Source organism: Polaromonas sp. CG_9.11 (assembly GCF_015752225.1).
Lineage (GTDB): Bacteria > Pseudomonadota > Gammaproteobacteria > Burkholderiales > Burkholderiaceae_C > Polaromonas.
Genome location: NZ_JADOVE010000003.1, coordinates 1 through 57,515, shown reverse-complemented (window position 1 = coordinate 57,515; position 57,515 = coordinate 1). Strand labels below are relative to the sequence as shown.

General features: G+C 58.0%; 50 protein-coding genes, 1 tRNA gene and 2 pseudogenes. 14 read left to right on the top strand and 39 right to left on the bottom strand.

Translation table 11 applies throughout. The features are described from left to right. Positions 1-19 precede the first annotated feature (19 nt). Genes IWX85_RS03675 through scpA form a run of 3 tightly spaced genes read right to left on the bottom strand, consistent with a single transcriptional unit; the run spans position 20 to position 4,777 of the window. Positions 20-1,552, bottom strand: coding sequence for an acyl-CoA carboxylase subunit beta (locus IWX85_RS03675; protein ID WP_196868791.1), 1,533 nt, complete (start codon positions 1,550-1,552; stop codon positions 20-22). Positions 1,553-1,586: 34 nt separating this feature from the next. Further along, a complete protein-coding gene (gene meaB, locus IWX85_RS03670) occupies positions 1,587-2,624 on the bottom strand; it encodes a methylmalonyl Co-A mutase-associated GTPase MeaB (RefSeq protein WP_196868790.1) in 1,038 nt (345 codons plus the stop codon). Beyond that, entirely contained in the window at positions 2,621-4,777 is a 2,157-nt protein-coding gene (gene scpA, locus IWX85_RS03665) for a methylmalonyl-CoA mutase (RefSeq protein WP_036811330.1), read from the bottom strand. Before scpA ends, meaB begins: the two co-directional genes overlap by 4 nt. 152 nt (positions 4,778-4,929) lie before the next feature. On the opposite strand from scpA, the gene IWX85_RS03660 reads away from it, so the two are divergent. Next, the gene (locus IWX85_RS03660) at positions 4,930-5,565 is read left to right on the top strand and encodes a GntR family transcriptional regulator (RefSeq protein ID WP_196868789.1); all 636 of its coding nucleotides are present in this window, start codon (positions 4,930-4,932) and stop codon (positions 5,563-5,565) included. A 3-nt stretch (positions 5,566-5,568) separates the two neighbouring features. Here the strand turns inward: IWX85_RS03660 and IWX85_RS03655 are convergent, their stop codons facing one another. From IWX85_RS03655 to dusA, 4 genes are all read right to left on the bottom strand, one after another. Further along, a complete protein-coding gene (locus IWX85_RS03655; RefSeq protein ID WP_370584197.1) occupies positions 5,569-7,164 on the bottom strand; it encodes a SpoVR family protein in 1,596 nt (531 codons plus the stop codon). After that, on the bottom strand, positions 7,161-8,438 hold the full coding sequence (locus tag IWX85_RS03650) for a YeaH/YhbH family protein (RefSeq protein ID WP_036811320.1): 1,278 nt from the start codon (positions 8,436-8,438) through the stop codon (positions 7,161-7,163). Before IWX85_RS03650 ends, IWX85_RS03655 begins: the two co-directional genes overlap by 4 nt. 49 nt (positions 8,439-8,487) lie before the next feature. Continuing rightward, complete coding sequence (locus tag IWX85_RS03645; protein ID WP_196868788.1) at positions 8,488-10,410, bottom strand: PrkA family serine protein kinase; 1,923 nt, start codon at positions 10,408-10,410, stop codon at positions 8,488-8,490. A 367-nt stretch (positions 10,411-10,777) separates the two neighbouring features. After that, on the bottom strand, positions 10,778-11,791 hold the full coding sequence (gene dusA, locus IWX85_RS03640) for a tRNA dihydrouridine(20/20a) synthase DusA (RefSeq protein WP_196868787.1): 1,014 nt from the start codon (positions 11,789-11,791) through the stop codon (positions 10,778-10,780). Between the two features lie 182 nt (positions 11,792-11,973). Between dusA and IWX85_RS03635 the strand changes: the two genes are divergently transcribed. Together IWX85_RS03635 and IWX85_RS03630 are read left to right on the top strand one after the other, a co-directional pair. Continuing rightward, the gene (locus IWX85_RS03635; protein ID WP_196868887.1) at positions 11,974-13,779 is read left to right on the top strand and encodes a M14 family metallopeptidase; all 1,806 of its coding nucleotides are present in this window, start codon (positions 11,974-11,976) and stop codon (positions 13,777-13,779) included. 177 nt (positions 13,780-13,956) lie between these two features. After that, positions 13,957-14,334, top strand: coding sequence for an RNA-binding protein (locus tag IWX85_RS03630; protein ID WP_231379507.1), 378 nt, complete (start codon positions 13,957-13,959; stop codon positions 14,332-14,334). A gap of 131 nt (positions 14,335-14,465) precedes the next feature. On the opposite strand, the gene dnaB is transcribed toward IWX85_RS03630, so the two are convergent. From dnaB to ppsA, 10 genes are all read right to left on the bottom strand, one after another. Beyond that, complete coding sequence (gene dnaB, locus IWX85_RS03625) at positions 14,466-15,875, bottom strand: replicative DNA helicase (RefSeq protein ID WP_196868786.1); 1,410 nt, start codon at positions 15,873-15,875, stop codon at positions 14,466-14,468. Between the two features lie 209 nt (positions 15,876-16,084). Beyond that, entirely contained in the window at positions 16,085-16,537 is a 453-nt protein-coding gene (rplI, locus tag IWX85_RS03620) for a 50S ribosomal protein L9 (RefSeq protein WP_036811305.1), read from the bottom strand. Between the two features lie 12 nt (positions 16,538-16,549). After that, on the bottom strand, positions 16,550-16,834 hold the full coding sequence (gene rpsR, locus IWX85_RS03615) for a 30S ribosomal protein S18 (RefSeq protein ID WP_011801778.1): 285 nt from the start codon (positions 16,832-16,834) through the stop codon (positions 16,550-16,552). Positions 16,835-16,844: 10 nt separating this feature from the next. Further along, a complete protein-coding gene (gene priB / locus IWX85_RS03610) occupies positions 16,845-17,162 on the bottom strand; it encodes a primosomal replication protein N (RefSeq protein ID WP_196868785.1) in 318 nt (105 codons plus the stop codon). Between the two features lie 47 nt (positions 17,163-17,209). Then, the gene (gene rpsF, locus IWX85_RS03605) at positions 17,210-17,575 is read right to left on the bottom strand and encodes a 30S ribosomal protein S6 (protein WP_036811299.1); all 366 of its coding nucleotides are present in this window, start codon (positions 17,573-17,575) and stop codon (positions 17,210-17,212) included. 78 nt (positions 17,576-17,653) lie between these two features. Beyond that, complete coding sequence (locus tag IWX85_RS03600; RefSeq protein WP_196868784.1) at positions 17,654-19,834, bottom strand: sodium:solute symporter family protein; 2,181 nt, start codon at positions 19,832-19,834, stop codon at positions 17,654-17,656. A gap of 2 nt (positions 19,835-19,836) precedes the next feature. After that, positions 19,837-20,100 carry a DUF4212 domain-containing protein gene (locus IWX85_RS03595; RefSeq protein WP_036811293.1) on the bottom strand — a complete coding sequence of 88 codons (264 nt, stop codon included), beginning with the start codon at positions 20,098-20,100 and terminating at the stop codon, positions 19,837-19,839. Between the two features lie 16 nt (positions 20,101-20,116). After that, on the bottom strand, positions 20,117-20,725 hold the full coding sequence (locus tag IWX85_RS03590; RefSeq protein WP_196868783.1) for a tetratricopeptide repeat protein: 609 nt from the start codon (positions 20,723-20,725) through the stop codon (positions 20,117-20,119). Then, positions 20,716-21,012: a hypothetical protein gene (locus IWX85_RS03585; RefSeq protein ID WP_196868782.1), complete on the bottom strand. Its 297-nt coding sequence runs from the start codon at positions 21,010-21,012 to the stop codon at positions 20,716-20,718. Before IWX85_RS03585 ends, IWX85_RS03590 begins: the two co-directional genes overlap by 10 nt. Positions 21,013-21,128: 116 nt before the next feature. Next, positions 21,129-23,528 (bottom strand): phosphoenolpyruvate synthase, encoded by a 2,400-nt coding sequence (gene ppsA, locus IWX85_RS03580; protein WP_196868781.1) that lies wholly within the window; start codon positions 23,526-23,528, stop codon positions 21,129-21,131. Positions 23,529-23,706: 178 nt separating this feature from the next. Here ppsA and IWX85_RS03575 point away from each other — a divergent pair, with 178 nt between their 5' ends. From IWX85_RS03575 to ahpF, 3 genes are all read left to right on the top strand, one after another. Continuing rightward, complete coding sequence (locus tag IWX85_RS03575) at positions 23,707-24,528, top strand: pyruvate, water dikinase regulatory protein (protein ID WP_036811284.1); 822 nt, start codon at positions 23,707-23,709, stop codon at positions 24,526-24,528. Positions 24,529-24,803: 275 nt separating this feature from the next. After that, on the top strand, positions 24,804-25,376 hold the full coding sequence (gene ahpC / locus IWX85_RS03570) for an alkyl hydroperoxide reductase subunit C (RefSeq protein WP_036811281.1): 573 nt from the start codon (positions 24,804-24,806) through the stop codon (positions 25,374-25,376). Positions 25,377-25,459: 83 nt separating this feature from the next. Continuing rightward, positions 25,460-27,058, top strand: coding sequence for an alkyl hydroperoxide reductase subunit F (ahpF, locus tag IWX85_RS03565; RefSeq protein WP_196868886.1), 1,599 nt, complete (start codon positions 25,460-25,462; stop codon positions 27,056-27,058). 589 nt (positions 27,059-27,647) lie between these two features. On the opposite strand, the gene IWX85_RS03560 is transcribed toward ahpF, so the two are convergent. The 10 genes from IWX85_RS03560 to uvrB form a co-directional block, all read right to left on the bottom strand. Beyond that, a tRNA-Val gene (locus IWX85_RS03560) sits at positions 27,648-27,722 on the bottom strand. A gap of 41 nt (positions 27,723-27,763) precedes the next feature. After that, positions 27,764-28,474, bottom strand: coding sequence for a DNA polymerase III subunit epsilon (dnaQ, locus tag IWX85_RS03555; RefSeq protein ID WP_196868780.1), 711 nt, complete (start codon positions 28,472-28,474; stop codon positions 27,764-27,766). A 26-nt stretch (positions 28,475-28,500) separates the two neighbouring features. After that, complete coding sequence (gene fdx, locus IWX85_RS03550; protein ID WP_196868779.1) at positions 28,501-28,839, bottom strand: ISC system 2Fe-2S type ferredoxin; 339 nt, start codon at positions 28,837-28,839, stop codon at positions 28,501-28,503. Between the two features lie 37 nt (positions 28,840-28,876). Beyond that, positions 28,877-30,739, bottom strand: a complete 1,863-nt coding sequence (hscA, locus tag IWX85_RS03545) for a Fe-S protein assembly chaperone HscA (RefSeq protein ID WP_196868778.1) — start codon at positions 30,737-30,739, stop codon at positions 28,877-28,879. A 32-nt stretch (positions 30,740-30,771) separates the two neighbouring features. Next, complete coding sequence (hscB, locus tag IWX85_RS03540; protein WP_196868777.1) at positions 30,772-31,290, bottom strand: Fe-S protein assembly co-chaperone HscB; 519 nt, start codon at positions 31,288-31,290, stop codon at positions 30,772-30,774. Between the two features lie 94 nt (positions 31,291-31,384). Continuing rightward, positions 31,385-31,708, bottom strand: coding sequence for an iron-sulfur cluster assembly protein IscA (iscA, locus tag IWX85_RS03535; RefSeq protein ID WP_036811265.1), 324 nt, complete (start codon positions 31,706-31,708; stop codon positions 31,385-31,387). Between the two features lie 30 nt (positions 31,709-31,738). Continuing rightward, on the bottom strand, positions 31,739-32,143 hold the full coding sequence (iscU, locus tag IWX85_RS03530; RefSeq protein ID WP_036811262.1) for a Fe-S cluster assembly scaffold IscU: 405 nt from the start codon (positions 32,141-32,143) through the stop codon (positions 31,739-31,741). Positions 32,144-32,212: 69 nt separating this feature from the next. After that, positions 32,213-33,430, bottom strand: coding sequence for an IscS subfamily cysteine desulfurase (locus tag IWX85_RS03525; protein WP_036811258.1), 1,218 nt, complete (start codon positions 33,428-33,430; stop codon positions 32,213-32,215). A 74-nt stretch (positions 33,431-33,504) separates the two neighbouring features. Next, positions 33,505-34,041 carry a Fe-S cluster assembly transcriptional regulator IscR gene (gene iscR, locus IWX85_RS03520; protein WP_196868776.1) on the bottom strand — a complete coding sequence of 179 codons (537 nt, stop codon included), beginning with the start codon at positions 34,039-34,041 and terminating at the stop codon, positions 33,505-33,507. 247 nt (positions 34,042-34,288) lie between these two features. Continuing rightward, positions 34,289-36,397 carry an excinuclease ABC subunit UvrB gene (gene uvrB, locus IWX85_RS03515; protein WP_196868775.1) on the bottom strand — a complete coding sequence of 703 codons (2,109 nt, stop codon included), beginning with the start codon at positions 36,395-36,397 and terminating at the stop codon, positions 34,289-34,291. A gap of 170 nt (positions 36,398-36,567) precedes the next feature. Here uvrB and IWX85_RS03510 point away from each other — a divergent pair, with 170 nt between their 5' ends. Beyond that, the gene (locus IWX85_RS03510; RefSeq protein WP_196868774.1) at positions 36,568-37,764 is read left to right on the top strand and encodes an amino acid aminotransferase; all 1,197 of its coding nucleotides are present in this window, start codon (positions 36,568-36,570) and stop codon (positions 37,762-37,764) included. A 163-nt stretch (positions 37,765-37,927) separates the two neighbouring features. Here the strand turns inward: IWX85_RS03510 and IWX85_RS03505 are convergent, their stop codons facing one another. The 7 genes from IWX85_RS03505 to IWX85_RS03475 all read right to left on the bottom strand — a co-directional run bounded on the left by IWX85_RS03505 (position 37,928) and on the right by IWX85_RS03475 (position 44,552). Next, positions 37,928-38,434, bottom strand: coding sequence for a disulfide bond formation protein B (locus IWX85_RS03505; protein WP_036811248.1), 507 nt, complete (start codon positions 38,432-38,434; stop codon positions 37,928-37,930). 303 nt (positions 38,435-38,737) lie between these two features. Beyond that, a complete protein-coding gene (locus IWX85_RS03500) occupies positions 38,738-39,826 on the bottom strand; it encodes a sulfate/molybdate ABC transporter ATP-binding protein (protein WP_036811241.1) in 1,089 nt (362 codons plus the stop codon). Between the two features lie 78 nt (positions 39,827-39,904). After that, positions 39,905-40,828 (bottom strand): sulfate ABC transporter permease subunit CysW, encoded by a 924-nt coding sequence (gene cysW / locus IWX85_RS03495; RefSeq protein WP_196868773.1) that lies wholly within the window; start codon positions 40,826-40,828, stop codon positions 39,905-39,907. Next, positions 40,825-41,718, bottom strand: a complete 894-nt coding sequence (gene cysT, locus IWX85_RS03490; protein WP_196868772.1) for a sulfate ABC transporter permease subunit CysT — start codon at positions 41,716-41,718, stop codon at positions 40,825-40,827. Before cysT ends, cysW begins: the two co-directional genes overlap by 4 nt. Positions 41,719-41,720: 2 nt before the next feature. Next, on the bottom strand, positions 41,721-42,713 hold the full coding sequence (locus tag IWX85_RS03485; protein ID WP_036811233.1) for a sulfate ABC transporter substrate-binding protein: 993 nt from the start codon (positions 42,711-42,713) through the stop codon (positions 41,721-41,723). A 53-nt stretch (positions 42,714-42,766) separates the two neighbouring features. After that, positions 42,767-43,408 (bottom strand): peroxiredoxin, encoded by a 642-nt coding sequence (locus IWX85_RS03480; protein WP_196868771.1) that lies wholly within the window; start codon positions 43,406-43,408, stop codon positions 42,767-42,769. A 214-nt stretch (positions 43,409-43,622) separates the two neighbouring features. Then, entirely contained in the window at positions 43,623-44,552 is a 930-nt protein-coding gene (locus IWX85_RS03475) for a LysR substrate-binding domain-containing protein (RefSeq protein WP_036811230.1), read from the bottom strand. A gap of 153 nt (positions 44,553-44,705) precedes the next feature. Between IWX85_RS03475 and IWX85_RS03470 the strand changes: the two are divergent. Beyond that, positions 44,706-45,359 (top strand): annotated as a pseudogene (locus tag IWX85_RS03470) (FMN-dependent NADH-azoreductase). Between the two features lie 182 nt (positions 45,360-45,541). Here the strand turns inward: IWX85_RS03470 and IWX85_RS03465 are convergent. Continuing rightward, positions 45,542-46,090 carry an NADPH-dependent FMN reductase gene (locus IWX85_RS03465; RefSeq protein ID WP_196868770.1) on the bottom strand — a complete coding sequence of 183 codons (549 nt, stop codon included), beginning with the start codon at positions 46,088-46,090 and terminating at the stop codon, positions 45,542-45,544. Positions 46,091-46,396: 306 nt separating this feature from the next. On the opposite strand from IWX85_RS03465, the gene IWX85_RS03460 reads away from it, so the two are divergent. The 3 genes from IWX85_RS03460 to IWX85_RS03450 are packed head-to-tail and all read left to right on the top strand — an operon-like array spanning position 46,397 to position 50,643. Next, positions 46,397-47,641, top strand: coding sequence for a nitronate monooxygenase (locus IWX85_RS03460; RefSeq protein WP_196868769.1), 1,245 nt, complete (start codon positions 46,397-46,399; stop codon positions 47,639-47,641). A gap of 48 nt (positions 47,642-47,689) precedes the next feature. Beyond that, positions 47,690-49,168: a DUF2868 domain-containing protein gene (locus tag IWX85_RS03455; RefSeq protein WP_196868768.1), complete on the top strand. Its 1,479-nt coding sequence runs from the start codon at positions 47,690-47,692 to the stop codon at positions 49,166-49,168. Then, a complete protein-coding gene (locus IWX85_RS03450; protein ID WP_196868767.1) occupies positions 49,165-50,643 on the top strand; it encodes a DUF3482 domain-containing protein in 1,479 nt (492 codons plus the stop codon). The genes IWX85_RS03455 and IWX85_RS03450 overlap by 4 nt, the downstream gene beginning before the upstream one ends. Before the next feature lie 143 nt (positions 50,644-50,786). On the opposite strand, the gene IWX85_RS03445 is transcribed toward IWX85_RS03450, so the two are convergent. Then, the gene (locus tag IWX85_RS03445) at positions 50,787-51,494 is read right to left on the bottom strand and encodes a VIT family protein (RefSeq protein ID WP_370584194.1); all 708 of its coding nucleotides are present in this window, start codon (positions 51,492-51,494) and stop codon (positions 50,787-50,789) included. Between the two features lie 176 nt (positions 51,495-51,670). Next, a complete protein-coding gene (locus tag IWX85_RS03440; RefSeq protein ID WP_036811213.1) occupies positions 51,671-51,907 on the bottom strand; it encodes a hypothetical protein in 237 nt (78 codons plus the stop codon). 187 nt (positions 51,908-52,094) lie between these two features. On the opposite strand from IWX85_RS03440, the pseudogene IWX85_RS03435 reads away from it, so the two are divergent. From IWX85_RS03435 to IWX85_RS03425, 3 genes and pseudogenes are all read left to right on the top strand, one after another. Continuing rightward, positions 52,095-53,063, top strand: a pseudogene (locus IWX85_RS03435) (cation diffusion facilitator family transporter). Between the two features lie 132 nt (positions 53,064-53,195). Then, on the top strand, positions 53,196-54,347 hold the full coding sequence (locus IWX85_RS03430; RefSeq protein WP_196868765.1) for a YihY/virulence factor BrkB family protein: 1,152 nt from the start codon (positions 53,196-53,198) through the stop codon (positions 54,345-54,347). Between the two features lie 107 nt (positions 54,348-54,454). Beyond that, a complete protein-coding gene (locus IWX85_RS03425; protein WP_196868764.1) occupies positions 54,455-54,832 on the top strand; it encodes a PH domain-containing protein in 378 nt (125 codons plus the stop codon). Positions 54,833-55,045: 213 nt separating this feature from the next. On the opposite strand, the gene IWX85_RS03420 is transcribed toward IWX85_RS03425, so the two are convergent. Next, on the bottom strand, positions 55,046-56,143 hold the full coding sequence (locus IWX85_RS03420) for a DUF6817 domain-containing protein (RefSeq protein WP_196868763.1): 1,098 nt from the start codon (positions 56,141-56,143) through the stop codon (positions 55,046-55,048). Positions 56,144-56,350: 207 nt separating this feature from the next. Then, positions 56,351-57,433, bottom strand: coding sequence for a ShlB/FhaC/HecB family hemolysin secretion/activation protein (locus IWX85_RS03415; RefSeq protein ID WP_196868762.1), 1,083 nt, complete (start codon positions 57,431-57,433; stop codon positions 56,351-56,353). Positions 57,434-57,515: the final 82 nt, after the last annotated feature.

The following is a 57,515-nucleotide window of genomic DNA, read 5'->3' as shown; positions in this document are numbered from 1 at the left end:
GTGTTTTTTTCCTTGGCGCTTACAGCGGAATGTTGCCGTGCTTGCGCCACGGATTTTCGAGCTTCTTGTCCTTGAGCATCACCAGCGAGCGGCAGATGCGTTTGCGGGTTTCGTGCGGCAGGATCACGTCGTCAATAAAACCGCGCGCGCCGGCGACGAAGGGATTGGCGAAACGCGCCTTGTATTCGGCTTCCTTGGCGGCGAGCTTGACCGGGTCGCCCTTGTCTTCGCGGAAGATGATCTCGACCGCACCCTTGGCGCCCATCACGGCAATCTCGGCATTCGGCCAGGCAAAGTTCACGTCGCCACGCAAATGCTTGGAACTCATCACGTCGTATGCGCCGCCGTAGGCCTTGCGGGTGATGACGGTGATTTTCGGCACCGTGCATTCGGCATAGGCATACAGCAGCTTGGCGCCATGCTTGATGATGCCGCCGTATTCCTGTGAGGTGCCGGGCATGAAGCCGGGCACGTCGACGAAGGTGATGACCGGGATGTTGAAGGCATCGCAAAAACGCACGAAGCGCGCGGCCTTGATCGAGCTTTTGATGTCCAGGCAACCGGCCAGCACCAGGGGCTGGTTGGCGACGATGCCGACCGACTGGCCTTCCATGCGGGCAAAGCCGATGATGATGTTCTTGGCGTACTCGGGCTGGATCTCGAAAAAGTCGCCGTCATCGACCGTCTTGGTGATGAGTTCCTTCATGTCGTACGCCTTGTTGGCGCTCACGGGTACCAGCGTGTCCAGGCTCATGTCCATGCGATGGGCCGGATCGGCGCTCGGGCGCATCGGCGCTTTTTCGCGGTTGTTCAGCGGCAGGTAGTTGTACAGGCGGCGCAGCATGATGAGCGCTTCGACGTCGTTCTCGAACGCCAGGTCGGCCACGCCGCTTCGGGTGGTGTGGGTGATGGCGCCGCCCAGTTCTTCGGCCGTCACTTCCTCGTGGGTCACGGTCTTGACCACTTCGGGGCCGGTGACGAACATGTAGGACGAGTCCTTGACCATGAAAATGAAGTCGGTCATGGCGGGCGAATACACCGCGCCGCCGGCGGACGGCCCCATGATCATGCTGATCTGCGGAATCACGCCGCTGGCCATCACGTTGCGCTGGAACACGTCGGCATAACCGCCCAGCGACGCCACACCTTCCTGAATGCGCGCCCCGCCCGAGTCGTTCAGGCCAATCACCGGCGCGCCGACCTTCATCGCCTGGTCCATCACCTTGCAGATTTTCTCGGCATGGGCTTCACTCAAGGCGCCGCCAAACACGGTGAAATCCTGGCTGAAAACGAACACCAGCCGGCCATTGATCATGCCGTAGCCGGTGACCACGCCATCGCCAGGAATCTTGTTGTCCTGCATGCCGAAGTCGCTGCAGCGGTGTTCGACAAACATGTCCCATTCCTCGAACGTGCCTTCGTCGAGCAACACGTCCAGACGCTCGCGCGCCGTCAGCTTGCCTTTGCCGTGCTGTGCATTGATACGCTTTTGGCCACCACCCAAGCGGGCTGCTGCGCGCTTTTTTTCCAGTTGCTCAAGGATTTCCTGCATGGCTCGCTTTCTTTGTGTTCTGGCTTTATGCTATTTATTTAATAGCTGCTTGCGCCCGCTGCATATGCGCAGAGAGCAGATTTCGTGCTGCAGTCGAAGCGGGAAGCTGGCCCTTGCCGACCTGCGCCAGCAAGGACGGCAACAGAGCGCCTACTGCCGGGTCTTGCCGGAAGGCCAGCTTCAGACCGGCATCGATGCGCTCCCACATCCAGCTCAGCGCCTGGTGCTGACGCCGGCTGGCCAGCTTGCCGTTCGTCGTCTGCAACTTTCTGAACTCGGTCACCGCCGCCCAGAACGCATCGACGCCCTGGTTGTGCAAAGCGCTGAGTTGCAGCACTTGCGGATGCCACTGCTTGTCGAAGTCAGCCGCTTGGGACGCGCCCATGGCGTTGTTGACGAGACCGAACAGGCGCATGGCGGACTTTATCTGTGCCTCGGCTCGCATGGCGGCATTGGCGTCGATGTCGGCCTTGTTGATGACGACCAGGTCGGCCAGTTCCATCACGCCTTTCTTGATCGCCTGCAGATCATCACCGGCGTTGGGCAGTTGCATGACCACGAACATGTCGGCCATGTTGGCCACGGCGGTTTCGGACTGGCCGACACCGACGGTTTCAACGATCACCACGTCGTAGCCCGCTGCTTCGCAGACCAGCATGGCTTCGCGGGTTTTCTCCGCCACGCCGCCCAGGGTGCAACTCGAAGGGCTGGGCCGTATGTAGGCTGATTCGTGGACCGAGAGCATGTCCATTCGCGTCTTGTCGCCCAGGATGGAACCGCCCGACACGCTAGAGGACGGGTCGATGGTCAGCACCGCCACGCGGTGGCCCTGCTTGATCAGGTACAGGCCCAGCACTTCAATGAAAGTCGACTTTCCGACACCGGGCACGCCACTGATGCCGAGGCGAAACGCCTGGCCGGTGTGCGGCAGCAGCATGGTCAGCAACTCGTCGCCCTGCGCGCGGTGGTCGGCGCGGGTCGATTCCAGCAGGGTAATGGCCTTGGCAATGGCGCGGCGCTGTTGAACAGCATTGCCGCGCAGCACGCCCTCAAGCAATGGGCTTTCGGTCACTTCAGGGCAGCCCGGATCTGCTCCAGCACATCCTTGGCGCTGGCCGGAATCGGCGTGCCGGGACCGTAGATGCCCTTGACGCCGGCGTCGTACAGCATCTCGTAGTCCTGCCGGGGAATCACGCCCCCGACAAACACGATGATGTCGTCGGCGCCCTGCTTCTTGAGTTCAGCAATGATGGCGGGCACCAGCGTCTTGTGGCCGGCGGCCAGCGTGCTCACGCCGACAGCGTGCACGTCATTTTCAATCGCCTGGCGGGCGCATTCTTCGGGCGTCTGGAACAGCGGCCCCATGTCCACGTCAAAGCCAAGGTCGGCAAACGCCGTGGCGACGACCTTGGCACCCCGGTCGTGGCCGTCCTGGCCGAGCTTGGAAATCATCACGCGCGGGCGGCGGCCTTCGGCTTCGGCAAAGGCGTTGATCTCGCTTTTGAGGGTTTCCCAACCTTCGGCCGAGTCGTAGGCGGCGGCATACACGCCGCTGACCTTTTGCGTGTCGGCGCGGTGGCGGCCATAGACTTTTTCAAGCGCGTCACTGACCTCGCCGACCGTGGCGCGCAGGCGCATCGCCTGGATGCTCAGGTCGAGCAAATTGCCGGAATTATTTTCTGCTGCAAAAGTAATAGCATCCAACGCTTGCTGCACCTGCGCAGAGTCGCGTTTTGATCTAATTTCTTTCAGGCGTTCGATCTGGCCATCGCGCACCGCCACGTTGTCGATGTCGCGAGCGTCGATCGCGTCTTCGGTCTTGAGCCGGTACTTGTTGACACCGACGATCACGTCCTTGCCGCTGTCGATGCGCGCCTGCTTTTCTGCCGCCGCCGCCTCGATCTTGAGCTTGGCCCAGCCGCTGTCCACAGCCTTGACCATGCCGCCCATGGCCTCGACTTCCTCGATGATTTTCCAGGCGGCATCGGCCATGTCCTGCGTCAGCTTTTCCATCATGTAGCTGCCAGCCCAGGGGTCGATCACGCTGGTGATGTGGGTTTCTTCCTGGATGATGAGCTGGGTGTTGCGGGCAATGCGCGACGAAAACTCAGTCGGCAGCGCAATCGCCTCGTCAAACGAATTGGTGTGCAGGCTTTGCGTGCCGCCGAACACGGCGGCCATGGCTTCGATGGTGGTGCGCACGACGTTGTTGTACGGGTCTTGCTCGGTCAGGCTCCAGCCGCTGGTCTGGCAGTGGGTACGCAGCATCAGGCTCTTGGGGTTCTTGGCGTCAAAGCCCTTCATGATGCGACACCACAGCAAACGGGCGGCGCGCATCTTGGCAACTTCAAGGTAGAAATTCATGCCGATGGCCCAGAAAAAGCTCAGGCGTCCGGCAAAGCCGTCAACGTCCAGGCCTTTGCCCAAAGCGGTCTTCACATACTCCTTGCCGTCGGCCAGTGTGAAGGCAAGTTCCAGCGCCTGGTTGGCGCCGGCTTCCTGCATGTGGTAGCCGCTGATCGAAATCGAGTTGAACTTGGGCATGTGCTGCGCCGTGTATTCGATGATGTCGCCAATGATGCGCATGCTGGGCGCGGGCGGGTAGATGTAGGTGTTGCGGACCATGAACTCTTTAAGCACATCGTTCTGGATGGTGCCGCTGAGTTTCTCCTGGCCCACGCCCTGCTCTTCGGCGGCCACCACATAGCCGGCCAGCACCGGCAGCACCGCGCCGTTCATGGTCATGGAGACGCTGACTTTGTCGAGCGGAATCTGGTTGAAGAGAATTTTCATGTCCTCGACCGAATCAATCGCCACGCCGGCCTTGCCGACGTCGCCGGTCACGCGCGGATGGTCGCTGTCATAGCCCCGATGCGTGGCCAGGTCGAAAGCCACTGACACGCCCTGCCCGCCGGCCGCCAGCGCCTTGCGGTAAAAAGCATTGGATTCTTCGGCGGTGGAGAAACCGGCGTACTGGCGGATGGTCCAGGGGCGCACCGCATACATGGTGGCTTGCGGGCCGCGAATGAAAGGCTCGAAACCCGGCAAGGTGTTGGTGTAGGGCAGGTCCCTGATGTCCTCGGCGGTGTACAGCGGCTTGACGCTGATGCCGTCGGGTGTTTCCCAGTTCAAGGCATTGACGTCACCGCCAGGAGCGGATTTGGCGGCTGACTTGGCCCAGGCTTCAAGATGGGCAGGATTGAAAGAATCAGGCGTTGAACTCATGGCAGGTCGTCAGTCTTGGTTAAGCCCAGGAGTACTCCTTGTTTGAACAGGAAACTCCAAAGGCAAGCAAATAAGAGTGGACGAATCTTACATTATTTATAATTATTGATTAAAAATATCATGACGAACTTTGCCTTAGACTACGGAGCCATATGGCTGAAACTTCTCTTTCTCCCCGGGCGCTTTATGAAGAGGTTGCCGAACTTTTGCGTCAGCGCATCTTCAACCGGGAACTTGCGCCGGGCAGCTGGATTGACGAACTCAAGCTCGCCGAGGAATACGGCATCAGCCGCACACCCCTGCGCGAGGCGCTGAAAGTGCTGGCCACCGAAGGTCTGGTTACGATGAAGGTGCGACGCGGCGCTTATGTCACTGAAGTCTCGGACAGCGATCTTGCCGATGTCTACCACCTGCTAGGCCTGCTGGAAAGCGACGCTGCCGAAGTGGTGGCAACCAAGGCCTCCGATGCGCAGATCAGGGAACTTCAAGCCCTGCACAACGAACTTGAAAAAGCAGTCCAGCACCGGGAACGGTTTTTTGAAATCAATGAAGCCTTCCATATGAGGCTGCTGGAAATTGCCAACAACCGCTGGCGCGACCAGATGGTGGCCGACCTTCGCAAGGTGATGAAGCTCAACCGGCACAACTCGCTGCTGAAAAGCGGCCGCATCGAGGAATCGCTGCTTGAGCATCGCGCCATCATGGCAGGGCTGGTGGCGCGTGACGCGGCCAGAACCGCGCAGCACATGCGCGAGCATTTCAAAAGCGGTCTGGACGCCGCAGCCTGAATTTCAGACCGTACTGCCGCTGCAGCGGGACAGCGGCATCACTTCCCAGTGCTTGGTGGTCTTTCCGTGTGCGTCAACACTTTCCAGCCGGACCATGAATCCCCACAGGCGCCCGACATGCTTGAGGACTTCCTTGACCTCGTCATTCAGCGGCCGGCTGTTGTGCTGTGTATGGCGCAGGGTCAGCGAGCGGTCGCCGCTAGCATCCACATTCCACACCTGGATGTTCGGTTCCTGATGGCTTAAATCGTACTGGCGGGCCAGGGCTTCACGCACATGCCGGTAGCCGCTGTCATCATGAATGGCCGACACTTTAAGCGCCAGCTCCTTGGTGTCATCGAGGATGGAGAACAGGCGGAACTCGCGGATCAGGCGTGGCGAGAGGTACTGCCCGACAAAACTCTCGTCCCGAAAATGCCGCATGGCATGGTCAAGGGCCTGCTGCCAGTCGGTGCCGGCCATGTCAGGGAACCACAGGCGGTCCTCGTCGGTCGGGTGCTCGCAGATACGGCGAATGTCGGTGAACATGGCAAAACCCAGCGCATAGGGGTTGATTCCCCTAAAGCCGGGATGCGCCAGCGGTGGCTGAAAAATCACGTTGGTGTGCGAGCGAAGGCTTTCGATCATGAACCCGTCGCTGAGCAGGCCTTCGTCGTACATCGCGTTGAGCAATGTGTAGTGCCAGAAAGTCGCCCAGCCTTCGTTCATGACCTGCGTCTGCCGCTGCGGATAAAAATACTGGGCAACCTTGCGCACGATCCGAATGATTTCGCGCTGCCAGGGCTCCAGCAGGGGGGCGTTTTTCTCGATGAAATACAGCAGGTTTTCCTGGGGATCAGCGGGAAAGCGTGAAGTGGCTTTTTCAACCTGCTTTTCAGCCGCCCTGGGCAAGGTACGCCACAAATCATTCACCTGCTGCTGCAGGTAGGATTCGCGCTCCTTGCGCCGTACCTCCTCCGCGGCCAGCGAGAGTTTTTGCGACCGCTGGTAACGGTCAACCCCGTAGTTCATCAAAGCGTGGCAGCTGTCGAGCAGCTCTTCGACAGCGTCGAGTCCGTGCTTTTCCTCGCACTCGGCGATATAGGCCTTGGCATACACCAGGTAATCGATGATGGAAGACGCATCGGTCCACATCCTGAACAGGTAGTTGCCCTTGAAAAAGGAATTGTGCCCATAGCAGGCATGGGCCATGACCAGGGCCTGCATCGGCAGCGTGTTCTCCTCCATCAGGTAGGCGATGCAGGGGTTGGAATTGATGACGACCTCATAGGCCAGACCCATGTGCCCGCGCCGGTAGCTTTTCTCGCTGGCGATGTATTGCTTGCCAAATGACCAGTGCCGGTAGTTCACAGGCATGCCGACAGACGCATAGGTGTCGATCATCTGGCTGGCGGTGATCACCTCCAGCTGCACAGGATAGATGTCCAGCCCGAAGCGCCTGGCCATGCGCTCGATCTCACCGTGGTAGGTTTCGATCAGCTCAAACGTCCAGTCTGACGGGCTTGGCAGCATGTCGCGCCGCCCTGGATAACGCTGGAATGGCGCACACAGCACGCCTGGGACTTTCGCAGCACCGGCAGAAGGCAGGATTGCGCTCATGCAGCACTTCCTTTCTTGAACAGCTCTCGAAACACAGGGTAAATGCCTGAGGCATCGGTAACCTTTTGCATGGCGAAATGCGGTTGGCTTTTATGCACCAAGGAATATTCTTCCCACAGGGTCTGGCTTTCCTCCGCCACCTGCAAATAGGCAAAGTAACGGGAAACCGGCAACAGCTTTTCCACGAGCAGCGCGCGGCATTTGGACGAATCCTGCAGCCAGTTGTCGCCGTCAGAAGCCTGGGCACCGTAAATATTCCATTCGCTCGGAGAATAGCGTTGCTGAATGATCTGGTGCATCATCATCAAGGCGCTGGAAGCCACAGTGCCCCCGCTCTCGGTCGAATGAAAGAATTCATCCTCAGAAACCTCAGCCGCCTGGGTGTGATGCCGGATGAACACAACTTCCGTCTTCTCGTAATGGCGCATTAAAAAAAGGTAGAGAAGGATGAAAAAGCGCTTGGCCATGTCCTTTCGCGTTTCATTCATCGAACCGGACACATCCATCAGACAGAACATGACGGCGCGGGAAGCCGGCAGTGGGGTGTTGACGCGGTTGCGGTACCGCAGGTCAAACGGGTCCAGAAACGGAATCCGCTGAAGACGCTGATTCAATGTGTCAATTTCATGCTTCAACGCGAGTATTTCGCCTGGGGAAGAACGTGTGTCCAGTAACAGCACGTCCAACGCCAATTCGAGCCGGCGCAACTGGCGCCGCACATCACCGCCCATGGCAATCCGGCGGCTCAGCGCCTTGCGCATCGAGCGCACCACATGCAGGTTGGTCGGCGTGCCTTCGGAAACAAACCCGGCACGGTGGGATTTCCATTCCGGCACATCGGGCAACAACTGGGTACGCAGCAGACGAGGCAAGGCCAGATCGTCAAAAAAGTACTGCATGAACTCTTCGCGGGTGATGCGGAATTCAAAATCGTCCTGGCTACTTCCATCCTGGCCGGCACCCGCACCTGAACCGCTTGCGGCACCGCCCCCCCCCGGTGGGCGCCCGATCTGGTCACCACGTACATACTCCTGATTCCCGGGGTAGACACGCTCCTGGCTTCCTCCTGAACCATGCCCAAACACGGGTTCGGTCACATCGCGCCGTGGCAGGGTGATGTTTTCGCCCTGCTCGATGTCGTGAATGCTCCGGCCGGACACTGCATGGCGCACCGCTTCACGAATCTGCTTTCGATAGCGACGCAGGAAGCGCTCCCGGTTGCCTATGGATTTGTTCTTGCCCGACAAGCGCCTGTCAATGACCTGCTGGAGCATGGATTTCTCCGGTTGGTGGGTTGAAGCATGCAGCGAAGCGCGCCAGGCTTCAGGAACTCTTGCGAACCCGGAGGTACCACTCGCAAAGCAGGCGCACCTGACGGGCGCTGTAACCCTTGTCCATCATCCGGTTAAGGAAGTTCTCATGCTTTTGCTTCTCCTCGACGCTGGCCTTGGCGTTGAATGAAATCACGGGCAGCAGGTCTTCGGTGTTCGAGAACATCTTCTTCTCGATCACGGCGCGCAGCTTTTCATAACTGGTCCAGTTCGGATTCTTGCCGGCGTTGCTGGCGCGGCTTCGCAGCACAAAATTGACAATCTCGTTGCGGAAATCTTTCGGATTGCTGATGCCTGCGGGCTTTTCGATTTTTTCGAGTTCCGCATTGAGCGATGCCCTGTCAAAAATTTCGCCGGTGTCGGAGTCCCTGAACTCCTGATCCTGAATCCAGAAATCCGCATAGGTCACATAGCGGTCAAAAATGTTCTGCCCGTATTCCGAATATGACTCCAGGTAAGCCGTCTGGATTTCCTTGCCGATGAATTCGGCATAACGGACCGCCAAGTATTCCTTGATGAATGCCAGGTAGCGCTGCTCGACTTCAGGCGTAAATTGCTCGCGCTCGATTTGCTGCTCCAGCACATACATGAGATGGACCGGATTGGCGGCGATTTCACTGGAATCAAAATTGAACACCTTGGACAGTATCTTGAAGGCAAAGCGTGTCGATATGCCCGTCATGCCTTCGTCAACGCCGGCATAGTCACGGTATTCCTGATAGCTCTTGGCCTTCGGATCGGTGTCTTTCAGGTTCTCCCCGTCATAAACCAGCAGCTTGCTGAAAATGCTGGAATTTTCGGGGTCCTTCAGTCGCGTCAGGACGGCAAACTGCGCCATCATCTTCAGCGTTCCCGGCGCGCAAATGGCACCAGACAGCGAAGAGTTGCGAATCAGCTTTTCGTAAATCCGGATTTCCTCCGAGGCACGCAGGCAATACGGCACCTTGACGATATAAATTCGGTCCAGAAAGGCTTCATTGTTCTTGTTGTTCCGGAAGGCCTTCCACTCGCTTTCGTTCGAATGGGCCATCACGATGCCATCAAACGGAATTGCGCCAAAACCCTCGGTGCCCTTGAAGTTGGCCTCCTGAGTGGCTGTGAGCAAGGGATGCAGCACCTTGATGGGCGCCTTGAACATTTCGACAAACTCCAGCAGGCCCTGGTTGGCCAGGCACAAGCCGCCGGAGTAGCTGTAGGCATCCGGGTCATCCTGGGCAAAAAGTTCAAGCTTTCGAATGTCGATCTTGCCGACCAGTGTCGAGATGTCCTGGTTGTTTTCGTCGCCGGGTTCCGTCTTGGCGATCGCACACTGCTTCAGGATCGAAGGAAAGCGCTTGACGACACGAAATTTGCGTATATCGCCGCCGTACTCTTCAAGGCGTTTGACCGCCCAGGGAGACATGACGCGCTGCAGATAGCGTGGCGCAATGTCGTACTGGCTTTCGAGCAGTGGAATGTCCTCGGCGTTGTTGAACAGGCCGAGCGGCGACTCGTTAACCGGTGAATTCTTCAACGCGTACAACGGGACCTGCTCCATCAATTGTTTGAGCCGTTCTGCAATCGATGACTTTCCGCCCCCCACTGGACCCAGCAGGTAAAGAATCTGCTTCTTTTCTTCCAGGCCCTGTGCCGCGTGGCGAAAGTACGACACCACCTGTTCGATTGGATCTTCCAGGCCGTAAAAATCGCGGAACGCCGGGTAGATTTTGATGACCTTGTTGCCAAAAATACGCGATAGACGCTGGTCCCTGTGCGTGTCGAACGCCTCTGGTTCACCAATGGCCGCGAGCATTCGCTCGGCCGCACTGGCATAAACCAGCGGGTTGCTTTTGCAAAGATCGAGGTACTCTTCAAGGGATAGCTCTTCTTCCCTTGTCTGCTCGTAACGCGTTAGAAAATTACGGACAACATCCATAAAACCTCCTTTAGCAAGCTGTACTTGATGACGTGGCGACTACAACCCGAGAACTGAACAACCCAACTCTACAATTTTCCGTGTCCGAAATGCGCATCCAAGGTTATTTGATGAACAGATTAATTTTTTCAAACAAGTTTCCGCGTCATCAATTAGCTCAAGCTTGAGCCCGCCAATATCTTCAACGTGTCAGCTGGGACAACCAGAGCGGATTCGTATTGAATAAAAAACAAATTTTTAAGTATGAAAAATGCTTTTAGCGCTTACCATGCAAGCACTATCAGCTATTAATACAATAGCAAAAAAATAATGTATTTTTACAATTTTCGCTTGTCAGTCAAACAGCTCGCATTTTGGCGTCTGATCGTCATGCAGCTTTCAAAACATCATCGTGCGCCAGCGCCATGACATGGTGGGGATCAAGCGTTTTGAGTTTGTGGTCGCTCCACACCTGACGCCATCGGCGAGAACCCGGCAACCCATGCCGCAAACCCAACATGTGACGGGCAATGGCGCTGAACGCAGTACCATGATCGGCTGCTTCACGGACCATGTAATCGCACATCAATGCTTCTACCTGTTCGCGAGTGCAACCCTGACCGCCAGCGCCAAAAAAATCGGCGTCCCAGGATGTCAGCCACCAAGGGTTGTGATAGGCCTCCCGGCCGATCATCACACCGTCAACTTCAAGCAATTGGGCACTAACCTCGGCATGGGTGGTCACACCACCATTGACGCATACCGTAAGATCTGGAAACTCTTTTTTCAGACGATGGACCAGCTCGTAACGCAGCGGTGGTACTTCACGGTTTTCTTTCGGGCTCAAGCCTTTCAACCAGGCATTGCGGGCATGCACGATGAACGTGCGGCAGCCGGCTTCGCTGACGGCGCCCACAAAATCACGAACGAACCCATAGCATTCGTCTTTGTCGATACCGATTCGGTGTTTCACGGTGACGGGTACATGGACCACATCGAGCATGGCCTTGACGCAGTCAGCCACAAGATTCGGATCAGCCATGAGGCAAGCGCCAAACGACCCCCGCTGCACCCGTTCGCTGGGACAGCCGCAATTGATATTGATTTCGCGGTAACCCCACGCTTCGCCGAGTCGGGCACAATGCGCCAGGTCGTTCGGCTCGCTGCCGCCCAGTTGCAGCGCAACCGGATGTTCCTCGGCATCAAAGCGCAAGTGCCTTTCTGCATCACCATGTATCAGAGCGCCGGTAGTCACCATTTCGGTATAGAGCAGCACGTGCCGCGACAGCAGACGGTGAAAATAGCGGCAATGCCGATCAGTCCAATCCATCATGGGCGCAACGCTCATTCGCCAAGGAGATGTGACATGAATCAACGGGTCAGTAGAAACGGGAATTGACATCACTCCATTTTCCCAGAAAGCTGCCAAAGCCGGAGTAAGGAGTTTTGCGAGTTTCACCAACCCAACCCTACAAGGCATGCAAGCCGGGCTTTAAAAGGACTGCAGGTTAATATTATTGCTTTCAAAATTCTGCGAACAACGCCTGACCCATGGTCAACACCCCCGTCCAAAGGATGACCGCCATGCATTTCTTATCCTCCCAGACAAGCCGTGATACGGCATCGGCCTGCCATTTGCCCGCAAGCCTGGCCATGACTGCCTCGCTGATTTTTCTTGCTGCCTGCAGCTCCGTGCAGTTGCCCCCTTGGGTGCCTGAAGTGCCACGCCCGGCTGTACCGGCAAGCGCTGGACCTGCTTTGGTTTCGGTGGAACCAGCAGTCGTTGTGCAAACCTCTCCAGTGCCTCCGCCCCCTGTCATCACCGCTGTGTCTGTCGAAGCACCTCCTCCTTATAGCCCAGCAGTTGCTGCCCGGTTTACAGCACCCACCATGGTGTACAGCACCCCAGGACTTCAAGGGGGCCGGACAAGCTTCACCACGCAGTCTGAAATTCACGCCTGGCTGCGTGATCAGGCAACCGCCCTGTCCCGCTCGGCCGGAGTCAAGGCCAGTCTGCTGCCGATAGGCTCCTCGCAGGAAGGTCAGCCGCTGGAAGCACTGGTACTGACCCGGGGGACGGGTACTGACCCCGCCAGTCTTTTGGCCACGGGCCGCCCTACAGTGCTCCTGATAGGCCAGCAACGTGGCGATGAGCCTGCTGGGAGTGAAGCCCTATTGATCATTACTCGGGAACTGGCGCAAGGCCTGTTGCAGCCGCTTCTCGAACGCATCAATGTCGTGATTGTTCCGCGCGCCAATCTCGATGGTGCGACCCGGGGTGAAGCCTTGGCAGCCGGCGGCCAGGACATTGGGCGCGATCACTTGCTACTCAACACACCGGAAGCACAGGCGCTGGCACGCCTCAGCCGCGACTACCAGCCAACGGTAGTGGTGGATGTCGGGGAATATCGCGTGTCGGATGTTTACCAGCAAAAGTTCGGTGCCGTTCAGAAGTTCGATGCGCTCCTGCAATACTCCAGCACTGCCAATTTGCCAGAGTTTTTGATCAAGGCCGATGAGGAATGGTATCGCCGCCCCTTGCTCGCTGCGCTCAAAGGCCAGGGCCTGAGCACCGATTGGTACCACAGCACTTCCGCTGATACGGCCGACCGGACGGTTTTCATGGGCGGAACCGAACCGGTTACGAGCCGCAATGTGGAAGGTTTGAAAAATGCAATCAGCGTGGCGATCTACTCGCGCGGAGCAGGCCTTGGGCGACTGCATCTTCAGCGGCGCGTGCATACTCACGTAACGGCCATCACGAGCATCTTGGGCAGCACTGCCCAGCGAGCCCGGGAGTTGATCCAGTTGCGTCCGTACCTCGACAAGGAGGTCGCTGGCATGGCCTGCAAGGGCCAGGCGGCAGTGGAGGTTGCCACTACTCCTGCGCAGTACGACCTGCAAATGCTTGATCCAATCACAGGCTCCGACATGCGCGTGACGGTGGATTGGGAATCGGCGCTGGCGTTGAGAACCCTCAAGTCGAGGGTCAGGCCATGCGGCTACTGGCTGTCCGGGTCGTCCAAAGCTGCCGTTGAACGCTTGCGCCTGCAAGGCGTGAAGGTTTTCCAAGTGCTTGAACCCGGTGCCATGCTGGGCGATATTTACCGCGAGTCACAGCGCTCGACAAGTGCGCAGCCACGTGGCCAAAGCGCCACGGCCAATGGCCGGCCCGCATTCGGGATCGAGGTTTCCCTGGTGCGGGGGGTGATTGATGCTCAGGTGGGAAGTTATTACGTTCCATTGAGTCAGCCCTTGGCCAATCTGGCCATTGCAGCGCTGGAACCAGATACCCAAAGTAGCTATTTTGCAAACCGTCTCACAATCGATCTTGCAGGCGTTGCACGTGTCATGTCCGAGCCGTCGCTAAAGTCTGAGGAGTTGCCTTGAACGCCATGGTGGTTGCGGACCCACTTAATTCGTTGTGCGTCAGTCCATGCAAGCGGTGCAAGGAAATTTCCTTCTGTCACTTTGTAAACTGACCTACATACAGGATTTGCAAGGTGTGAGGTAATTGCAGGTTAAACAAGGAGAAATGTAGTGCAACCATTTTTGATGACTCCCAAGATGACGACTATCCAAGATGTCTTTTATCCCACTGGATATGCATTTGTCATGTTTCCCGACGCTGAGAATGCAGAAAGGGCAGCCCATAAAATCGAACAATCGGGATTCAGCGAACAGCACGTCATGTTTCTCACCCCTTCAGTGATACTGCGTGAAATCGGCAGGATCGAAGGTGAATCCTCAGTCGAATTGCCTTCAGTCGGGACGGAGGGAGCAACAGTTAACAAGTACATCAACCTCGCCCGTGAAGGACACCATGCCTTGATGGTCAATGTCCCTTCCGACGAGGATGCAGAAAAGCTGATGACAGTGGTACGGGAATTCCCTTTTTCGTATGCCCAGAAATACCACATGCTGGCCATGGAAGATCTTGAATAAGCTCCTGCTCCCGCCCTGCAGCCACTTTCGGTTCAACTAAAAAATTTTCCACATCCCTTGCGAGTCCTTTTTTAAGCCATAAAACACATAGCAAACTTTGCTTACCCGGAAAGCGCATTAACTGATTTTTCTTAAAATTCCCCGGAATTGTGGGCCAGGCTTTCAAACTTGGTGATCCGGTTGATAAAAGCAAGCTTGACTGTTCCTGTCGGGCCGTTTCGCTGCTTGCTGATGATGACTTCCGCTACACCTGGTTCCTTGCAGGCTTCCTTTGTGTAGTACTCGTCGCGGTAGATGAACATAATGATGTCTGCATCCTGTTCAATCGCGCCGGACTCCCTCAGGTCGCTCATCATCGGCCGTTTGTCGGTGCGCGACTCGACTCCACGGCTGAGCTGAGACAGCGCAATCACAGGACATTGGAGTTCCTTGGCCAGCATTTTCAGACCGCGTGAAATTTCACCCACGGCAGTTGCCCGATTCTCGTCGCTCATGCTGGTCGACACGCTCATGAGTTGCAGGTAATCGACCACGATCAATCCCAGTTTTCCGCACTGACGAGCCAGACGCCGAGCGTTGGCACGCAGTTCGCTGACCGTCAGGCCGGCAGTTTCGTCGATATGCAGCGAAATTGTCCTCAGCTTTTCAATGGCTTCCGTCAAGCGTGGCCACTCCTCGTCGGTCAAGGCCCCGGTACGCAGATGGGTCTGGTCAATCCGGCCAATCGAACCGACGATACGGACGGCCAATTGGGATGCACCCATTTCCATGGAGAAAACAGCAACCGGCAGTCCTTCATGCAAGGCGACATGTTCGGCGATATTGATGGCGAGTGCAGTTTTTCCCATTGATGGACGGGCCGCCAGAATGATCAGGTCGCCTGCCTGGAATCCCGACGTCATGCGGTCCAGATCCACAAAGCCGGTTGGCACGCCAGTGACATCGTTCGGATTTTCAGACATCTCGGTGACGCGGTCCAGCAAGTCCACCACCAGCGTATCCATGCTCTGGAACCCCTGCTGCGACCGGCCGCCCTGCTCGCCGATGTTCAGGATTTTCTGCTCGGCCTCATCAAGAATGACCGTAACGGACTTGCCTTGCGGATTAAAGGCGTTGGTCGCAATCTCATCTGAGGCGGCCACCAATTTTCGCAAGATCGAACGTTCCCGGACAATTTCGGCATAACGCCTGATGTTGCTTGCGCTGGGTACATACTGGGCAAGAGCGTTCAGGTAACTCAAGCCGCCTATTTCCTCGTTTTTCCCCAAGCTCTGCAGACGCTCGAAAACAGTGATGATGTCGGCCGGCTTGGAAGCATTGATGAGCCAGCCGATGGCACCATAGATCAGCTGGTGTTCATGGCGGTAGAAGTCCTGATCTGCCAGAAGATCCCCGACACGGTCCCATGCGCTGTTGTCGAGCAAAAGGCCCCCCAAGACACTTGATTCGCCTTCAATAGAATGCGGAGGAATTCTGAGTTGGGCGATCTGGCGGTCAACACTGTAGGCGGAATCGGAAAAAGGTGAAAGTACGGCAGACATGAGATTCCTTGGGAAGGCTGAATGGTACGCCGTAAGCTTTGAAACGCACGGGACAAGCGTGTGGACAAGCTGGGGAAATCAGGCGGAAATGTGTGCAATAACTGTGCATAAGCAGTGTGCAACACTGCGCCACTACGTATCCATGACATGCTTTTGCCAAGTAAAAAGCCGCTCCGAAGAGCGGCTTTTAAGGAAACAGACGACCTGATTTAGGCAGTTTCGCCGTAGACCGTCACCGTGATGTCCACCACGACGTCAGTGTGCAATGCAACATTGACCAAGTGGTCGCCAACCGTCTTGATGGCGCCATTGGGCAGACGAATTTGCGACTTGGAAACCGCAAATCCCTGCTTGGTCACTTCCTGGGCAATGTCGGCGTTGGTGACGGAGCCGAACAGGCGGCCGTCAACACCAGCTTTTTGCGTCAGCTTGACGGTGGTACCGCCGAGCTTTTCACCTTGTGCCTGCATTTCGGCAAGCTTGGCGGCAGCGGCTTTTTCAAGCTCGGCGCGTTTGACTTCGAATTCCTTGATAGCCACTGCGGTAGCGCGGCGGGCGCGGCCGAAAGGAATCAGGAAGTTGCGTGCGTAGCCGTCTTTGACTTTGACGACTTCACCCAGGTTGCCCAGGTTCACGACTTTGTCGAGCAGAATGATTTGCATGGTCGTCTCTCTTTACAGGCTGCGGTGCTGGTCGCTGTAAGGCAGCATCGCGAGGAAGCGAGCGCGCTTGACGGCGGTGTTGATCTGACGCTGGAAAATCGCGCGGGTGCCGGTCAGGCGTGCGGGAATGATTTTTCCGTTTTCAGAAACGAAATCGCGCAGGGTATCGATATCTTTGTAGTCGATTTCTTCAACGCCAGCGGCTGTGAAGCGGCAAAAACGTTTGCGCTTAAACAGCAGGGATTGGGTGTTGCGCTTGGGGCGCTTGTCTTTGTTGAAACGTTTTGGTCCGGCCATGATGGACTCCTTAAATGGGGTTCAGTACTTGCTCTGCCTGAAGGATCGGGTGAAGAGCTTGAATATGAAAAACAACGCCTTTGCTGGTACGCGCATTGATCAGAAAACCAGTGAACCTGAAAGACTTGCCTAACGGAAGCTTGACGGCTTGTTCAGCCAGCGTTCCGAAAGCGACGGCCCTGATCGTCAACTTGACTTGCCTGTTCACCCCTGCCTCAAGCACCTCGGACTCGTGTTCGAGTATGAAGTTGATGGCGGGAATTCCAGCGGGCGTGTAGCGCAGAGGACTTAGCTCTGCAATACCTGCAGTCAGATCAACCTGGTTCACTGCGGCTCCTGTTGCGGGGCAGCGTGGCGTTCAGAGAGTTGAGGCAATTAAGCCGCAAATTCCTGCTGTTGGGTTTTACGGGCTTCTTCCCTCTCGACGTTGCGCATCATGAGGGACGGGCCGGTTTCAGCCTTTTTCTTCACCACGGTCAGGTGGCGCAGCACGGCATCATTGAACTTGAACGCATGTTCGATTTCTTCCATCACGGCCTGGGTGGCTTCGATGTTGATGCAGAGGTAATGGGCTTTGGCCAATTTCTGGATCAGGTACACCAGCTGGCGGCGGCCCCAGTCTTCCACACGGTGCACAGTTCCGCCGCCAGCGGTAATCATGCCCTTGTAGCGCTCCAGCATGGCGGGGACTTGCTCGCTTTGATCCGGGTGGATCAGCAAGACGATCTCGTAATGACGCATAACTCTCCTTTTGGTTGATTGAAGCTGCCTCAGCGTCGAACCTGAATGGTATTGAGTGCAGCAAGGCGAAGCCCATGATTATAGCCCGTCGGGCATTTGCTTCGGTGCTGCCTTGTCTTGACGGTCTGCTGATGCGGCAAATGACCGGTCATGAACTTTCAAATCGGGGTAGCGAATGTAGTCAACGAGTGCCTGAATATCCTGAGGGGGCGGCTTGGTGACCAAGCTGAGCAGAATGATCACGACAAAACCAACCGGTACGCCAAATAGACCGGCCGATATGGGGTCGATTCCCCACCAGAGCTGAACCGGAGAACTGATGCCAAAGGTGGCGCGCAACCAGGGTTGATTGACCACCATGTAGTAGCTCGTGACGCTCAGACCCGCAATCATTCCCATCGTCGCTGCCGTGCCGGTCGCGCGTTTCCAGAAAATACCGATGCTCAGGGCTGGAAAAAAGGAAGCTGCGGCAAACGAAAAAGCCGCCGATACCAAAAACAGGATATCGGCAGGCTTCTGGGCCGCCACATAGGCAGCGAGCAGAGCCATCACCAGCAGCAATATTTTGGACAACGTGACGCGGCTGACGGTCGAGGCATTCGGGTCGATCATCTTGTAGTAGAGGTCATGCCCCAACGCATTGGCAATGACCAACAGCAGTCCATCCGCTGTCGACAGCGCAGCGGCCAGTCCACCGGCTGCAACCAGTGCTGAAATAACATAAGGCAACCCGGCCAGTTCAGGCGTGAGCAGCACCACAATGTCGCCGCCTATCGTCATCTCGTTGAGTTGCAGTAGATTGTCACGGTTCACATCGACCACAGATAGCAGCGCCGGATCAACCTTGTTCCACTCTTGAACCCATGCAGGCAACTGGTCAAACGGCGTTCCAACCAGCACGGTAAAAATTTCGTACTTCACCAGTACGGCCAGTGCAGGTGCGGTGCAGTACAGAAGAAAAACGAAGAACAGGGACCAGGTCACCGATTGGCGCGCCTCTCCAACACTGGGTACGGTGTAATAGCGCATCAGGATGTGCGGCAAGGCCGATGTCCCGACCATCAGGCAAAAAACCAAGGCCAGGAAGTTGCGTCTTGACAGGTTGTAAAGGGCTTTTTCCTGCGGCGTGCCCTCGGGATTCCCCAGGAACTGCGCTGCATGGGCAGGCATACCGTTCAAAGGCTGGCTTTTAATTTCATCCGCTGCTTTGGAAGCAGACCATTCTTGAAGCGCCGTTCCCTCGTCCTTCGGCAGAGCCGCCAATGCCTTACCCGCCGTAGAAATATCAGCCACCGATGCGTTGCCGGCCTTGAGCGCAGCCAACCTTTGGGTGGCCACCAGTCTGTCGGCAGCCATGGCTCGCGCTGGATCCTTAATCTTTTCAGCCAGCGCTTCTGCGCGCTGGCTGAAAATGGCGCGAACCTCCAGTTCCTTGGAATCAGTGGCCAGTTCCTTTTCCTTGGCCGTCACTTTTTCGAGTTGATAGCCATAAATTGCCTGGGGAACCGGAATACCCGTCTGCTTGACCGACAGCCAGACCACCGGAATCAGGTAGGCAATCAGCAAAATGATGTATTGCGCCACCTGCGTCCATGTCACCGCGCGCATTCCCCCCAAAAATGAACAGACCAGAATGCCGCCTACCCCAAGAAAGATGCCCAATTCAAACGCAATGCCGGTGAGATAGGCGGTGATCAGCCCCACGCCGTAAATCTGTGCAACCAAGTAAGTGAACGAGCAGAGCATGGCTGCGGCCAGACCTATGAACCTTGGCAGATGGCCACCATAACGCTCTCCGAGAAAATCCGGAATCGTGAACTGCCCAAACTTGCGCAGGTAGGGGGCCAGCACCAGCGCCACCAGGCAATAGCCGCCCGTCCATCCCATGATGAATGCCAGCCCGCTATAGCCTGTCAGGTAAAGGGTTCCTGCCAGCCCCAGGAAGGAAGCCGCTGACATCCAGTCGGCGCCTATTGCCATGCCGTTGTACATGGCCGGGACACGTCGGCCGGCCACGTAGTATTCGGTGGCATCGGTGGTTCGGGTCAGCATGCCAATGCCGGCATACAGAGCAATGGTTGACAACAGGAAAATCAGGCCGATCCAGGAGCGCGGCATGCCCAGGCGTTCAAGCCCCCCCAGCAGTAATAGGTAAATGACCACGCCGAGCGTGAACCATAGATAGATGCGATCCAGTTGGGATTTAAAGCCCTTTTTAAAAAACGAAAATCTTTCACGGTGACCCGAGAAGCCCGTCACGTTCAGTCGCCCTTGCTCTCAAGGCCGAGTTGGGCATCAAGCTTGTTCATGTACCAGGCATAAAAACCAACCACCAGGCAATAGATCAGCAAGGAACCTTGCGCCCCCATCCAGAAACTGAATGGCCAGCCAAAAAAGGTAAAGTTCAGAAAACGCGCAAAGTAAACGACACCAAAGGTGGTGATGAACCAGACGAGCAACAGCACGGATGTCACCAGAAGAGTTTTTCGCCAGTAGCGACGGTGCAATTCAGCAGGCATGGTCATTCGTCAGTCCATTTGGCTAACGATTTGACCAAGGAACATACTGATCAATATCTTGTTCGAGTTGCGCTCCCACCTTCGGTTCAAACTGTCGAAGATGTTCAAGGAGCCGAAGGGCATCTTCAGGCGACCCCAGAGCGAGTTCAACGTGTGCCAGCCGATACCAACCATGGGGGGCCATGGGCTGTAGAGTCGTTGCCTGTTTCAGCGCACTCCTGGCTTCATGCAGCTTGCCCTGCCCGATCAACACCAGTCCAAGGCCGTACCAGGCCTGGTCCATGCCAGGACAATGTCCGACGGCATTCTCAAAAGCTGGACAGGCCTCGTCATGACGCCCTTTCTGCTGGAGAATATAAGCCAGATTAAACCAAGCAGCACCCAGTTGCGTCTTCGAGCCCGCGATGCTTGTGAGTTGTTGCAGGTTCTTGATTGATTCATCCAGCCGGTTGAGTTGCACCAGTACATGGGCGCGACTGGCCAGCGCATAGCGGTCTGCCGGTAAAAATTCCAGCATCCGGTCGAATCGGGACAGTGCCTTCGTGTGTTTGCTCAGTGCCAGCAGTGCCAGTGCCTGCGTTTTCAAAAAAAGATAGACAAGATACTGACTGAATACACGCCTCAATTGCATAAATTCACACCGATCTGCAGGCAGATGCCAACCTTGGCAATGCTTGCCGCGCCCCAGGCGAGCAGCAAAAGAAAAAAAGCAACCAGCGGCAGATGGCGATCCAGCACCAGCCTTGGCGAAAGCCAGCGAGCCACTTCAATCCAAGGGCGCCCCACCAACCGGAGAAAGGCGTAAAAAGGATTGCCTCTGCGTCCGGCGCCAGACAGAAAACCCAGCAGCCATTGGCCGCACAACGCAAGAAGCGCAATTTCCGCAATCAGTTTGAAGGCAGTGACAACAGTCAACATGGTGGCCGCAGAAGTAAGAATAGGTCATCGCGATTGTCCACTGGCAAAGTGCCCTCGACTGATACTGCCTGCCCGGGCCACCCAAGGTTTTTCCCTTGTGTGGCGGGTGGAAAAGATCAATCAGCCAGACGTTTCCAGGTCTCGATCACGGTGTCAGGATTCAACGAGATCGAACCAATCCCCTGCTCCTTGAGCCATTGGGCAAAGTCCGCATGGTCACTGGGGCCCTGACCGCAAATTCCGACATATTTCCCTTGACGTTTGCACGCTGAAATAGCAAGGCTGAGCAGCGCCTTGACGGCGGGGTCTCGCTCGTCAAAGTCCTTGGCCAGAATTTCCAGGCCCGAATCGCGGTCCAGACCCAGCGTCAGCTGGGTCAGGTCGTTCGATCCAATGGAAAAACCGTCAAAAAACTCCAGGAACTGATCGGCCAATACTGCATTGCTCGGGACCTCGCACATCATGATGATGCGCAGGCCTTTTTCGCCACGTTTGAGGCCATGCTCGGCCAGCAGCTCCGTGACGGCCCTGGCCTGTCCCAGCGTACGAACAAATGGCACCATGACCTCGACATTTGTCAGCCCCATGTCATTGCGGACTCGCCGGAGGGCTTCGCATTCCATGGCAAAGGCTTCACGAAAATCGGTGCTGATGTAGCGTGCCGCGCCGCGAAAACCCAGCATTGGATTTTCTTCTTCGGGCTCATAGCGCGAGCCACCGATCAGCTTGCGGTATTCATTGGACTTGAAGTCTGACAGCCGAACAATGACCGGCTTGGGCCAGAACGCCGCGCCGATGGTGGCGATGCCTTCAGCCACCTTGTCAACATAAAACGCACGCGGCGACGCATGGCCGCGCGCTACGCTTTCCACCGCTTTTTTCAGGTCTGGATCAACATTCGGATAGTCCAGAATTGCCTTCGGATGCACGCCAATGTTGTTGTTGATCACGAACTCAAGCCGCGCCAGGCCCACACCCTGATTCGGAATCTGACAGAAGTCAAAGGCCAGTTGCGGGTTGCCCACATTCATCATGATCTTGATGCCGATCGGTGGCATGTCGCCTCGCTGCACCTCCGTGATTTCGGTTTCCAGCAAGCCGTCGTAGATGGTACCGGTGTCGCCTTCTGCGCAGCTCACCGTCACCAGCATGCCGTCCTTGAGCTGCTCGGTGGCGTCACCGCAGCCCACGACGGCCGGGATGCCGAGTTCGCGCGCGATGATCGCCGCGTGACAGGTGCGCCCGCCCCGGTTGGTCACAATGGCACTGGCACGCTTCATCACCGGCTCCCAGTTCGGGTCGGTCATGTCAGTCACCAGCACGTCGCCCGGACGAACCTGGTCCATGTCCTTGATGTCATGCACGATACGAACCGGGCCTGTGCCTATTTTCTGGCCGATCGCTCGGCCCTCAGCCAACACGGTGCCGGTTCCCTTGAGCTTGTAGCGCTGCTCAGCCTTGCCCTTGGCCTGGCTTTTCACTGTTTCCGGACGGGCCTGCAAGATATACAACTCGCCGTCCGTGCCATCCTTGCCCCATTCAATGTCCATCGGCCGGCCGTAATGATTTTCAATGATCACCGCATAGCGCGCCAGCTGCTCTACATCAAAATCGGTCAACGAAAAGCGGTTGCGCAGTTCGATCGGCACATCGGTGGTCTTGACCAGCTTGCCACCGGTTTTTTTCTCTTCCGCCGTGGTGAATTCCATTTGCAGCAGCTTGGAGCCCAGGTTGCGGCGTATGACAGCGCGGTTTCCCGCATTGAGCATGGGCTTGTGGACATAAAACTCGTCCGGATTCACAGCACCCTGCACCACCGTTTCGCCCAAACCGTAGCTGGAGGTGATGAACACCACGTCCTCGAACCCGCTTTCGGTGTCGATGGTGAACATGACCCCGGCAGCGCCCAGGTCACTGCGTACCATGCGCTGCACGCCGGCCGAAAGGGCTACATCCGCATGGGCAAAACCCTGGTGGACACGGTAACTGATGGCGCGGTCGTTGTAGAGGGAAGCAAACACCTCTTTCATCTTGTGCAGCACATCCTCGATACCGACCACGTTCAGAAAGGTTTCCTGCTGGCCGGCAAACGACGCATCCGGCAGGTCTTCTGCCGTAGCCGACGAACGCACGGCAAAACTGGCCTGCGGGTTGCCTGCGCTCAGGCTGGCAAAGCTGCTCCGCACGGCTTGTTCGAATTCTGGGGGAAAGGGTTGCACCTCGACCATTTGACGAATCTGTGCACCGGCTTTGGCCAGCGCCCGCACATCTTCGGTATCAAGGGCGTCGAGCGTGGCATTGATTTTTTCATCAAGTCCGGCATGGGCCAGAAACTCGCGAAAGGCATGCGCCGTGGTGGCAAAGCCGGTCGGCACCTGCACGCCCTGCGGCCCGGTGGGCAGTTGCGAGATCATTTCGCCCAGGCTGGCGTTCTTGCCGCCGACCGAATCGACATCGGTCATCCTCAGGTTTTCAAACGGCACAACCAAGGCGTTTGCGTCAAACAGGTTGGACATAAAAATACTCCGGAAGGTTAAAAATCGGCGATACCGGTCCGGTGCAGCGTTCAACCTGGTTGTTCTTTTTAAGGGCTAATTCGACGCACAGAACCATAAACTGGATAATTGACCCGATTGTAGGGGGCTGCCGCCCGGCCTACGTTCCTTCGCTTTTCATCCGACTGAATCGAGCACCATGTCCAATCGCACCGTGTTTTTCATCTCCGACGGCACAGGCATCACGGCTGAAACCTTTGGCAACGCCATACTGGCGCAGTTCGAGATCAATCCTCGCCATGTCCGACTGCCTTTCATCGACACCGTCGACAAGGCCCATCAGGCGATTCGGCATATCAATCACACCGGCGACCTGGAAGGCAAGCGGCCTATCGTCTTCACCACGCTAGTGAACATGGACATCCTGGCCGTCATCAAGGCGCAATGCAACGGCATGCTGCTGGACATGTTTGGCATGTTTGTCGCCCCACTGGAAAGCGAGCTGGGCATCAAGTCAAACCATCGGGTTGGCCGCTTTTCGGATGCCTCCAAGAGCAAGGCCTATGACGACCGGATCGAGGCGATCAATTTCTCGCTAGCGCACGACGACGGCCAGAGCCATCGGGACCTGGCAGGTTCGGACGTGATCCTGGTCGGCGTCAGCCGCAGCGGAAAAACCCCGACGACCTTATACCTAGCCATGCAGTACGGATTGAAAGCGTCGAACTACCCCTTGATCCCCGAAGACTTTGAGCGCCGGCAGTTGCCGCCAGCGCTGGTGCCCCATCGCAAAAAGATCTTTGGTCTGACGATTGCCCCGGAGCGCCTGAGCCAGATACGCAATGAGCGCCGGCCCAATTCAACATACTCCAACCTGGCCAACTGTCGCCATGAAATTCATGAGGCCGAGGCAATGATGAGGCGCGAAGGCATTCGCTGGCTGTCAACGACGTCCAAATCCATCGAAGAAATTGCGACAACTATCCTTCAGGAAATAAAGCCGGAACGGTTGGAGTACTGAGCTGCGAATGACCTGTGCATGAAGATGAACACAGCGTGCTACTATCATTTCAATAGCTGCAAGTGCACAGCAGTTATGCGCAAGAGACTTATTTTGTTATCAGAAGCATATTTTGATATGGTTTCTGACTTGAGATATCTAATTTGCAGGCAGCCATGTGAACGCAAAATAGCCAGCGGCAATTCAACCGATAGAAAATAGCTATTTTATTATTTTCTGCATGAGATATAAACTATCGTCTTATACATATTTTCAATTCTTTAAAGGAAACAACCATGTCCCTGATCAATGCTGAAGTCGTTCCATTCAAAGCCACTGCTTACCAAAATGGCAAATTCGTACCCGTGAGCAACGAGAATCTCAAAGGCAAATGGTCTGTGTTTGTGTTCTTCCCAGCGGCATTCACTTTTGTGTGCCCCACCGAATTGGGTGATCTGGCTGACAACTATGCCGAATTCCAGAAAATGGGCGTGAACATCTACGGCGTGTCAACTGACACCCACTTCACGCACAAAGCATGGCACGACAGTTCCCCGGAAATGAGCAAGGTCCAGTACGCATTAGTAGGCGATCCGGCACAGGTGCTGGCCAGAGGCTTTGACGTTTTGATCGAAGAAGGAGATGACGCCGGGTTGTGCCTACGCGGTACATTCATCGTGAATCCGGAAGGCCGGATCCAGACCATTGAAGTGCATCCAGACGGCATTGGCCGCGATGCCAAGGAACTGCTGCGTCGCCTTAAGGCTGCCCAATACATCGCCGCGCACCCCGGTGAAGTTTGCCCTGCCAAGTGGAACGAAGGTGCCGAAACCCTGAAGCCTTCGTTCGACCTGGTCGGCAAGATCTAAGCGGACCTGCCAGCGCCACAGCCCGGGCGCGATTGCACCCGGGCTTTTTTATTCCTCATCGTATTTGTGAAAGTGAGCCTGCCATGCTTGACGCCAGCACTAAAGCCCAATTGAAAAGCTACCTTGAACGTGCCACGCAGACGATCGAAATTGTCGCCTCGCTCGACGATAGTAAAGCGTCGGGCGATCTGCAGTCGCTGCTGAAAGATATCGCCGACGTTTCCCCACTGGTCAAGGTCAGCGAAAGCTCGGACGACAACCACCGCAAACCCTCGTTTTCCATCAATCGCCCCGGCGAAAACCACGGGCCGCGTTTTGCCGGTCTGCCGATGGGCCATGAGTTCACTTCGCTGATCTTGGCGCTGCTTCAAATTGGTGGCTACCCGCCCAAGGTTGACGAAGCAATTCTGGAGCAGATTCGCGCCCTTGATGGAGAATTCAAGTTCGAAATTTATGTCTCACTGACCTGCCACAGCTGTCCCGATGTGGTGCAGGCACTCAACCTGATGGCCATCCAGAACCCGCGCTTCACGAACACCATGATCGACGGCGCCCTGTTCCAGGACGAAGTGAAGGAACGCCAGATCATGGCAGTACCGACCGTGTTCCTCAATGGCACCGAGTTCAGCCAGGGCCGCATGAGCTTGGAAGAAATTCTGGCCAAGATTGACACCAGCGGCATAGAGCGGGAAGCGAAGAAAATCGCTGCCAAGGCGCCATTCGACGTCTTGGTCGTTGGCGGCGGTCCAGCCGGCGCAGCCGCTGCGGTCTATGCTGCCCGCAAAGGAATCCGAACCGGTGTCGCTTCAGAACGTTTCGGTGGCCAGGTGCTTGACACACTGGGAATCGAAAATTTCATTTCGATCAAGCAAACCGAAGGCCCGCAGTTTGCAGTCGCGCTTGAGCAGCATGTCCGTGATTATGATGTCGACATCATGAACCTGCAGCGCGCCAAGGCACTGGTTCCCAATGCAGGCCTGGGCAAGGACATGATCGAGATTCAGCTTGAAAGCGGTGCATCCCTTCAGGCAAGATCAGTCATCATTTCTACCGGCGCACGCTGGCGAAACATTAACGTGCCAGGCGAGCATGAATACAAGAACAAAGGCGTCGCCTATTGCCCGCACTGCGACGGCCCCCTGTTCAAGGGAAAGCGCGTGGCTGTCATTGGCGGCGGCAATTCTGGCGTCGAGGCAGCCATTGACCTGGCAGGAATTGTCGGGCATGTTACCTTGATCGAATTCGACAGTGTGCTCCGCGCCGATGCCGTGTTGCAGCGAAAATTGCAGAGCCTGAAGAACGTCTCCGTGTTCACGCATGCCCAGACAACTGAAATCACCGGCGACAGCCAGAGAGTCAATGGCTTGGTTTACAAGAATCGCTCAACTGACGAATTGCACAAGATTGAACTCGAAGGCGTGTTTATCCAGATCGGGCTCATTCCCAACACCGACTGGCTCAAGGGAACGGTTGAGTTGTCAAAGCACGGTGAGATCGTAGTCGATGCAAGGGGTCAGACATCGTTGCCAGGAGTTTTTGCAGCAGGTGATGCCACAACTGTACCGTTCAAGCAGATCATCATTGCAGCCGGTGATGGTGCCAAGGCAGCATTGAGCGCCTTTGACCACCTTATCCGGACATCGGTGCCTGTGGTTGAAATGGAGCCAGCTCTGGCGGATTGAAATGGACCGCGTCAACAATCGGCCTGGAACACTGAAGGATCAATAGGAGCGGCTGATTGCGGTCAAAGCAAAAAATCGGTCACGATCGACCGGAGTTAGCGGTCACAAAAAACCAGAATCGCCGGTCACGATACACCGGAATGAACGGGCGATCGACCGTCAGACCCAATCAAGCGCACTGGGTCGACTATGAGTGCTGCACGGCGAAACAGGCAGTCGGGCTTCAGCGGTCAAGGGTGGGCTGGCAGGATGCATACCCTGAGCCTGGGATGTGGTGGTGAATAAGGTAGCGGGTATGCAGAATACTTTAGCGCGGCATAATTAAAGGAGATGGCATCCGCATGAATTTAATGCCCTGCTTAAGCAACTCCTGGCTTGAATGCCACACCTGAATAAAGCATCAATTTGAGCGAATGTCAAATTTCTCTATTTTCAGAATAGGCGCCAAATTACGTCAAAAATTTAAAATTTGGCATCAATGGACTCATGGAGTCCAGTTCCGTGCGCCATCGAATGAGAACCTTTTCATATCTCAAACGAAAAAAAAGACTTGTTAGCTGAACCAAGTCTTTGATTTTGTTGTATTTTCTGGTGGGCGGTGCGAGTTTCGAACTTGCGACCCCTGCAGTGTGAATGCAGTGCTCTACCCCTGAGCTAACCGCCCTTTCGATCAGCCTTCAATTATATACCGATATTAATCATTGTTTAATATTTACAGCTTTCAAGCCGCCATATAGTTTTCCCCCGGTTATGCTTGTCAAGCATAACCAAAAATTTTTCGTGTGCATCCATTTCCTCAGCGGTTGCCGACAGAACCGAAAGGTTAAAAATGCGCAAGTTAATCGCAGGCTCGTCATTGTCAGCATCTACCGGGCCACCAATGTCCATCATCAAGCTGTTTTGACCACGTGTAAGGTTAATGTACACATCCGCAAGTAGTTCGGCATCCAGCAAGGCTCCATGCAGGGTTCGTCCTGAATTGTCGACGTCAAGGCGGTCGCACAAGGCATTGAGCGAATTTCGCTTGCCTGGGAACATTTCCTTGGCCATCATCAGGCTGTCCGTAACCTTCGATACCCAATGCATTATGGGCTCCCTGCCGATCAGTTCTAGTTCCTTATTCAAGAAACTCACATCGAAAGGTGCATTGTGAATGATCACTTCAGCGCCTTGCAGATAGTCAAGGAGTTCGTCCGCCACTGCCGAAAACTTGGGCTTGTCTTTCAAGAATTCATTGCTGATGCCGTGAACCTTGAGTGCATCTTCATGGCTGTCGCGCCCGGGATTGAGATAAAAGTGCTTGTTGCTGCCGGTTAATTTTCGGGCGACAAGCTCCACGCAGCCAATTTCAATGATCCGGTCACCGTTTTCGGCAGAAAGACCAGTGGTTTCAGTGTCCAGAACAATTTGGCGCATAGTCAGGATTCTCCCCTTGAACGCATTTAGTGGTTTTCCTTGGCATGGTTAATTGAGTACTTGGGAATTTCCACGGTGACATCCGCTTGGGCCAGAAAGGCTTGGCAACTCAGGCGTGAATTGGGTTCCAGACCCCAGGCCCGGTCGAGCAAGTCTTCCTCGCTTTCATCAATCTCATTAAGCGACCTGATTCCCTCGCGGACGATGACATGGCAGGTGGTGCAGGCGCAGCTCAGGTCGCAGGCATGCTCGATATTGATCTTGTTGTCCAGCAGCGCTTCGCAGATGGAAGTACCTGCAGGCGCGGATATTTCGGCGCCTTGTGGACAGTATTCAGGATGGGGAAGAATCTTGATGATGGGCATGGTGTCGATCTGTGGGTAATAAAAGAGCGGTACGTGTTCAGACCGACTCAATGTTCTTTCCGGCCAAGGCTTTTTGAATGCCGCGATTCATGCGCTGGGCTGCAAAAGCTTCGGTGCCTTTTGCAAGTGCCTGCGTTGCTTTCTCAATGCCAGCGGCATCGCCGTTGACACGGGCATCGACGAGCGCAGCCATCAAACTGTCAGTCAGCACACGTTCACTTGAACTGAGCAGGTCCGCATCTGCGTCGAGTGCACTTCGAATTGCCAGGATCATGCGATCTGCATCCACCTGCGCCTCCACCAGCGCACGCGAACGCATGTCTTGTTGGGCGGTAGCAAAACTATCCTGCAGCATGCGGGCAATTTCATCGTCCGACAGTCCATAGGAAGGCTTGACGTCGATTTGCGCTTCGACGCCGCTGACCTGTTCCCTGGCATTGACGCTGAGCAGTCCATCGGCATCCACCGTGAACGTCACACGAATGCGCGCGGCTCCAGCCACCATGGGCGGGATGCCGCGTAATTCAAAACGCGCCAGACTGCGGCAATCTGCTACCAGGTCGCGCTCGCCCTGCACTACGTGCAGCGCCAGCGCAGTCTGGCCGTCCTGGTAAGTGGTGAAATCTTGAGCCATGGCTGTGGGAATGGTCTGGTTGCGCGGCACGATTCGCTCGACCAGCCCGCCCATGGTTTCGATGCCCAGCGACAGGGGAATCACATCGAGCAGCAAAAGATCGTCACCCGTGTTGTTCCCCGCCAGTTGGTTTGCAGAAATGGCCGCACCGAGCGCCACCACTTCGTCGGGGTTGAGATTGACCAGCGGTTCACATCCGAAAAAACTTGCAACAGCCTTGCGCACCTGCGGCATGCGGGTTGAGCCGCCCACCATGACCACACCATCGATTTCGTCACGGTTCAAGCCAGCATCTCGCAAGGCCTTGCGCACGGCAGTCAGGGTACGCTGAGTTAGATGTGCTGATACAGCTTCAAAATCTGCCGCCTTCATTTCAAAATTGATCGATGCTTTCGACAGACGGGCGAAAAATGGCACCGATGACGCAATGGAGAACGCTTCTTTGCAGGCCCGAGCTGTTTTCTGCAGGACAGCCTTGTCCGATGCGCTCAGCGTATCTGCGGCCACTCCGCCCTTGATCAGGGTCCAGTCAACCAGTGCGCGATCGTAATCATCGCCACCAAGAGCTGAATCGCCGCCGGTTGAGACCACTTCGAACACCCCCTGAGACAAGCGCAGGATGGAAATATCAAACGTTCCGCCTCCAAGGTCATAAACTGCATACACCCCTTCGCTGGCATTGTCTAGTCCGTAGGCAATGGCTGCGGCAGTCGGTTCGTTAATCAGGCGCAGCACATTCAATCGGGCCAGTTGCGCCGCATCCTTGGTTGCTTGGCGCTGGGCATCGTCAAAGTAGGCGGGCACGGTGATCACGGCGCCATAGATTTCGTCATCAAAAGTGTCTTCAGCGCGCTGCCGCAGCAACGCCAAAATTTCGGCACTGACTTCGACCGGACTTTTTTCGCCGGCTACGGTTTGCAGCGTGACCATACCCGGCTTGTCGATGAAGCGGTAAGGCATCTGATGGCGGTTGTCAATGTCGTCAATACCTCGCCCCATCAGCCGCTTGACCGAAGAGATTGTGTTGCACGGGTCGTCAACCTGTGCCGCAAGGGCATCAAAACCAATTTGCGTCCGTAAGTCCCCAAGGTAACGCACGACACTTGGCAGCAATACCCGCCCCTGGTCATCGGGCAGGCATTCCGACAGCCCGTTGCGAACGCTGGCCACCAGCGAATGGGTGGTACCGAGGTCAATGCCGATGGCGATGCGCCGCTGGTGAGGATCTGGCGTCTGGCCAGGTTCGGATAATTGCAAAAGTGCCATGGCGCTGTTCTTTACTGAGTTTCTTGAATGTCTTATTGTTCCAGTAGATCAATGCGCTCATTGACCTCACGGGCAAAGCGTTCGATAAACATGAGGCTTCTGACTTGTTGGGCGGCCCCGGGGAAATCCATTTTCTGATCCAGTAATTGCTCTATTTTTAATAGCTGCTCATGCGCGTCATTCTTAACCTGAACTGAAATTTTATCCATATCTTCAATATTGTCAGCATCTTCCAACGCTTCGCGCCATTCCATTTGCTGCATCAGGAAGACGTCCGGCATGGTGGTGTTGTTCTCGGCATTGATCGGCGAACCATGCAGTTCGCACAGATAACTGGCTCGCTTGAGCGGGTCCTTGAGCCGCTGATACGCCTCATTGACCCTTACAGACCACTGCATGGCCAGACGCTGCGCTGCGGGGCCTTGCGCTGCAAACTTGTCAGGATGGACTTCGCGCTGCAACTCTTTCCAGCGCGAATCAAGTTGCGCCCGGTTTTGGGCAAACTGCATGGAAACGCCAAAAAGCTCGAAGTCGTTGGATTGAAGGTTCATGGAATGAAAAAGCCGCCGGCACAGTCAGTGAAGGCGGCATATGAAAAAATCGATGCGCAATGCTGCGCCGTGCAAAATATTGCTTGTTTTCCGTTCAAACGCGAAAACTCTCGCCGCACCCACAACGGTCACGCTCGTTGGGATTAATAAACTTGAAGCCTTCATTAAGGCCTTCGCGAACAAAATCAAGCTGAGTCCCGTCGATATAAGCCATGCTTTTGGGATCGACCAGCACCTTTACGCCATTGTCTTCGAACACGACATCTTCAGGCGCGATTTCGTCGGCGTATTCCAACTTGTAAGCCAAGCCTGAACACCCAGTGGTCTTGACGCCCAGGCGCACGCCCACGCCCCTGCCACGCTTGCTCATATAGCGGGTCACATGGCGGGCGGCTGCGTCGGTAAGGGTAACGGACATGTGAATCGCTCGAAGTTAACAGATGGTTGATCAATGTGCAGTTACAGCTGCAGGCAGATGCTTTTTCTTGTAATCGTTCACTGCTGCCTTGATGGCGTCTTCTGCCAGGATGGAGCAATGAATTTTCACTGGGGGCAACGCCAGTTCCTCGGCAATGGCACTGTTCTTGATGCTTGCCGCCTGGTCCAGCGTCTTGCCCTTGACCCATTCAGTCACGAGTGAACTGGAGGCAATGGCCGAGCCGCAGCCGTAGGTTTTGAAGCGTGCATCCTCGATCACGCCAGTAACCGGATTTACCTTGATCTGCAGCTTCATCACGTCGCCGCAAGCCGGTGCACCGACCATGCCGGTGCCTACGGTTTCGTCGCCCTTTTCAAAAGAACCGACATTCCGGGGATTTTCATAGTGGTCGACCACTTTTTCACTATAAGCCATTGAATTAACTCCTTGAATTCTGGTTACCGGGCAGATGGCTGGTTCAAAGTCACCTGGATGCCTGTTTGATTAATGGTCCGCCCACTGGATGGTCGACAGGTCAACACCATCCTTGAACATTTCCCAAAGTGGGGACAGGTCGCGCAGTTTGGCCACGTTTTCCTTGATGGTGGCTACGGCGTAGTCAATTTCCTCTTCTGTGGTCCAGCGGCCAATCGTCATGCGAAGGCTGCTGTGCGCCAGTTCGTCGCTACGGCCCAAGGCACGCAACACATAGCTGGGCTCCAGGCTCGCCGAGGTACAGGCTGAGCCGCTCGATACCGCCAAGCCCTTGATACCCATGATCAACGACTCGCCTTCGACGAAATTGAAGCTCATGTTCAGGTTGTGCGGCACGCGCTTTTCGGCATGGCCATTGAGAAATACTTCTTCTACGTCCTTCAGACCATTGAGCATGCGTTCATGCAACATCTGGATGCGCTTGTTCTCTTCATGCATCTCGGCCTTGGCAATGCGGTAAGCCTCGCCCATGCCGGCAATCTGGTGCGTCGGCAGGGTGCCCGATCGCATGCCACGCTCGTGACCACCACCGTGCATTTGCGCTTCAAGGCGCACACGCGGCTTGCGACGAACATACAGCGCGCCAATGCCCTTGGGACCATAGGTCTTGTGCGAGGTCAGGCTCATCAAATCGATCGGCAAAGTTGCCAAGTCGATGTCCACGCGACCTGTAGCCTGCGCCGCATCCGAGTGAAAAATGATGCCTTTTTCGCGGCAGATCGTACCAATGGCAGCCATGTCCTGAATCACGCCAATTTCGTTGTTGACGAACATGACGCTCACAATGATGGTGTCCGGGCGAATCGCTGCCTTGAGCACCTCAAGGTCCAGCAGTCCGTCGGCCTGAACATCCAGATAGGTGACCTCAAAACCCTGACGCTCCAATTCGCGGCAGGTATCGAGCACCGCCTTGTGCTCGGTCTTGACCGTGATAAGGTGCTTGCCTTTGGTCTTGTAGAAATGGGCTGCGCCTTTGAGTGCCAGGTTGTTTGACTCGGTGGCGCCGCTGGTCCAGACGATCTCGCGCGGGTCAGCACCGATCAATGCGGCCACCTGCTCGCGGGATTTCTCCACCACGGCTTCAGCTTCCCAGCCCCATGCATGGCTGCGGGATGCAGGATTGCCAAAATGCTCGCGCAACCACGGGATCATTGCATCCACTACCCGCGGATCGCAAGGGTTGGTGGAACTGTAGTCCATGTAAATCGGGAAGTGTGGGGTTTCCATTGGGAAGGCTCTCTTGTTTTTAGTAGCGGGCGACTTGATAAACGATGGCGTTGCGGCGATGCGTTCCGAAACCGTCAGGATTTGGAAAAAGCATTGCCGAGTGCAAATACCGAATTGGGTGCGTTCACGCGCATCGTTTTGACGATGGGCGATGCAAAGACGGCCTTTTTGACCTGCGGCGTACTTTCGACCGTCATGCCTTTGGCCAGTTGGTCATCGACCAGCTTTTGCAAACTGACCGAATCGAGAAACTCGACCATGCGCGTGTTCAACGAAGACCATAGGTCGTGTGTCATGCATCGAGTGCCATCGTCCTGGCAATTTTCCTTACCCCCGCACTGGGTCGCATCAATCGGTTCATCCACCGACACGATAATGTCGGCAACGGTAATGTCGGATGCCTTACGGCCCAGTGTGTAGCCGCCGCCGGGCCCGCGGGTAGACTCGACCAGTTCGTGGCGACGCAGCTTGCCAAACAGCTGCTCCAGATACGACAGGGATATCTGCTGGCGCTGGCTTATTGCTGCCAGCGTGACCGGGCCATTGTTCTGGCGCAGACCCAGATCAATCATCGCGGTGACCGCAAAGCGGCCTTTGGTCGTAAGACGCATAACAAGCTCCTTCAAATGTGCTTGACTGACGTTTGGCCCCGAAAGCATGTGACTATCAGGGAACTATCCCTCTACGTTCCTGCCAGCTTCAAGGCGGTGACGGAAGCTTTTTTAGTGCTGCCAGGTTCCTGACTAATTTCGTCAAGTATACCACGCAAGGTCATTTTTCACAGGCCGGCGCTCTCTGGCGCAGGTGAATAACCCCAATCAAATCAACACCCAAAAACTCGATCGGGCAAGCGCGCACTTAGGCAGCCGAGGAAATGGGCACCACATTGTCGGTTCCGGGCGCACCGAATGCCTGCTCCTTCAGCACATGCAGCTGGTCGCGCACCCGGGCTGCTTTTTCAAACTCCAGGTTTTTGGCATGTTCGACCATCTGCTTTTCAAGTCGCTTGATTTCACGCGAAACGTCCTTTTCGCTCATGTCCTCGACCAGCGCCCTTTGCAATTCGAGCTTTTGCGCGTCCTTGCCTGATTTTTCGCTGTATACACCGTCGATCAGGTCCTTGATCCGCTTGACAATGCTGCGTGGCGTGATGCCATTCTCGGCATTGAAGGCCAGCTGCTTGTTTCGCCTTCGCTCGGTTTCCCCCATGGCCATCTTCATTGAGTCGGTGACGCGGTCGGCATACAAAATCGCTCTGCCGTTCAGGTTGCGGGCAGCCCGGCCAATCGTCTGGATCAAGCTGCGCTCAGAGCGAAGGAAACCTTCCTTGTCGGCATCCAGAATCGCCACCAGCGAGACTTCAGGAATGTCAAGCCCCTCGCGCAGCAGGTTGATGCCGACCAGCACATCGAATGCGCCCAAGCGCAGGTCGCGCAAAATCTCGACCCGCTCGACCGTTTCCACGTCGCTGTGCAGGTAGCGCACCTTCACGCCGTTTTCGCTCAGGTAGTCGGTGAGTTGCTCGGCCATGCGCTTGGTCAGCGTGGTGATCAGCACCCGTTCGTTGATCTCGACGCGGATGCGGATTTCCTGCAGCACGTCATCGACCTGATGCGTTGCGGGACGGACTTCCACCTGCGGATCGACCAGCCCGGTCGGCCGGACCACCTGCTCGACGACCTGTCCGGCATGTTCGTTTTCATAAGCCGCCGGTGTGGCCGAAACAAAAATCGCCTGCCGCATCTTGGTCTCGAACTCCTGGAACTTCAGCGGCCGGTTGTCCAGCGCGCTGGGCAGGCGAAAGCCGTATTCGACCAGCGTCGTCTTGCGGGCCCGGTCGCCGTTGTACATGGCGTTGAGCTGGCCGATCATGACGTGGCTCTCGTCCAGGAACATCACCGAGTCCTTCGGCAGATAGTCGCACAGCGTCGACGGCGCCGAACCCGGTGGCGCGCCGCTGAGGTGGCGGGTGTAGTTCTCGATGCCCTTGCAGTGGCCAATCTCGCCCAGCATTTCCAGGTCAAACCGGGTGCGCTGCTCGATGCGCTGGGCTTCGATCAGCTTGCCGTCGGCAATGAACTGCCCCACCCTTTCAGACAATTCCAGCTTGATGGTTTCAACCGCCATCATTACCTTGTCGCGCGGCGTGACGTAATGGCTTTTCGGGTAGACCACGAAGCGCGGTATTTTTTGACGGATACGGCCCGTCAACGGATCAAACAGCGAAAGCGTCTCGATTTCGTCGTCGAACAGTTCAATACGAATGGCCAGCTCGGAATGCTCGGCCGGAAATACATCGATCACATCGCCACGCACCCGGAAGGTGCCGCGCGAAAAATCAGCGTCATTGCGGCTGTACTGCATGCGGATCAGCCGCGCAATCACGTCGCGCTGGCCCATCTTGTCGCCAATGCGGGCAATGAATCGCATCTGGGTGTAATCCTCAGGGGCGCCAATGCCGTAGATCGCACTCACGGTCGCGACGATGATCGTGTCGCGCCGCTCCAGCACGCTTTTGGTCGCCGACAGCCGCATCTGCTCAATGTGCTCGTTGATGGCCGAGTCCTTTTCAATGAACAGGTCGCGCTGCGGCACATAGGCTTCGGGCTGGTAGTAGTCGTAGTAGCTGACGAAATACTCGACCGCGTTTTTCGGAAAGAACTCCCGGAATTCGCTGTACAGCTGCGCCGCCAGCGTCTTGTTCGGCGCAAACACAATGGCCGGCCGGCCCAGCCGGGCAATCACATTGGCCATGGTGAAGGTCTTGCCCGAGCCGGTCACGCCAAGCAGGGTTTGAAAGACCTCGCCGTCCCTCACGCCGTCCACCAGCTTGTCAATGGCCTGCGGCTGGTCGCCCGCCGGCAGGTAGGGCTGAAACAGCTCAAAAGGCGAATCCGGAAAACGAACGAACTGGCCCACGCCGCCGGACTCCGTCGCGTCGGCCGTGACTTCCATGATTTCTGGCATAAAAATCCCCATCAGGCCCCGTTAAAATCCGGGGCAATTAAACACACTATGACATTCGGGCAAAGGCGAAAATTGCAATCCCTGCCATCCGACGATCAGACCGCTGCCGGGACCACAACCGGCGCCATTCGCCTTGTCCAAGGCACATTTTTCACTTCTAAGGATATTCCATGTCTTTGTTTACCGCCGTCGAAATGGCACCGCGCGACCCGATCCTGGGCCTGAACGAGCAATTTGGCGCCGACACCAACCCCGCCAAGGTCAACCTTGGCGTGGGTGTCTACTACGACGACAACGGCAAGCTGCCGCTGCTCGAATGTGTCCAGATTGCTGAAAAACAGATGATGCAAGCGCCCAAGGCGCGCGGCTACCTGCCGATCGACGGCATTGCTGCCTACGACTCGGCCGTCAAGGGCCTGGTGTTTGGCGCCGACAGCGAACCGGTCACCTCGGGCCGCGTCGCCACGGTGCAGTGCATTGGCGGAACCGGCGGCCTGAAAGTGGGCGCCGATTTCCTCAAGCGCCTGAACCCCGATGCCAAGGTGCTGATCAGTGACCCGAGCTGGGAAAACCACCGTGCGCTGTTCACCAACGCCGGCTTCACGGTTGAAAGCTACCCGTATTACGACGCAGCCACGCGCGGCATCAACTTCGACGGCATGCTGGCCGCGCTGAACGCTGCGCCGGCCGGCACGGTCGTTGTGCTGCATGCCTGCTGCCACAACCCGACCGGATACGACATCACCGCCGCCCAGTGGGACCAAGTCGTTGCCGCCGTCAAGGCCAACAACCTGGTGGCGTTCCTGGACATGGCTTACCAGGGCTTTGGCTACGGTCTTGAAGAAGACGGCGCTGCCATTGGCAAGTTTGTCGCTGCCGGCCTCGACTTTTTCGTTTCTACCTCTTTTTCCAAGAGCTTCAGCCTGTACGGCGAGCGCGTCGGCGGTCTGAGCGTGGTCTGCGAGAGCAAGGAAGAAGCCGGCCGCGTGTTGAGCCAGCTCAAGATCGTCATCCGCACCAACTACAGCAACCCGCCGATCCATGGCGGCACGGTGGTCGCCACCGTGCTGAACACGCCCGAGCTGCGTACGTTGTGGGAAAGGGAACTCGGCGAAATGCGGGTGCGCATCAAGGCCATGCGCCAAAAGCTTGTCGATGGCCTGAAGGCTGCCGGCGTGAAGGAAGACATGGGCTTCATCACGAAGCAGATCGGCATGTTCAGCTATTCAGGCCTTTCCAAAGACCAGATGGTTCGCCTGCGCAATGAATTTGGCGTCTATGGCACCGACACCGGCCGCATGTGCGTGGCCGCGCTGAACAGCAAGAACATCGACTACGTCTGTGCATCGATTGCCAAGGTGATCTAAAGCTGTCACGGGTGTGCAGAAAAGACGCCACTTTGAGGCCATGCCAGTCAGCGCCGCGTTGACTGGCATTTTTTATGTCAAATCAGTCGTTTGCGCATACTGTCTATGCACTGACAGCTATATTTTCAATAGCAACAGACACAAACGGCAACAAATAGACGTATCAGCGCTGGCGGGCCTGCCTGACGACCAGCGTCAGCGCCATCATGGCAATCAGCAAAAAGCAGACAAAAGACCAGTTGGCAATCGAGCCGCCCAAAAAAGTCCAGTCAATCGCGGTGCAGTCACCACTGCCCTTGAAAATCATCGGAATCGCGCGCTTGAGCGGAAAGGTTTCGATCATTCCGTAGAAGTCCCGGCCACACGACACGATTTCAGGCGGGAACCACTGCAAAAAACTCTGCCGCGCCGCAACCAAAGCGCCAAACCCCGACAGCAACACCAGCAGGCTGGCACCGGTGATCAGGAAATTCCGCCGGGCGCTCAAGGCGCTCACGCCTGCAACGATGGCGACCAGCACCAGGGCATAGCGCTGCACGATGCACATCGGGCAAGGCTCCAGCCCCACCCCATGCTGAAGATAAAGCCCAAAAGCCAACAGCGCCACACACATCGCGGCCGTCAGTGCGAGCAAGCGGCGCGGCATGGTGTCGAAATACGTCAAAAACATTCAATTCCCTCTTGGTTGATCGATTCAAGGATTGTCCGATGGTTCATTGAAACCGCCCCGGATTAGTTCCTGCACGTGTATACCCTGCTGTGCGGCTGGCTCAAGAACAATCTCGGCGTGTCGTGGCAAGTCGTTCGACGGACGCTAGCCGGAATGGTCAATGACCCTGAATGGCTCAAAGGACTCAACAGCCTTTTGCTACTGAATAAATAGCTGCCAGCGTAGATGCAGCTTGCGTAAAATGCCAATTTGATGCCGAAAATTTTTTCGGTCAAAATCCATGCGCGTTAACCGTGCTGGCCGTCAAATCCCCTCGCCCGCATCGACGAACACGCGTGCCTTGCGCGGCGTGATCACCAGCTTTTCGCCCTCTTTCAAGCCCATGTCCCTGAACTGGTGCGAAGGCATTTGCACTTCAATCAGGGATTCGGCCGACGGTTTGTCCGAATCAACCGGAACCAGTTCCAGCCGGGCAATGGGGCCGATGACAATGGCGCGGTCCAGCGTGGCGACGATGCCATCGGCCCCTGGCGTATAACGCGCCACATCGAAATCGTGCGGCCGCACATAGGCGAAGGCCTTGGCGTTTTGCGCGCCGCTGTGCTCGGGCGCATCGAGTGTCAATCCGTCGAGCTGGATTTCGCCCTCATGGGCGCGGCCATGAAACAGGTTCACGTCGCCGAGGAAGCCATAAACGAACGGGCTCGCCGGATGGTCCCAGACCTGCTGCGGCGAGCCGATCTGCTCGACCTTGCCCTGGTTCATCAGCACCACGCGGTCGGCAACTTCCAGCGCTTCTTCCTGGTCGTGCGTGACAAAAATGCTGGTGACATGCAGGTCGTCATGCAGGCGGCGCAGCCAGCGGCGCAACTCCTTGCGCACCTTGGCGTCGAGCGCGCCGAAGGGCTCGTCCAGCAGCAGCACCTTGGGCTCGACCGCCAGCGCGCGCGCCAGGGCGATGCGCTGGCGCTGGCCGCCGGAGAGTTGCGACGGAAAGCGATCGGCCAGCCAGTCGAGCTGCACCAGGCCGAGCAGCGAATGGACCTTTTCCTTGATCTGCGCTTCGCTCGGCCGCTGGCTGCGCGGCTTGACGCGCAGGCCGAAGGCGACATTCTCGAACACCGTCATGTGCCGGAACAGCGCGTAATGCTGGAACACAAAGCCGACGCCGCGCTCGCGCACATGCACGTCGGTGGTGTCCTCGCCACTGAACAAAATGCTGCCCTGGTCGGGCGTTTCCAGCCCGGCGATGATGCGCAGCAGCGTGGTCTTGCCGCAGCCCGAGGGGCCGAGCAAGGCGACGAGTTCGCCGGCTTCAATGTCCAGGCTCACGTCACCCAAGGCCTGGAAGTTGCCAAACTGCTTGCTGACGTTGCGTATTTCGATACCCATGATTTTTTCTTTCTTTCTCCCTCGCCCTTCGGGAGAGGGTTGGGGTGAGGGTCGGTGTTCAAAAGCCGGGATCAGCCCTCACCCTGGCCCGCTCCCAGCGGGAGAGGGAACCAGAACAGGCCGCTCGGGCGGCAGTTCAGCCGCCGCTTTTATTTCAGCCTCGTGCCGCCATTCGGCAACCGACTTGATGGCCAGCGTGACCAGCGCCAGAATGGCCAGCAGCGACGCCACGGCAAAGGCGGCAACCGACTGGTATTCGTTGTAGAGGATTTCCACATGCAGCGGCAAGGTGTTGGTCTGTCCGCGAATGTGGCCCGACACCACCGACACCGCGCCGAATTCGCCCATGGCGCGGGCATTGCACAGAATCACGCCGTAGATCAGCCCCCACTTGATATTGGGCAGCGTGACGCGCCAAAAGGTCTGCCAACCGGTGGCACCGAGCACGATGGCGGCTTGCTCCTCGTCGTTGCCCTGCGCCTGCATCAGCGGAATCAACTCGCGCGCGATGAAGGGAAAGGTCACGAACACGGTCGCCAGCACGATGCCCGGAACGGCAAAGATGATCTTGATGTCATGCGCCTGCAGCCACGGCCCGAACCAGCCCTGCGCGCCGAACAGCAGCACGTACATCAGGCCCGCGACGACCGGCGACACGGAGAACGGCAAATCGACCAGCGTCGTCAGGAAGGACTTGCCGCGAAACTCGTACTTGGCAATCGCCCAGGCGGCGGCCACGCCAAACACCAGGTTCAGCGGCACAGAAATGGCGGCGGCAATCAAGGTGAGCTGGATGGCCGACCAGGCGTCAGGCTCCTTCAATGCTTCAAGATAAGCGCCAAAACCCTTGCGCAGCGCCTCGGTGAACACGGCAGCCAGTGGCAGGATCAAAAACAGCAGCACAAACAGCAGCGCCACGGTAATGAGCGTGTAGCTGACCCACGGCGCCTCGGTCGTGCCGGCCTTGGCGCGGCGAACGGGCTGATTGGACGGGCCGCTCATGACGAGGCTCCGGTGGTTTTTCGCTGCCACGTCTGCAGTGCATTGATGACCAGCAGCAGGATGAACGAGATGACCAGCATCACCACCGCCACGGCCGTGGCACCGGCGTAATCGTACTGTTCCAGCTTGCCGATGATGATCAGCGGCGTGATCTCGGAAATCATCGGCATGTTGCCGGCAATGAAGATCACCGAGCCGTATTCGCCAATCGCGCGGGCAAACGCCATGGCAAACCCGGTCATCAGGGCCGGGGCGATGTGCGGAAAGATCACCTTGGTGAAAATCTGCAAGCGGTTGGCGCCCAGTGCCGTGGCGGCTTCCTCAAGCTCTTTTTCGGCATCTTCAAGCACCGGCTGCACCGTGCGCACCACGAACGGCATGCCGACGAAAATTAGCGCAATCACCACGCCAGCGGGCGTGAATGCCAGCTTGATGCCCATGGGTTCGAGGTACTGGCCAAGCCAGCCGTTGCCGGCCAGCAGCGCCGTCAGCGAAATGCCGGCGACGGCCGTGGGCAGCGCAAACGGCAAATCCACCAGCGCATCGACGATTTTCTTGCCCGGAAACTTGTAGCGCACCAGCACCCAGGCCAGCAGCAGGCCAAACACCAGATTGACCAGCGCGGCAATCAGCGACGCGCCAAACGTCAGCCGGTAAGACGCCATGACGCGCGGCGACGTGACGGCGAAGACGAACTGCTCCCAGGTCAGCGTGAAGGTCTTGAAGAACAGCGCGGCGATCGGAATCAGCACGATCAGGCTGAGGTACAGCACCGTGTAGCCCAGCGTCAGCCGGAAACCCGGCAGCACCCGCTGCGGCGTTCTTTTGGGGCTGGAACGAAGAGGGGGCGCCACCCCAGCGGATGACGCCCCGGAAGTCAAGGCACCCATGTTTACCGGACGGTGTAGAGCTTGTCGAACTGGCCACCGTCATTGAAGTGGACTTTTTGCGCTTCGCTCAGCGAGCCGAACATTTCCTGCACCGTGAAGAGCTGGATCGGCTTGAAGGTGTCGCTGTGCTTTTTCAGGATGGCCTGCGAATACGGACGCATGGCGTGCTTGGCCGCAATTTCCTGGCCTTCGTCAGAGTAGAGGTAGTCAAGGTAAGCCTTGGCCAGAACCGCCGTGCCTTTCTTGGCCACAGTGCGTTCCACCACGGCCACCGGGTTTTCAGCCAGGATGCTGATGGACGGGTACACCGCGTCCGCCTTGCCTGCGCCAAACTCCTTGTTGACCGATACCACTTCTGATTCAAACGTCACCAGCACGTCGCCAATATTGCGCTGCAAAAAGGCCGTGGTCGCGTCGCGCCCGCCCTTGCCCAGCACCGGCACGTTCTTGTACAACTTGCCGACGAACTCGGCGGCCTGCGCATCGGTGGCGCCCTTCTTCTTGGCGTAACCCCAGGCGGCCAGGTAGGTGTAGCGGCCGTTGCCGCCGGTCTTGGGATTGACCACGACAACCTGAATGCCAGGCTTGGTCAGGTCGTCCCAGTCCTTGATGCCCTTGGGGTTGCCGTTGCGCACCAGGAACAGCATGGTCGAAGTGGTGGGCGAGGCGTTGCCCGGAAAGCGCTTGGCCCAGTCCTTGGCCACCACGCCGGCATTGGCCAGAAACTCGACATCGGTCGAGGTGTTCATGGTCACCACATCGGCGTCCAGACCATCGGCCACCGAACGGGCCACGGCGCTGGAGCCGGCATGCGACTGGTCGATTTTCACGTCCTTGCCGGTGGTTTTTTTGTAGTGGGCGATGAAAGCCGCGTTGTAGTCCTTGTAGAACTCTCGGGCCACGTCGTACGAGCCGTTCAGCAGGGTCTGGCTGGAGGCAATGCCGCTGGCGGCCAGGGCCAGCGTTGCCAGGGCAATCTTGAATTTAAAGGTCATGCAGGTTCCAGGAAGGCAAAGGGAAAAGTCGAAAAGGATAGCTGAAGCGTCGCTTACTTGTTGGGCTGGGGGGTGATCCGCAGGTAAGGACGAACGGCGTTGAAGCCCTTGGGAAAGCGCTGGGCAAGTTCTGCCGGATCCTGGATGCTGGGAACGATGACTACGTCGTCGCCGTCTTTCCAGTTCACCGGCGTGGCCACCTTGTGGCTGTCGGTCAATTGCAGCGAGTCGATCACGCGCAATATTTCGTCAAAGTTGCGGCCGGTGCTGGCCGGATAAGTGAAGGTGGCGCGGATGATTTTTTTCGGATCGATGATGAAAACGCTGCGCACAGTGGCCGTCGTCGAGGCGTTGGGGTGAATCATGTCGTACAAATTGGCCACAGTCTTGTCGGCATCGGCCAGGATGGGAAAGTTCACCGTGGTGTTCTGGGTTTCATTGATGTCGCTGATCCACTTGCCGTGCGAGTCCAGGGGGTCGATGCTGATGGCGATGGGCTTGACATGACGCTTGGCAAATTCGCTGGCAAGCGCGGCGGTTTTGCCGAGTTCGGTGGTGCAGACCGGCGTGAAATCGGCCGGGTGCGAAAACAGCACCACCCACGCGTCTCCTGCCCAGGCGTGAAATGCAATTGGACCTTCGGTCGAATCCTGGGTGAAGTCAGGTGCCGTGTCGCCGAGTCTCAAAGTGGTCATGGTTGGCTCCTGCAAGTGTTGGTGATTGCGTATTCTGGCGCCAAATTCTTAAAACTCAAAAGAATATATTTCTCTTAATTTATGATTTAAATAGAATAAGAAAATTGAGGGGATTTTTCAGAAAAAGTTGCTTCAAGCACATCGGATGCTACTGTTTAAATAGCTGCTCATGCAGGCCATGATTGCGCCAGGCCTTGATTTTTCGTAATAAATCTCACGGAAAAAGCGGTGATGCGCTGACGACCAGTTTATCGCCGTGCATGTGCTGACCCAGAAAGTCCAGAAAGCTGCGCACAGCGGGCATCTGGCCGCGCCGCGCAGGAAACACGGCATGCACCATACCTGCCAGGGGCGCCCATCCGGGCAAAACCGGCACCAAAAGTTGCGCCTGGAGTTCGGCCTGGCTGATGCTGTCGGGCAAAAAACTGACGCCGGTGCCGGCGAGCACCGCCAGCTTGAGCGTTTGCAGGTCGTCGGCAACATAGCGCGGTTGGTGATGGAAGGTAAATTCCTGACCCTCCGGCCCCACCAGCACCCAGGCGCTTTTGCCGTCCGCCGAAGACATGGCAATCGTATCGAGCCCCGCCAGGTCCGCTGGCGTGGCCGGTGTGCCCTGTCTGCGCAACTGCTCCGGGCTGGCCAGCAGGTGCCCGGAGGTAGCGCCAAGCGGCTTGACGACCAGGCTGCCACTGTCATCCAGTGACGGTCTGACGCGAAGCGCCACATCGATGCCTTCGTCCACCAGGTCAATCGCCCGGTTGGTGACCCGCAGGTCAAGCTTGACGCGCGGAAACATCGCCAGGTAGCGGGGAATCAGGTTGCCCAGCGTGCTCTGGGCCAGCGTGACCGGGCAGGTCACGCGCAGCAGACCACGCGGCTCGACCCGCAGATGCGCCACGGCATCGGCAGCGGCGAGTGCCTCGTTGCGCATGGCGCTGCAGTGGCGCAGGTAGATGTCGCCCACCTTGGTGAGCGACAGCTTGCGGGTGGTGCGCTGCAACAGGCGAACGCCCAGCCGCGCCTCCAGTTCGGCCACGCGGCGCGACAGCCGGGACTTGGGCACGCCAAGCGCCCGGCCGGCAGCGGCGAAACCGCCGCGCTCGGCGACTTCCGCAAAATACAGCATGTCGTTCAAGTCTTCCATTTTCAAGCTTTCTGGCTTTTACTGTCCTGAATATAGAACAATCTATCGCGATTTTGTCGGCTTATCAAGGTATTGGCTTACCCAGACAATCTATTAATGGTTAAAACCGGATCGTCGCCTTCACAATCCCTTCAAACCAAGGATTTATTCATCATGGCCAAGCTTCTTCAGATCGATTCCAGCATCCTCGGAACCAACTCTGTGTCGCGCCAGCTGACCGCGCAAATCGTGGCCTCGTGGCGAGCGGCCCATCCGGCCACCGAGGTCAGCTACCTTGACCTGGCGGTGAATACGCCCAGCCATTTGTCGGCCGAGTCGCTGGGCTTTTGCCTACCTGCCGGCGCAGCTGACCTGAGCGACGCACAGCAGCGCGAAAACGCCGTGTCCGAAGCGCTGGTGTCGCAATTCCTGGCCGCCGATGTGCTGGTGATCGGTGCGCCGCTGTACAACTTTTTCATTCCCACCCAGCTCAAGGCCTGGATTGACCGGGTGTCCCAGGTTGGCCGCACCTTCAAGTACACCGAAAAAGGCCCGGTCGGCCTGGCAGGCGGCAAGACCATCATCGTGGCCTCGGCCCGTGGCGGCGTGTAGTCAACCAGCGACACTGGCAACGCCATGGAGCACCAGGAAAGCTATTTAAAAACCGTCTTCGGCTTTTTTGGCGTGACCGATGTGCGCTTTGTACGGGCTGAAGGCCTGGCCATGGGCGAAGCGGCCAAAACGGCTGCTCTGGCTGGCGCCCAGGTCGAAATCCTGGCCGAAACCCAGGTGGCCGCCAACCAGCCGCAGTCAGCGCTGGTAGCCTGACCCGGCCCTGAAGGCTTTTCAGCCGTCACCACGAAAAAACCCGCCATGGCGGGTTTTTTCGTGGTGTGTCTGTCCGTGTCATTGCGTTTCTCAATCAATCCGAGATTACGCACGAAGCCGGAGAACAGGCTGAGGCACGGCAAGACGAAGCAACCACATATCGGATCGATTTGGAAATGGAATCAGGCGTGCATCCTGACCCATTCCACGTAGGCATCCACCCAGCCCTGCAGGAATTTCTGGCTGGCCTCGCCGATGTTGCCTGCCGCGTCATACAGCCCTTCCTTGTTGTGGATGAAGGCTTCGGGCTGGCCTAGGGTGGGCATGTTCAGGTAAGCCAGAATGTTGCGCAGATGCTGCTGCGCCATGGCCGTGCCGATTGGGCCGACTGACGCCCCAATCACCCCGGCCGGCTTGCCGTTCCAGGCGCTTTTGCCGTAGGGACGCGAGGCATGGTCAATCGCGTTCTTCAACACCCCCGGAATTGACCGGTTGTATTCGGGCGTAAAAAACAGCACGCCTTGCGCTGCCGCAATCTCATTCCTGAGGCGCGTGACCTGGGCGCTGGGCTGGCCATCGTCGTCCTGGTTGTACAAAGGCAAGTCGTCAAGCCTTACCTGGATGAAGCTGAAATTCGCCGGAAACAGCTTTTGCAGCGCGGTGGCGAGCTTCTTGTTGAACGAGTCCTTGCGAAGACTGCCGATCACAACGGCGATTTGGTACTGAGCCATGAAATACCTCCAGAGAACCGACCGGCAAGCCAGTCAGGCGTTTGATGAAAGAAAGCGGCGCAAACAGCCCATTATGCAAAGCGCCGTTCAATTGCGCTGGCCGAAGCCTTGCGTCCTGGCCACGCAATGCGCGGTTATTGATCCAAATCCTGTGTCCCGGACGTTTACTGCTTCGCTCTCCGGACTCGGACCTGTCAAGGCATTACCATTATGGGTATTGACAAGCGCATTTCCCCAGACGCGTAAATCGTCAGGGAATGCCGAAGCGCCAGAAGGCGCCTTGAACCCCTAGCTACAAGGATTGCGATGAAAAGAGTTGATGATTTCCGCCTGAAACTCGGCCAAAAGGAACTGGTGCCGATCATCATTGGCGGAATGGGCGTTGATATATCCACTGCCGAGCTGGCGCTGGAGGCGGCGCGCCTGGGCGGCATCGGCCATATCTCCGACGCCCTGGTCCATGACGTGTCCGACCGGCGCTTTGACACCGAATTCGTCAAGGGCAAGACCAAGTTCTACAAAAGCAACATTGCCAATTCGGACAAGAGCAGCGTCCAGTTCGACCTGGGCGAGCTGGCTGAAGCCACCCGGCTGCATGTCGGCAAGACCATGGAAGCCAAACGCGGCGATGGCATGGTGTTCGTCAACGTGATGGAAAAGTTGACCATGAACTCGCCGCGCGACACGCTGCAGGTGCGTCTCAATTCGGCGCTGGACGCGGGCATTGACGGCATCACCCTGAGCGCCGGCCTGCACCTGGGCTCGTTCGGCCTGATGGCCGAGCACCCGCGCTTTCGCGATGCCAAGGTGGGCATCATCGTGTCGTCGGTGCGCGCCTTGCAGCTGTTCCTGCGCAAGACCGCCCGCCTGGGCCGGCTGCCCGACTATGTGATCGTCGAAGGCCCGCTGGCCGGCGGCCACCTGGGCTTTGGCATGGACTGGGAAAAATACGACCTGGCCACCATCGTGACCGAGATCGCCGCCTTCCTGAAGGCTGAGCAGCTTGACATTCCGCTGGTCGCCGCCGGCGGCATCTTCACCGGCAGCGACGCGGTCGGTTTCCTGGAAAACGGCGCAGCGGCGGTGCAGGTGGCCACGCGCTTCACCGTGTCCCACGAATGCGGCCTGCCGGCCGAGGACAAGCAGGAATACTTCCGCGCCAGTGAAGCCGACATCACGGTCAACACCATCTCGCCGACCGGCTACCCGATGCGCATGCTGAAAAGCTCGCCAGCCATCGGCTCGGGCATCCGGCCCAATTGCGAGTCCTACGGCTACCTCCTTGATGGCAACGGCAACTGCGCTTACATCACGGCCTACAACGACCAGATTGCCCTGCACCCGGATGGCAAGAACATCACGGTCATGGACAAGACCTGCCTGTGCACCCACATGCGCAACTACAACGTCTGGACCTGCGGCAGCAGCACCTACCGCCTGAAAGACACGACACGCCTTCAGCCTGACGGCACCTACCTGGGCATGAGCGCCGAGCACATCTTCCGCGACTACCAGTTCAGCGTGGACCACCAGGTGATGCTGCCGGCCTGAGCGCCCGAATACCCTTGTCACTTCAGCCATGCCTCACGGAAAAAATGCATGAATGAACAGGTGGCCCGGGACGTGGTTCTGGTTCGCGCCATTGAAACGGCGGACCACGCGCGTGAAATCCTGAGCGAAGACGACCGCCGCCATGCCAGCCGCAGCGCGACAGAACTGGCCCAGTGGCAGGCCTCCCACGCGGGCTTGCCCGTGACGTCAGACACTTTTTTACAGCAGCGCGCCGGGCAGATTCTTCAGCGCCTGTCCGAGCGGCATGCGGCGTTCGGCGCCATTTCCCGTTGGCCGGGAAATCTGAATTTATTTTGGGCCGGGCTACCGGTCGTGGCCCTGCTGGCCGGAATTTTCATGGAACGGATCACCGACCCGCACCGGGTTGACCTGCTGTCGCCGCCGTTGCTGCTGATCATCGGCTGGAACCTGGTGGTCTACGCAAGTCTGCTGGTCTGGCGCTGGCTGCCGTTTGGCAAGCTGAAAAAATCAGAATCGACTTTGGTTCGCCTGCTCAGTCTGGGCCGGACCCGCCTGCCGCGCAAGCTGCCGCCCGTACTTGCCAGTGCCTTGCTGGCCTTCATGGCCGAGTGGGGCCAGCTCAGCCGGCGGCTGACGCTGGCACGGCTGGGCCGCACCCTGCACCTGGGCTCGGCCCTGTTTGCCATCGGTGCGGTGCTTTCGCTGTATGCGCGCGGCTATGTCGCGCAGTATTCGGCGGGCTGGGAAAGCACTTTTCTGGATGCCGGGCAGGTTCATGCCTTGCTGTCGGCGCTGTTCATGCCGGCCATGGCGATTTTTCCGCTGCAGGGATTTTCGCTGGCCGACATTGAAGCGCTCAGGTTCGGACAGGTGCCTTCCCCGCCAGTGGACGGCGCGCGCTGGGTGCATCTGTATGCCGCCACGCTGTTGCTGCTGGTCGTGCTGCCACGCCTGCTGCTGGCTGGTGCTGCCCAGTGGCGCGTCAAAAGAGAGTCCCGAAATTTTCCGCTGGACCTGGAGCAGCCCTATTTCCGAAAACTGCTCAAGGCACTTGGCGGTGCACCCGGCATGCTGCGGGTGCTGCCCTACAGCTTCGCGGTGGACGAAGCGCGCGACAAGGGATTGAACGAATTGGCATCCCGGCTGCTGGGCGAGCAGGCCCGGCTGATGCTGCGCCCGTCAATTCCCTATGGCGACGAACCGCGCGAGGCGCTGCGCAACGTCAGGCTTAACGACAGCGACGCCACGATCACGGCCGTCCTGTTCAGCCTGGCGGCCACGCCCGAGAAGGAAAACCATGGCGCCCTGCTCGACCACCTGGTGCGGGCGTCGGCGCGCGGCATTGCCGTGCTGGTCGACGAATCGGGCTACCTGGAACGGGTTGGCACGCAAGCCGGCGGAAAGGAAAGAATGGCTGAACGCATCGCCCTGTGGCAGCAGTTCTGCCGCTTTCACAAGGCACCCGCCACCTTCGTCAACCTGCTCCATCCCGATGCCCATGCGCTGGACGACGGGGCTGGGCTAGCCTTGTCGGTGGCCGCGTGAACAACGCCGCCCCGGTCCAGATCCAGCTGGCGCTGGTGTCGCACACCAACAATGGCAAGACCACGCTGGCCCGGACCCTGCTGGGCGCCGATGTTGGCGAAGTGCGCGATGCCGCCCATGTCACCTTGTCATCCGACGCGCACCCGCTGCTGACGACCAGTGCCGGCGATGCCCTGCTGCTGTGGGACACGCCGGGCTTTGGCGATTCGGTGCGGCTGCTCAAGCGGCTGGGCATGGCGGACAACCCGATTGGCTGGTTTTTACGCGAAGTGCTGGACCGTTACAGTGACCGGCCTTTCTGGCTCAGCCAGCAGGCGCTGCGAACCGCCCGCGATACGGCCGACGTGGTGCTCTACCTGGTCAATTCGGCGGAGCATCCCGGCGATGCTGGTTACCTGGCGGCCGAAATGAATATCCTGCAGTGGCTGGGCAAGCCGGTGGTGGTGCTGCTCAACCAGATGGGGCCGCCGCGCCCGGCGCCAGAGGAGCAGGCCGAACTCATGCGCTGGCGCCGCCACCTGGAAGCCTTTCCGATCGTGCGCAAGGTGCTCGCGCTCGACGCCTTCGCCCGGTGCTGGGTGCATGAGCGGGTCTTTTATGAAGCCGTCGGCCAATGGATTGCACCGGACAAGGCCGCCGGCTACGCCCGCCTGCTGGCCGCCTGGGACGCCCACCATGACGCACGCTTTCAGGCGTCGATGCGGCTAGGGGCGCAGCAGCTGGCGGCAGCGACGCAGGACCGCCAGGCGGTAGCGCCCGAGAGCCGGTCGCTGCTGAATTCAGCGCTGCAAGCCACCGGCCTGCGCAAGACGGGCAAGCTGAAGCACCAGGACCAGGCCATGGGCATCCTGGTCGAGCGGCTCAACGACGGCATTGCCGAGACCACGCGCCAGCTGCTGACGCTGCACCGGATCGACCCCGGCGAAGCGACGCGCATCAACCAGCGGGTGCGCGAGAATTTTGCAGTTCGCGCGCCCATCGACAAGGCACAGGCGGGGCTGCTCGGCGCGGTGCTGTCGGGCGCGGCAACCGGCCTGTCGGCGGACCTGATGGCGGGCGGCTTGAGCCTGGGCGCCGGTGCGCTGCTGGGCAGCGTGGTCGGCGCATTGGGCTTTGCGGGTGCGGCCTGGGGCTTCAATTCAAGCACCGACCGGGAACAGACCACGGTGCAGTTCACCGATGAATTCCTGCGCACGCTGCTGGTGGCCAACATACTGCGTTACCTGACAGTGGCGCATTTCGGGCGCGGGCGCGGCCATTTTGCGCAAGGCGAGGCACCGGCTTTCTGGCAGACCGAAGTCGAACAGGCGGTGGCAGCCGAGGAAGCCGCCGTGAGCCGCTTGTGGCAGACGCTGCGTCAGCCGGCCTCCCCTGCAGAGGCATCGACCGACGCAGGGCTGGCGCTTTTGTTGCGCATCACCTCGTCCGTGCTGCAACAGCTGTATCCGGCGGCTGCGTTCACCCGCCATGCCTAGCGCACACGGAGTTAGCCAGCCAACTAATTTTTTCATCAAATAGGTCTTTGCCGCCCGTCGTAATTGACTTTTTAGCTATTATTTTAATAGTATTCTCCGAACGAGTCTTGAACGCCGCGAGGCTAAGCCCGGTTGATTTCGCGCTAAACGACAGCCCCGAACAGCGCCCCGGCCCCGGCGGTGATGGCCATCGCCAGCGCGCCCCAGAAGGTGACGCGCCAGGCACCTGCCACGATTGCGGCGCCGCCCGCACGCGCGGCCATGGCCCCCAGCAAGGCCAGAAAACCGAATGAAGTGACGGACACCCAGACGGTCAAGCCGTGGGCTGGCGCCAAAGCTGCCACCCCCAGCGGCAGCGCAGCGCCGACCGCAAAGCTGGCAGCCGACGCCAGGGCGGCCTGGACGGGATTTGCGGACAGGGTTTCAGAAATGCCCAGTTCGTCGCGTACATGTGCGCCCAGTGCGTCATGTTTCATCAATTGTCCGGCAACCTGGCGGGCCAGTTCAGGCGACAGTCCGCGCTTGACATAGATGCCGGCCAGTTCAGCCTGTTCAGCCTCGGGATGCCGTTCGATTTCAAGGCGCTCACGTTCCAGCTCGGCCTTTTCAGTGTCGGCCTGCGAATGCACCGAGACGTATTCACCCGCCGCCATCGACATCGCCCCGGCCATCAGTCCGGCCACGCCAGCCACCAGAACGGCCTGCGGGGTGGCACCAGCCGCCGCCACGCCGAGCACCAGACTGGCAGTGGAAACAATGCCGTCATTGGCACCCAGCACAGCAGCCCGCAGCCAGCCGATGCGGTCGGTTCGGTGGCGCTCCCGATGGCGATTCAATGGTTTCATGGACATGGCGCTCCTGTGATGGGTAAAACCATTTCTGATTCAATGCACGATTATTGGCCGCTTCACCCTGGGTAAAGTTCGCGGGTCATTGCCAAGCCACGCGCGGACAGCCTTGCGCGTTCAATGAGCGCTACTGAATCAATAGCTGTCAACGCCCGTCCCTGTTGCGCAAAGGCTATTTTTTATTCTGAATTTACGCACACGGCCAGCCTGAGCAGCTCCGCCGAATGCCCAACCTGAGTTTCCAGCCGGTGCACGGCCGCAATGCGCCGCACGATGGACCTGCCCAGTCCACTGCCGCTCTCAAGGCTGTCGGTCACCCCGAAGAATCGCTCACCCACGTGCGCCTGCACGCGAATGGCAGGAATCGGGGCCAGCAGAACCAGCCATGACGATTGGCGCAGGGATGACAGTTTCATGACGACTCCTTGTTGTTGGCTTGCCTTCATGTTGTTGCCGCATTTTTAGCGCTTTCTCAAGCAGCCATGCGCCCTTCGGACGGCCTCAAGCGGGAGTCGCCGAAAACTGGATCTGCTGTGCGTCACAAGGTAAGCTCTGCGCCTCAATTCCGGGGATCGACCCGCCACCCCGCCAGAAGAATTTTCCATGAATTACAACGACCTCGCCGATGATCCCGAAGACGCCCGCCACAGCCCGCAAGAGCGCGCGACGGCCGCTTCGCGCAGCACCTGGGTCAGCGTGGCGGTCAACATCGTTCTGTCGGCCACGCAGATCAGCGCCGGCATCCTGTCGAAATCCCAGGCGCTGGTTGCCGACGGCATTCATTCGCTGTCCGACCTGGTATCGGATTTCGTGGTGCTGTTTGCCGGCCACCACAGCAAGAAGGATGCAGACACCGACCATCCCTATGGCCATCAGCGCTTTGAAACCGCCGCCTCGCTGGCGCTGGGCGTGATCCTTCTGGCAGTGGGCGCAGGCATGCTGTGGTCGGCGGTGGGCAAGCTCCAGTCGCCGGAGACGGTGCCGCAGGTGCACGCCAGCGCGCTCTGGGTGGTGGGCGGCGCCCTGATTGCCAAGGAACTGCTGTTTCGCTACATGCTGGCCGCTGCCAAACGCGTCAAGTCAAGCATGCTGGTGGCCAATGCCTGGCATGCCCGGTCGGACGCGGCTTCGTCGCTGGTGGTGGGCATCGGCATCATCGGCAACCTGGCGGGCTACCCGATCCTGGACCCGATTGCGGCACTGATCGTCGGTTTCATGGTCGCCCGAATGGGCTGGAGCTTTGGCTGGGACGCCATGCACGACCTGATGGACCGCGCCGTGGACGAGCAGGAAGTCTAGGCCATTCGCCGCACGCTGATTGAAACCCCTGGCGTCAGCGATGTACACGACGTGCGTACCCGCAAGATGGGCGACATGATCGTGGTCGATGCGCATATCGAGGTCGATGCCCTGATCACGGTCGAAGCTGGCCACGACATTGCAGTCGAAGCACGACAACGCGTGCTCAGGCGCCACCGGGTGCTGAACCTGATGACCCATGTCGACCCGTGGAAGCGTCCTGACCTGGACCATGCCCCGCAGCCTCAATCGGCACCGGTCATCACGCCTTGAGTGCCGTCGCAGGCGCCATGGAGTCGCCCGCCGCCTACAGCATCCGTGACTTCAGGCCGACGAAGGCGCTTGCGGGCGCTAGACACACTGGTGCGCTGGAAAACCTTGATGTCTCAAGGTGCCTGAAAAACCATGAACCTCCAACATTTCTATCAACTTGTCAAAAAATCGGTCGTGGCCTGGATTGATGACTACGCCCCGAGCATGGGCGCGGCCATTTCCTACTACACGGTGTTTTCGATTGCGCCGCTGATGATCATCGTGATTGCGGTGGCCGGCTTTGTCTGGGGGCGCGAGGCGGTTCAGGGTGAAATCGTCGGCCAATTGTCCGGCCTGATCGGCCAGGAAGGCGCGCAGGGCATACAGGCGTTGATCGAAAGCGCCAACCAGCCCACCCAGGGCCTGGTTGCCACGGCCATCAGCATCGTGGTGCTGGTGATTGGCGCGACCACGGTATTTGCCGAGTTGCAAAGTGCCCTGGACCGGATCTGGCGGGCGCCCAAGGCCCCGCAGGTCTCAGGCATCTGGGCCATAGTGCGCAGCCGCCTGCTGTCGCTGGGCTTTATTTTGGGACTGGGATTTTTGCTGCTGGTCTCGCTGGTGAGCGGCGCGGCGCTTGCCGCCTTTGGCACCTGGATCGGCAGGCTGCTGCCAGGGTGGGAAAAGCTGCTTTTCGTCATCAACATCGTGTTTTCCATCGGCATAGCCACGGTTTTGTTTGCAATGATTTTCAAGGTCATGCCCCAGGTCAAGGTTGGCTGGCGCGACGTGTGGACCGGCGCGTTCGTCACTGCCGTGTTGTTTGAGGTGGGCAAGTGGCTGATCAGCCTGTACATCGGAAAAAGCAGTGTTACCTCGTCATTTGCAGCCGCCGGCTCACTGGTGGTGCTGCTGGTCTGGGTGTATTACTCGGCACAGATATTTCTGCTGGGTGCCGAATTCACCTGGGTGTTTGCCAATGAGCATGGTTCACTGGCGGGCGACCGCAAGTCAGGCACGGCCGCCCTTCCGAGCGAACCGTCCAGTCCCGCCATCCGGCAGGACGGCAAGGACCAGCCAGTTGCCAAAGTGCCAGATCTGCCATGCCAAAGCGATCTGGTCATCATCCGGCCGTTCTCGTCATTGCCTGCCAGCCTCGCCACCGAGGTCATCCGCAAAGAGTCAGGCCATCCCAGCCTGAAGCAACGAGCCATCGTTTATGCGGGCAGCGCCGCCGCCTGCCTGGCACTGCGCTTGCTGCTCAAGCGCAAAGGCAGAGGGCGAATAGGCTTGCCGGGTTCCTGACGGAAAATCCGCGACGCTGTGAAGCGCCCTGCCCTGTTCGTTCCGGCGGCCAATCGCCCTTGGGTACATGACATCGACAGACCAACTATTTTTTGAAGGACTTCACCATGGGTTTGCTAGACGGGATGATGGGCAACGCCTCAAAAATTGATGCCGACAAGATTCAACAGGAGTTCAGCCAGATCCTTGCCGCCGGCGAGCTGGTCGAGCATGCCTACCAGTTGATCCGCGACTATTTTATCTTCACTAACAAGCGCCTGGTGCTGGTGGACAAGCAGGGAATGACCGGCAGCAAGGTCGAATACCACTCGTTTCCCTACAAAAGCATCACGCATTTCAGCATCGAAACCGGTGGCCATTTTGACCTGGACGCCGAGCTGAAAATCTGGATTTCAGGCACTGCCCAGCCGGTACAAAAACGCTTCAACAAGAAGCTGAGCATTTATGAAGTGCAAAGCGTGCTGGCGGGTTACGTGCTGCGCTAAAGCGACGGGGCTTCAGCCAACCAACGAATTTTTTGCACCAAACAAGCCCATTGCGCAGGTGTGGCCTGCGCAGACAGCTATGAAACCAGTAGCAAAATATGTCGGTCGGCATGCGCGGCATGGGGGAAGGTCCGCCTGATTTCACGCCTGGCTCGCGGTCGGCTTTGCCTGTGCGGGCAACTGTGCCGCTGAACCAGCGCGGTTCCGGACAGGTCAATGCCCGGGAGCGCGCAGCGCCAGGTTGTTGAGCTTGTCCAGACGCGCCGGCCAGCTCCGTGTCTGCGCGCCCTGCAGCAGGATGCGGCCCCAGGCCAGCCAGGCATCCCAGCCAATGCGCTTGTCCCATGACGTTCCCCAACTCGCCAGCATCTGCAGTCCGCTGGAGGCGGCGGCTTCGGCGCGCTCGAATTCGCCCACCGTCAGGTACAGCTGCGCCAGCACGATCTGCGGCTCGCCGACCCACGGATTGAGCGCCACCGCCTGTTCGAGCACGGCGGTCGCCACGTCTGCGTCCACCAGCGGCTGGTCCTGCTGGATGACTGACCAGTAGAGCGACAGGGCGGCCGCTTCATCGCGCGGCGTCAGCAGCCTGCGACATTGCTCGAACACCGGCGGCATGGGCAGCAGGCCTTCAATGGCCGGGTGGCGAAGCGCCGCGCCAAGCTGGGCCGCCTGCGTGACCATGCGCGACGTCGGACGCATCGGGCCGGGCCACAGCGACGCCGCCCAGTGCACCGGCGCCGCCAGCGTGTTGCGGTGGTCGGGGTAACGCGAAAAGATGTCGTCCTGCCAGCTGTACCACTGCTCGGCGGTGTCGGCCATGGTCAGCACCGTGAAGGCGGCCACTTCGTCGGGCGCCAGCCGTTGTGCCTGGCCTTCGCCGTCCAGCAGCAGGCTGCCATCGGCATCCATGGCGCCTTGCAGCACGGCCTGCACAAAGCGGGTGCGCGACATGGTGCAAAACAGGTGAACCAGGCGCTCCGCTTCCTCGCCGATCAGTTCACGCAGGCGGGCACGCTCGCTGGCCGGGTCGAACTTCACCAGATCGACGTAGGCGTTGCCATACACGCTGTGCAACAGACCCAGCATCCGCACATGCACCGGCTGCTGCCAGAGCGTCAGGGTGCGGGCCACGCCTTGCAAATGGTGGCGAAAGGTGCCAGCCTTGTGCCAGTCCTGACCCACATTGCGCGCCAGCACGGTGGGCACCACCGGACCCAGATCGGCATCGTGGTTCAGCCATTCTTCGTCTAGCAGCGCCACGGCGCGTTCAAACAAGACGCTGTCTAGGGAATGAAATTCGGGGTTCATCGCTTCTCCATCGTGGACGGTGGGTTTTCAGGCCCTGAGCGCTGCATGCCGCCGCAAGGCCCCATCAAAACGATGTCTATTGTGACCCGTGAAGCCAGGCCGTGGATGCCGATACATAGCGACCCAGCGGACTCAACCGAGCTCAAGCCGGCCGAGCAGGGGTGGTTGTGGCCGCGTGAACACAAATGCTGCGAGTCCAACGGCTTTTTAAAAAGCGGCTGTCGCCTGAAGCCACAAGGTAGGCGTCTTCGCACTGCCCTGCGGTATCGAAGACGGCAAGCCGCCCTGGGTACGCCATGCCAGGGAGGAGCGCAATTGCAGGCCTGTGAAGTTCACATTCAGCCCGATGCCGGCCCCTGCCAAGGTTCTGCTGTTGGGCGCTGCCGGTCCAAAAGGGTTTTTATTGATCGTCACCTGGCCAAAGTCATAAAAGAGCAGTCCCTGCAGCGCGTCTGTCAGGGTGTGTTGAAGCTCAACGCTCACGCGTCGGCCTTCATCGCCGACCGCTTCGCCCTGGGGGTATGCGCGCACCGCATTGCCCCCTCCAAGAGAAAATTTCTCCGATGAATCCAGGTTCTTGCTGGCCTGCTGGCCGGTCAGGGAAACCGACAGCCGCGTGGCGTCCGTGATGCGCTGCAGGCGGCGGGCGCTGTAAGAGAAGCGGCTGAAGTGGCCGTTCGATTGGGCTGTGACCGCGTCAATGGCCAGCGTTTTGGGCGAATCAATGCTGAGCCGGCCCAACGCCAGGTTGAGTTCAAAGCTGTTGATGCCGCCACCGCCCCAGCTATCTTGCAGGTTGCCGGCCACGCCCGCGCTGGTGATCGCCGCCCGTTTGTCGGTCTCGGTTGAGTCAGCCCTGTCGCTCAGGCGCTTGTTCTCATACCCAGTCGTTGTGCTCAGGTTCACGAACTGGCTGCGAATCAAGGGATAGACGGCGAACACGAAGGCACTGCTGGCACGGCCGTGGGCGTTGAGGGCCGCAAATTCCCTGCCCAGGGTGTACCGGGTGGCAAAGTAGGCAGCGCCCAGGCGCAAGCCGTCACTGCCCACCGGCAGCTGGTAAGCCAGGCGGCCAAAGCGCAGGGCACTTCCGCTGGTCAATCCCGTAAAGCTCAGCTGGTCGCCGATATTGAGCGGACTGGCAAGGTTGAACGCTCCACCCAGGCTGTATTCGCCGGTGTAGCGACTGCCGTAATTGTCCAATGTCAGGTTGGCGCCATAAGCACTTGCCGGGTCCAGCTCAATCAGCAGCTCTGACGTGCCGACGCTGGCACCAGCGGTGGCTGTCAAGGAAGTTGTCGCCTGAAGTGAAGTGAGTCAGGCTACTTTTTGCGTGTTTCGAAGCTCCTTGATTTGTGGGGTTTCTGGGTTG

Coding starts and splice junctions, on each gene's coding strand:
- IWX85_RS03525 (WP_036811258.1), bottom strand. CDS start 33,430: ATGGAAACCCCACACTTCCCGATTTACATGGACTACAGTTCCACCAAC.
- IWX85_RS03655 (WP_370584197.1), bottom strand. CDS start 7,164: ATGAGCGCAATCCTGCCTTCTGCCGGTGCTGCGAAAGTCCCAGGCGTG.
- IWX85_RS03505 (WP_036811248.1), bottom strand. CDS start 38,434: ATGTTTTTGACGTATTTCGACACCATGCCGCGCCGCTTGCTCGCACTG.
- cysT (WP_196868772.1), bottom strand. CDS start 41,718: ATGGGTGCCTTGACTTCCGGGGCGTCATCCGCTGGGGTGGCGCCCCCT.
- IWX85_RS03475 (WP_036811230.1), bottom strand. CDS start 44,552: ATGGAAGACTTGAACGACATGCTGTATTTTGCGGAAGTCGCCGAGCGC.
- scpA (WP_036811330.1), bottom strand. CDS start 4,777: ATGAGTTCAACGCCTGATTCTTTCAATCCTGCCCATCTTGAAGCCTGG.
- iscU (WP_036811262.1), bottom strand. CDS start 32,143: ATGGCTTATAGTGAAAAAGTGGTCGACCACTATGAAAATCCCCGGAAT.
- IWX85_RS03510 (WP_196868774.1), top strand. CDS start 36,568: ATGTCTTTGTTTACCGCCGTCGAAATGGCACCGCGCGACCCGATCCTG.
- IWX85_RS03630 (WP_231379507.1), top strand. CDS start 13,957: ATGACGACTATCCAAGATGTCTTTTATCCCACTGGATATGCATTTGTC.
- IWX85_RS03585 (WP_196868782.1), bottom strand. CDS start 21,012: ATGTTGACTGTTGTCACTGCCTTCAAACTGATTGCGGAAATTGCGCTT.
- IWX85_RS03635 (WP_196868887.1), top strand. CDS start 11,974: ATGCATTTCTTATCCTCCCAGACAAGCCGTGATACGGCATCGGCCTGC.
- cysW (WP_196868773.1), bottom strand. CDS start 40,828: ATGAGCGGCCCGTCCAATCAGCCCGTTCGCCGCGCCAAGGCCGGCACG.
- dusA (WP_196868787.1), bottom strand. CDS start 11,791: ATGTCAATTCCCGTTTCTACTGACCCGTTGATTCATGTCACATCTCCT.
- hscA (WP_196868778.1), bottom strand. CDS start 30,739: ATGGCACTTTTGCAATTATCCGAACCTGGCCAGACGCCAGATCCTCAC.
- IWX85_RS03660 (WP_196868789.1), top strand. CDS start 4,930: ATGGCTGAAACTTCTCTTTCTCCCCGGGCGCTTTATGAAGAGGTTGCC.
- IWX85_RS03440 (WP_036811213.1), bottom strand. CDS start 51,907: ATGAAACTGTCATCCCTGCGCCAATCGTCATGGCTGGTTCTGCTGGCC.
- IWX85_RS03595 (WP_036811293.1), bottom strand. CDS start 20,100: ATGACCATGCCTGCTGAATTGCACCGTCGCTACTGGCGAAAAACTCTT.
- dnaB (WP_196868786.1), bottom strand. CDS start 15,875: ATGTCTGCCGTACTTTCACCTTTTTCCGATTCCGCCTACAGTGTTGAC.
- rpsR (WP_011801778.1), bottom strand. CDS start 16,834: ATGGCCGGACCAAAACGTTTCAACAAAGACAAGCGCCCCAAGCGCAAC.
- dnaQ (WP_196868780.1), bottom strand. CDS start 28,474: ATGCGCCAAATTGTTCTGGACACTGAAACCACTGGTCTTTCTGCCGAA.
- IWX85_RS03645 (WP_196868788.1), bottom strand. CDS start 10,410: ATGGATGTTGTCCGTAATTTTCTAACGCGTTACGAGCAGACAAGGGAA.
- IWX85_RS03445 (WP_370584194.1), bottom strand. CDS start 51,494: ATGTCCATGAAACCATTGAATCGCCATCGGGAGCGCCACCGAACCGAC.
- IWX85_RS03575 (WP_036811284.1), top strand. CDS start 23,707: ATGTCCAATCGCACCGTGTTTTTCATCTCCGACGGCACAGGCATCACG.
- IWX85_RS03650 (WP_036811320.1), bottom strand. CDS start 8,438: ATGCTCCAGCAGGTCATTGACAGGCGCTTGTCGGGCAAGAACAAATCC.
- IWX85_RS03485 (WP_036811233.1), bottom strand. CDS start 42,713: ATGACCTTTAAATTCAAGATTGCCCTGGCAACGCTGGCCCTGGCCGCC.
- ahpC (WP_036811281.1), top strand. CDS start 24,804: ATGTCCCTGATCAATGCTGAAGTCGTTCCATTCAAAGCCACTGCTTAC.
- fdx (WP_196868779.1), bottom strand. CDS start 28,839: ATGCCCATCATCAAGATTCTTCCCCATCCTGAATACTGTCCACAAGGC.
- ppsA (WP_196868781.1), bottom strand. CDS start 23,528: ATGTCCAACCTGTTTGACGCAAACGCCTTGGTTGTGCCGTTTGAAAAC.
- ahpF (WP_196868886.1), top strand. CDS start 25,460: ATGCTTGACGCCAGCACTAAAGCCCAATTGAAAAGCTACCTTGAACGT.
- IWX85_RS03430 (WP_196868765.1), top strand. CDS start 53,196: ATGAACCTCCAACATTTCTATCAACTTGTCAAAAAATCGGTCGTGGCC.
- IWX85_RS03425 (WP_196868764.1), top strand. CDS start 54,455: ATGGGTTTGCTAGACGGGATGATGGGCAACGCCTCAAAAATTGATGCC.
- IWX85_RS03460 (WP_196868769.1), top strand. CDS start 46,397: ATGAAAAGAGTTGATGATTTCCGCCTGAAACTCGGCCAAAAGGAACTG.
- rpsF (WP_036811299.1), bottom strand. CDS start 17,575: ATGCGTCATTACGAGATCGTCTTGCTGATCCACCCGGATCAAAGCGAG.
- hscB (WP_196868777.1), bottom strand. CDS start 31,290: ATGAACCTTCAATCCAACGACTTCGAGCTTTTTGGCGTTTCCATGCAG.
- IWX85_RS03455 (WP_196868768.1), top strand. CDS start 47,690: ATGAATGAACAGGTGGCCCGGGACGTGGTTCTGGTTCGCGCCATTGAA.
- iscA (WP_036811265.1), bottom strand. CDS start 31,708: ATGTCCGTTACCCTTACCGACGCAGCCGCCCGCCATGTGACCCGCTAT.
- IWX85_RS03500 (WP_036811241.1), bottom strand. CDS start 39,826: ATGGGTATCGAAATACGCAACGTCAGCAAGCAGTTTGGCAACTTCCAG.
- iscR (WP_196868776.1), bottom strand. CDS start 34,041: ATGCGTCTTACGACCAAAGGCCGCTTTGCGGTCACCGCGATGATTGAT.
- IWX85_RS03465 (WP_196868770.1), bottom strand. CDS start 46,090: ATGGCTCAGTACCAAATCGCCGTTGTGATCGGCAGTCTTCGCAAGGAC.
- IWX85_RS03675 (WP_196868791.1), bottom strand. CDS start 1,552: ATGCAGGAAATCCTTGAGCAACTGGAAAAAAAGCGCGCAGCAGCCCGC.
- uvrB (WP_196868775.1), bottom strand. CDS start 36,397: ATGCCAGAAATCATGGAAGTCACGGCCGACGCGACGGAGTCCGGCGGC.
- rplI (WP_036811305.1), bottom strand. CDS start 16,537: ATGCAAATCATTCTGCTCGACAAAGTCGTGAACCTGGGCAACCTGGGT.
- IWX85_RS03420 (WP_196868763.1), bottom strand. CDS start 56,143: ATGAACCCCGAATTTCATTCCCTAGACAGCGTCTTGTTTGAACGCGCC.
- IWX85_RS03590 (WP_196868783.1), bottom strand. CDS start 20,725: ATGCAATTGAGGCGTGTATTCAGTCAGTATCTTGTCTATCTTTTTTTG.
- IWX85_RS03480 (WP_196868771.1), bottom strand. CDS start 43,408: ATGACCACTTTGAGACTCGGCGACACGGCACCTGACTTCACCCAGGAT.